Below are 56,441 nucleotides of genomic sequence, written 5' to 3'. Positions count from 1 at the left end.
GTTCGGGTGACGTACTGCCCTACCCCGCAGTGCTACAGCGGCACGATGTCCGGCGCCCCCAACCGCGCCGCGTCCGCCGTCAGGTCGTCCGGCTGCCGCTGCGATTCGCGCTCGGCCTCCACCCGCTTCTCGTAGTGCTGGACCTCGCGCTCGATGTGGTCCTTGTCCCAGCCCAGCACCGGCGCCATCAGCTCGGCCGCCTCGCGCGCGCACCGCGTCCCCCGGTCGAACGTCTCGATCGAGATGCGCGTCCGCCGCGTCAGCACGTCGTCCAGATGCCGTGCCCCCTCGTGCGAGGCGGCATACATGATCTCGGCGCGCAGATAGTCGTCGGCGGACTGCAGGGGCTCCCCCAGTGCGGGATCGGCAGCGATGAGTGCGAGTACCTCCTCGGCCAGCGACCCGTACCGGTTCAACAGGTGCTCCACCCGCACCACATGGATCCCCGTGCGTGCCGCGATCCGCGCACGCGCGTTCCACATCGCCCGGTATCCCTCCGCGCCCAGCAGCGGAATGTCTTCGGTGACGCACTCGGCGACCCGCATGTCGAGCCCGTGCACAGCCGCGTCCACTGCGTCCTTGGCCATCACCCGGTACGTCGTGTACTTGCCGCCGGCCACGACGACGAGTCCGGGCACGGGGTGGGCCACTGTGTGCTCGCGCGAGAGCTTGCTGGTGGCGTCCGACTCTCCGGCGAGCAGGGGCCGCAGTCCCGCGTACACGCCCTCCACGTCGTCCCGGGTCAGCGGCACCGCCAGCACCGAGTTCACGTGTTCCAGCAGGTAGTCGATGTCCGCGCTGGACGCGGCAGGATGGGCCTTGTCGAGGTCCCAGTCGGTGTCGGTGGTGCCGACGATCCAGTGCCGGCCCCAGGGGATGACGAACAGCACGGACTTCTCGGTGCGCAGGATCAGGCCCGTCGAGGAGTGGATGCGGTCCTTGGGCACGACCAGGTGGATGCCCTTGGAGGCGCGTACGTGGAACTGCCCCCGCTCACCCACCATCGACTGGGTGTCGTCGGTCCACACACCGGTCGCGTTGACGATCTGCTTGGCACGGATCTCGTACTCGCCGCCCCCTTCGACGTCCTGCACCCGGGCCCCGACGACGCGTTCCCCCTCGCGCAGAAACCCGGCCACGCGCGCGCGGTTGGCGACCTGCGCGCCGTAGGCCGCCGCCGTGCGCACCAGGGTGGCGACATAGCGGGCGTCGTCCATCTGCGCGTCGTAGTACTGCAGCGCGCCGACCAGCGCGTCCTTCTTCAGGGCGGGGGCGACGCGCAGAGCGTTGCCGCGGCTGAGGTGGCGGTGCATGGGCAGGCCCCGGCCATGGGTGCGGGCCATCGACATGACGTCGTAGAGCAGGACGCCGCAGCCTGCGTACAGGCGCTCCCAGCCCTTGTACTGCAGCGGGTACAGGAACGGCACCGGCTTGACCAGGTGCGGCGCCAACCGCTCCAGCAGCAGGCCGCGCTCCTTCAGTGCCTCGCGCACGAGCGCGAAGTCGAGCATCTCCAGATAGCGCAGGCCGCCGTGGATAAGTTTGCTGGACCTGCTGGAGGTGCCCGACGCCCAGTCACGTGCCTCGACCAGGCCGGTGGACAGTCCGCGGGTCGCCGCGTCGAGGGCAGTGCCGGCACCCACGACGCCGGCGCCCACGACCAGTAGGTCCAGCTCGTGCTCGGCCATTGATGCGAGTGACTCGGCGCGCTCCGCCGGCCCCAGTGTCGCTGTCCTCACCGCTGCCTCCCGCTCATCGGTCGCGTAGGCCGCACCCGTCGGGCGAAGCCCGCTTCGTACCCCCCATGCCCAAATTCTGACCGGGTTGCCCGGCTTCAGCCACCACGCACCCTCAGCCTGTGGACAACACTCACGGAAACGCGATCACTCAATGCCGCAAATCGGTCATATTTACTCCTAGTCTGACATTGCGCTCCCTCGATCTGTCCACAGGGCTTGCGCACCTGCCCCGCTTCGGTTACTGGGAAGGACGGCCCACGCCATGCCCTCAGATCTCGCCGTCATCGGACTCGGCCTGCACGGCCTGCCCCTGGCGAAGGCCGCCGTCGCGGCCGGCATCCCCACGCTCGGTTACCGGACCGGGCCCGAGGCCGGCTCCCTCAGCCCCGCCGAACTGCGCCGGATGCTCTCGGGGGGCTTCCGGCACGCCACCAGCGCCGCCGAGCTCGGCCGCGTGCGCACCGCCGTCATCTGCGCGCCGACTCCGCGCGGCGCGGACGGCGGGCTGGACCTGAGCCAGGTGGAGGGGGCCGCCCGCACCCTGGCCGCGCAGCTGCGCCCGCACACCACCGTCATCCTGGAGTCGCCCGTACCGCCGGGCACCACCGAGAGCGTCCTGCGTCCACTCCTGGAAGAGGTCTCCGGACTGCGCGCCGGCCGCGACTTCCACCTGGCCTACTCACCCAGCCGCGTCGATCCCGGCAACCGTGACTTCACGCCCGCCAACACCCCCAAGGTGATCGGCGGCCTCACGCCCGCGTGCACCGAGTCGGCCGCGGCCTTCTACGGCCGTCTCACCGACAAGGTGGTACGCGCGCGTGGACTGCGCGAGGCCGAGACCGTGCAGGTGCTGGAGACCAACTTCCGACATGTCAACATCGCCCTGGTCAACGAAATGGCCGTCCTCTGCCACGACTTGGGCGTCGACCTGTGGGACGTCATCCGCTGTGCGGAGACCAAACCGTTCGGCTTCCACGCCTTCCGCCCCGGCCCCGGCGTCGGCGGCCACGCCGTACCCCAGGACCTCACCGGCCCCGCCGGCCGCCCCCTGCGCATGGTCGAACTGGCCCAGCAGGTCAACAGCCAGATGCCCCGCTACGTCGTCCAGCGCGCCGCCACCCTCCTCAACGAACACGGCAAGTCCGCGCGCGGCGCCCGCGTCCTCCTGCTCGGCGTCACCTACAAGCCCGACCTGGCCGACCAGCAGTCCACGCCCGCCCAGGAGGTCGCCATCCGCCTGATGGAGCTGGGCGCCTGCGTCAGCTACCACGACCCGCACATCCCGTCCTGGAACGTCCTGGACCGCCCGGTCCCGCGCGCGGACGCCCTGTACGAGGCGGTCGCGGACGCCGACCTGACGATCTTGCTCCAGCAGCATCGGACGTACGACTTGCAGGGCCTGTCGGTGAAGGCACAGCTGCTGCTGGACACGCGGGGCGCGGCACCCACGGGGGCGGCACACCGACTGTAAGAAGGGCCGGTCACCCCACTCGGAGTGACCGGCCCTTCCCTGACCTGGGCGTAACCGCGCGGCGGCTAGCGCTGGTGCTGCGAGTCCGCGACCGTGACCTCGACCCGCTGGAACTCCTTCAGCTCGCTGTAACCGGTCGTGGCCATCGCCCGCCGCAGCGCACCGAAGAAGTTCATCGAACCGTCCGGAGTGTGGGACGGCCCGGTCAGGACCTCCTCGATCGTGCCGACCGTGCCGAGGTCCACCTTCTTGCCACGCGGCAGTTCCTCGTTCACCGCCTCCATGCCCCAGTGGTGGCCCCTGCCCGGCGCGTCGGTCGCGCGGGCGAGCGGGGAGCCCATCATCACGGCGTCCGCGCCGCAGGCGACTGCCTTGGGCAGGTCGCCTGACCAGCCGACGCCGCCGTCCGCGATCACGTGCACATACCGGCCTCCGGACTCGTCCATGTAGTCACGGCGGGCCGCCGCCACGTCCGCGACCGCCGTCGCCATCGGCACCCGGATGCCCAGGACACTGCGCGTGGTGTGCGCGGCACCGCCGCCGAAGCCGACCAGGACGCCCGCCGCGCCGGTGCGCATGAGGTGCAGGGCCGCGGTGTACGTGGCACAGCCGCCGACGATCACCGGGACGTCGAGCTCGTAGATGAACTGCTTCAGGTTGAGCGGCTCGTGCGAACCGGAGACGTGCTCCGCCGAGACCGTCGTGCCGCGGATGACGAAGATGTCCACGCCCGCGTCGACGACCGCCTTGGAGAACTGGGCGGTGCGCTGCGGGGAGAGCGCGGCGGCCGTGACCACGCCCGCGTCGCGCACCTCCTTGATGCGCTGCCCGATCAGCTCCTCCTTGATGGGAGCGGCGTAGATCTCCTGGAGGCGGCGCGTGGCGGCCTCGGTGGGCAGCCCGGCGATCTCGTCGAGCAGCGGCTGCGGGTCCTCGTACCGCGTCCACAGGCCTTCGAGGTTCAGTACGCCGAGGCCGCCGAGCTCACCGATGCGGATCGCGGTGGCCGGGGAGACGACCGAGTCCATCGGGGCGGCCAGGAAGGGCAGCTCGAAGCGGTAGGCGTCGATCTGCCAGGCGATCGAGACCTCCTTCGGGTCCCGCGTACGGCGGCTGGGGACGACGGCGATGTCGTCGAAGGCGTACGCCCTGCGCCCGCGCTTGCCGCGCCCGATCTCGATCTCAGTCACGTCTGTGGCCTTTCCCTGTTGCGTTCAGCGTCTTCCAGTATCGCCGACGGGTACGACAAGGGCGGCCCCGGTGCACCCGGGACCGCCCTCGAAGAAGTCTGCCGACTACTTGCTGCGGCTGTAGTTCGGCGCCTCGACCGTCATCTGGATGTCGTGCGGGTGGCTCTCCTTGAGGCCGGCGGAGGTGATCCGCACGAACCGGCCCTTGGACTCCATCTCCTCGATGGTGGCGGCGCCCACATAGCCCATGGTCTGGCGCAGACCGCCGACGAGCTGGTGCAGCACGTTGGCCAGTGGACCGCGGTAGGGCACCTGGCCCTCGATGCCCTCGGGCACGAGCTTGTCGTCGGAGGCCACCTCGGCCTGGAAGTAGCGGTCCTTGGAGTACGACCTGCCCTGGCCACGGGACTGCATGGCACCCAGGGAGCCCATGCCGCGGTACGACTTGAACTGCTTGCCGTTGATGAACAGCAGCTCGCCCGGGGACTCCTCGCAGCCCGCCAGCAGCGAGCCCAGCATCACGGTGTCGGCGCCGGCGGCGAGCGCCTTGCCGATGTCACCGGAGTACTGCAGGCCACCGTCGCCGATCAGCGGGATACCCGCGGCGCGCGCGGCCAGGGAGGCCTCGTAGATGGCGGTGACCTGCGGGACGCCGATGCCGGCGACCACGCGGGTGGTGCAGATGGAGCCCGGTCCGACGCCGACCTTGATGCCGTCGACACCGGCGTCGATCAGCGCCTGCGCGCCGTCGCGGGTGGCGACGTTGCCGCCGATCACGTCGATGTCCACGCTCGACTTGATCTTCGACATCCAGCTGAGGGCGTTGCTGCTGTGACCGTGCGAGGTGTCGACGACCAGGAAGTCCACACCGGCCCCGGCGAGTGCCTGGGCGCGCTCCAGTGCCTCGGGGCTGGCGCCGACGGCGGCACCGACGAGGAGTCGGCCCTCGGCGTCCTTGGCGGCGTTGGGGTACTTCTCGGCCTTGACGAAGTCCTTGACCGTGATGAGGCCCTTGAGAACGCCCGCCTCGTCGATCAGGGGAAGCTTCTCGATCTTGTGGCGGCGCAGCAGCTCCATCGCGTCGCTGCCGGAGATGCCGACATGGCCCGTGACCAGCGGCATCGGCGTCATGACCTCGCGCACCTGACGACCGCGCTCCGTCTCGAAGGCCATGTCGCGGTTGGTGACGATGCCGAGCAGCTTGCCGGCCGGGTCGGTGACCGGGACACCGCTGATGCGGAACTTGGCGCACAGGGCGTCGGCCTCGGCGAGGGTCGCCTCGGGGTGCACCGTGATGGGGTCGGTGACCATGCCGGACTCGGACCGCTTCACCAGGTCGACCTGGTTGACCTGGTCCTCGACGGACAGGTTGCGGTGCAGCACGCCGACCCCGCCCAGGCGGGCCATGGCGATCGCCATGCGGGACTCGGTCACCTTGTCCATGGCCGCCGAGAGCAGCGGGATGTTCACACGGACATTGCGGGAGATACGGGACGAGGTGTCGACCGCGTTGGGGAGCACCTCGGATGCACCCGGCAGCAGCAGCACGTCGTCGTAGGTCAGCCCGAGGGTTGCGAATTTACCGGGCACTCCGTCGACGTTGGCAGTCATGACACCTTCCCCAAATGGCCTTGATCGGTGCGGATGTCCATGCTAACGGGAAGCATGGGGCGCAAATTCCACGGTTGCGGCCGACCCCGGGCTTCGTATGTTCGTACGGAACCGGAGTGAGGCCTGTTCATTTGGGGGCGCACTCAAGGGAGCACTGACGGAGCACTACTGCTCGGCCAGCGCGCGCAACCTGCTCAGCGCCCTGTGCTGGGCCACCCGGACGGCGCCGGGTGACATTCCCAACATCTGACCCGTCTCTTCCGCGGTCAACCCCACCGCGATCCTCAGCAGCAACAGCTCCCGCTGGTTCTCGGGCAGGTTGGCCAGCAGTTTCTTGGCCCACTCGGCGTCGCTGCTGAGCAGCGCCCGCTCCTCCGGGCCGAGGGAGTCGTCCGGGCGTTCCGGCATCTCGTCGGACGGGACCGCCGTGGAACCCGGGTGCCGCATCGCCGCCCGCTGCAGGTCGGCGACCTTGTGCGCGGCGATGGCGAAGACGAACGCCTCGAAGGGGCGGCCGGTGTCCTTGTAGCGCGGCAGCGCCAGGAGGACGGCGACGCAGACCTCCTGGGCGAGGTCCTCGACAAAGTGACGGGCGTCGCCAGGGAGACGGGACAGCCTGGTGCGGCAGTAGCGCAGGGCCAGGGGGTGGACGTGCGCGAGCAGATCGTGCGTGGCCTGCTCGTCCCCGTCCACGGCGCGATGGACGAGTGCTCCGATCGCCCCGTGGGCATAAGCCGCCTCGTCCTCACGCATCGGTCCATGGTGCCTTGCGGCCGTTTGGTCCGTGGCATCGTGTCCGACGTTGTGCACCGAAGCGTTATGAGCAGGTGCGGCAGAACTCATCCCCTGCGCCCTCCCCTTCCGCTCGACCGACTCGTCCCCGAGAGACTCCACATTCTCAAGGATGCGGCATCCGCGGCGAAACGAGCACCGGGCGCCGACAGGACCCCTTGACCGGCCTCGCAACCGCGCCCCAAAAGGGGCGCGGGCCGCGACATCATGCGGCTCCGCCGCGTGGGCGCGGCCAGCCTCAAACGACCCGCACACAGCAACGGCCCGCAGGACCGAGTTCTCAGCGAACCAGACCCCACCGGAATCCGAGCGCCACGGCGTGCGCCCGGTCCGACGCACCGAGCTTCTTGAACAGCCGCCGGGCGTGCGTCTTCACGGTGTCCTCGGACAGGAACAGCTCCCGACCGATCTCCGCGTTGGAACGACCATGGCTCATACCCTCGAGCACCTGGATCTCACGCGCCGTGAGCGTCGGCGCCGCACCCATCTCGGCGGACCGCAGCCGCCGCGGGGCAAGCCGCCACGTGGGGTCGGCCAGCGCCTGCGTCACCGTGGCGCGCAACTCGGCGCGCGAGGCGTCCTTGTGCAGATAGCCGCGGGCACCGGCGGCGACGGCGAGCGCCACGCCGTCCAGGTCCTCGGCGACCGTGAGCATGATGATGCGCGCACCGGGGTCGGCGGACAGCAGCCGCCGCACGGTCTCGACGCCGCCCAGACCGGGCATGCGTACGTCCATCAGGATCAGGTCCGAGCGGTCGGCGCCCCAGCGGCGGAGGACTTCCTCGCCGTTGGCCGCCGTCGTCACGCGCTCGACGCCGGGCACGGTCGCGACCGCGCGGCGAAGCGCCTCTCGGGCAAGCGGGGAGTCGTCGCAGACGAGGACGGATGTCATGGCCGCCCTCCGCAGCTGATGCACGTCACCTTGAGCCTCCAGGCTGGTACGAAATCGTCACCTGTGCGGTCGACCGCCTCGGACGCGTGCCCGAGCGCTTGTTCCTTCAACCGCCTCCGCCCTCTCAACGACGGTCACTCGAAAGAGTTACGGGGGCATGTGCCGTCTTCGGCACTCTACGTGAGGGGGCGGACACGGGGCAGACATGCACGACGGACCCTCAATGATTCATCACAACCCATGCCCCATTCAGCCCTTTTTCTTCCCGTTTCACGGCGTTTGGGGCTAGATTCGCAATGAGTCATATTTTCATCTTCTTAGATCGTAGATGTACGGTCGTAGACACCGTATCCGCCCAGAACGGCTACAAGGGGTCACGCAATGGCAGATTTCTCCCGCCTTCCCGGACCGAACGCGGACCTGTGGGACTGGCAGCTGCTGGCTGCATGTCGCGGGGTGGACAGTTCGCTTTTCTTTCACCCGGAGGGCGAGCGCGGTGCGGCTCGGAGCGCTCGAGAGAACTCGGCCAAGGAGGTCTGCATGAGGTGCCCGGTGCGTGCGCAGTGCGCGGCACACGCGCTGGCGGTGCGGGAACCGTACGGCGTCTGGGGCGGCTTGACCGAGGACGAGCGCGAGGAGCTCATGGGGCGGGCGCGCAACCGGCTGGTGTCGGCCTCGACGACCGGCGGGGAGGCCGGCTCGCATCATTGAAGGAACGTTTCTCCACCTAAGGGCACGCGCATGCGTGCCCTTCTTCTCGTCGCTAGCGGGCGGCGGCCCGCGTCAGCTGTTCCAGCGTCGCCGCGACGGCCGGCACCTGCGCCAGGTCGGGCAGGGTGAGCGCGACGATCTCCCGCCGGACCGCCGGTTCCAGCGTCACCATGCGCGCCCCCCGCGGCCGTACGGACTCCACGGCGAGCTGGGGCAGGACGGCCACGCCCAGGCCGGCGCCGACCAGACCCACGACCGCGGGATAGTCGTCGGTGGCGAAGTCGATGCGGGGCGTGAAGCCGGCGCTCTCGCACACCTCGATCAACTGCCCCCGGCAGCGCGGGCATCCGGCGATCCAGGGCTCGGCCGCGAGCTCCCCGATGGCGACCGGTCCGGCGGACGCGGTGCGCGCGAGCCGGTGCCGTTCGGGTACGAGGCCTACGAGACGGTCCGTCAGCAGCGGGCGTACGACGAGGTCGTCCCACTCCCCTTCCTGGGCCGCGCCCTCGTAGCGGAAGGCGAGGGCCACGTCGCAGTCGCCCTCGCGCAACAGCTCGACGGACTTCGGCGGCTCGGCCTCCTCCAGGGAGACGCGGGTGCCGGGGTGCGCGGCGCGCAGGGCGGCGAGGGCGGTCGGGACGAGGGTGGAGCTGCCGCTGGGGAAGGAGACGAGCCGCACCCGGCCGGCCCGCAGCCCGGCGATGGCGGCGACCTCCTCCTCCGCGGCGGTGAGTCCCGCCAGGATCCCGGCGGCGTGCCGCACCAGTGCCTCGCCGGCCTGGGTCAGCCGCATCTCGCGTCCGGTGCGGATCAGCAGGGGCGTGCCGACGGAGGCCTCCAGGGCCTTCATCTGCTGGCTGACAGCGGGCTGGGTGCAGCCCAGTTCACGCCCGGCCGCGGAGAAGGAACCGGTGGTGGCGACGGCGCGCAGGACGCGGAGGTGACGGGCTTCGAGCACGATTCGAGCATAAGCGAACCTTGGAGTAGATGCCGAATAGTGCGTCGACACTTTGGGCCTACGTCGCCTACCGTGCCGTCATGAAGCTTCTGTCTGTGAATCTGGGCCGTGCGAAGGCGGTGCCGTACACGGATCACGCCGACGGTGTGACCGGCATCGACAAACAGCCGGCGGCGGGGCCGGTCCGGGTCGCGGCGCCCGGGCCGAAGGGCGTCGGGGGGAGCGGGCTGGCCGGGGACGCCGTGTGCGAGAAGCGGCACCACGGCGGCGACGACCAGGCCGTGTACGCGGTCGCGCGCGAGGACCTCGACGACTGGGAGCGCGAGCTGGGGCGGTCGCTGGCGAACGGCGTGTTCGGGGAGAACCTCACGACGTCCGGCCTGGACGTGTCCGGCGCGCTGATCGGCGAGCGCTGGCGGATCGGGCCCGAGGTGGTGCTGGAGGTGACGTGCGGCCGGATTCCCTGTCGTACCTTTCAGGGGCATCTGGGTGAGACGCAGTGGGTGAAGCGGTTCACGGCGAAGGCCGCGCCGGGCGCGTATCTGCGGGTGATCGAGCCGGGTGAGATAAGGGCGGGCGACGCGATGGAGATCATCCACCGCCCGGATCACGACGTGACGGTGGCACTGCAGTTCCGGGCGGTCACGACGGAGCGGAAGCTGCTGCCGCGGCTGCTGGCGGCCGGTGCGGCGCTGCATCCGGAGTCGTTGGCGACGGCCCGGAAGTACGTGTCCCAGCACGGGGTCTGACCGCGGCTCACCTGCCGGGTGTTCGCCGGGGCTTCACCGACAGGGAGGCCCTGTGCAGGGAGCGGACGCGCAGACTCCGGGTCATTAACCTTGCGCCATGACAACGGCTCTCATCACGGGATCGACCGCGGGCATCGGCGCGGCCTTCGCACGGCGGCTGGCCGCCGACGGACACAACCTGGTGCTCGTGGCCCGGGACACCAAGCGGCTGCGGGAGCAGGCGACCGAACTGCACGACCGGCACGGCATCGAGGCGGAGGTCCTGACGGCCGACCTGGCCGAGGACACCGGCATCGAGACGGTCGCCGCCCGCCTCGGCGACCGCAGGAACCCGGTCGACCTGCTGATCAACAACGCCGGCTTCGGCAACAAGGGCCGCTATCTCGACGTCTCCATGGCCGACGAGCTGAAGATGCTCAAGGTGCACTGCGAGGCCGTACTGCGCCTGACGTCGGCGGCGTCGGAGGCGATGCGTGAGCGGGGGCGGGGCGGTGTCGTGAACGTCGCCTCCGTGGCGGCCTTCGTACCGCGCGGCACATACGGCGCCTCCAAGGCGTGGGTCGTGCAGTTCACGCAGGGAGCGGCACGGGATCTGGCCGGGAGCGGCGTGCGGCTGATGGCGCTGTGCCCCGGGTTCGTGCGGACCGAGTTCCATGAGCGGGCCGGGATGGGGACGGACAACATCCCGGGCTGGATGTGGCTCGACGCGGACAAGCTGGTGGCGGCGGCACTCCACGATCTGGCGAAGGGCAAGGCGGTGTCGATTCCGGACCCTCGCTACAAGGTTCTGCTGGGCGCGGCGAAGCTGGTGCCGCGGGGGGTGCTCGGGGGGATCAGCTCGCGGACGGGGCGGAAGTACGGGCCGCAGTAGGCGCGTTGGAAGAGCTGGGCGCCTGGGCCGCCGCGGTGGGAAAATGGTGGTGTCCAGCCGTACCCAGCATGACCGGGAGGCCGACGCCATGACCTTCGTACAGCTCATCGACTGTAGGACCAGCCGTTTCGACGAGATGAACCGGCTGATGGACAGGTGGGTCGAGCAGACCAAGGGGAAGCGGACGGCGACGCACGACATCATCGGGAAGGACCGGTCCGACGCGTCGCACTTCATCGAGATTGTGGAGTTCCCGTCGTACGACGAGGCGATGCGGAACTCGAATCTGCCCGAGACCGACCGGATCTTCCAGGAGATGGTGGCGCTCTGTGACCAGGCGCCCACCTTCACCGATCTGGACGTGGTGCGCGACGAGCAGCTGAACGTCGTGGCCGCGCGGACCTTCTTCGAGGCCATGGGCAGGATGGCGCCGGAGCAGATCGGCGAGCACCTCACGGACGACTACGTGGATCACGATCCGTCGCATGCGCAGCCCGTGCAGGGCGTCGACGGCATGCGCGAGGTGTACGCGGGCTGGTACGCCGCCTTCGACTTCACCTTCCGGATCGACGACCAGCTGGCCCAGGACGACCAGGTGTGCACCCGGTGGACGTGGGCCGCGCGGCACAAGGGCGAGTTCCTGGGGATTCCGGCGACCGGCCAGGACGTGACGATGCAGGGCATGGCCTGGCAGCGGTTCCGGGGCGGCAGGATCTGCGAGACCCGCTGGCTCTACGACCGGGCGGGTCTGCTGGAGCAACTGGGGGTACTCGGCGAGTGAAGCCCGCGAAGGGGAAGGCCCCGGTCCCGCACGAGAGTGCGGGACCGGGGCCTTCTGCGTGCGCATGAGCCGCTGGGCTCAGCGCGCGTGAGCTGCTGGGCTCAGTGGGAGTGCCCGTGGCCGTGACCACCGGCCGCCGGCTCCTCCTCTTCCTTCTTCTCGACGACCAGGGTCTCGGTCGTGAGAAGCAGGGAGGCGATGGAGGCGGCGTTCTCCAGGGCGGAGCGGGTGACCTTGACCGGGTCGATGACGCCGGCCTTGACCAGGTCGCCGTACTCGCCGGTCGCGGCGTTGAAGCCCTGGCCCTTGTCGAGCTCGGCGACCTTGGAGGTGATGACGTAGCCCTCGAGGCCGGCGTTCTCGGCGATCCAGCGCAGCGGCTCGACGGCGGCCTTGCGGACGACCGCGACACCGGTGGCCTCGTCGCCGGTCTTGTCGAGGTTGCCGTCGAGGACCTTCACGGCGTGGACCAGAGCGGAGCCACCACCGGAGACGATGCCCTCCTCGACCGCGGCGCGGGTCGCGGAGATGGCGTCCTCCAGACGGTGCTTCTTCTCCTTCAGCTCCACCTCGGTGGCGGCGCCGACCTTGATCACGCACACGCCGCCGGCCAGCTTCGCGAGGCGCTCCTGGAGCTTCTCGCGGTCCCAGTCGGAGTCGGTGTTCTCGATCTCGGCCTTGATCTGGGCGACGCGGCCCGTGACGTCCTCGGACTTGCCGGCGCCGTCGACGACCGTGGTGTCGTCCTTCGTGACGGTGATCCGGCGAGCGGAACCGAGCACCTCCAGGCCGACCTGGTCGAGCTTGAGGCCGACCTCCTCGGAGATGACCGTGGCACCGGTGAGGACCGCCAGGTCCTGCAGCATCGCCTTGCGGCGGTCACCGAAGCCGGGGGCCTTGACCGCGACCGCGTTGAAGGTGCCGCGGATCTTGTTGACGACCAGGGTCGACAGGGCCTCGCCGTCGACGTCCTCGGCGATGATCAGCAGCGGCTTGGAGGCACCGGCCTGGATGACCTTCTCCAGCAGCGGCAGCAGGTCCGCGATGGAGGAGATCTTGCCCTGGTTGATGAGGATGTACGGGTCCTCGAGGACGGCCTCCATGCGCTCCTGGTCCGTCACGAAGTACGGCGACAGGTAACCCTTGTCGAAGGCCATGCCCTCGGTGAAGTCCAGCTCCAGACCGAAGGTGTTGGACTCCTCGACGGTGATGACACCGTCCTTGCCGACCTTGTCCATCGCCTCGGCGATGAGCTCGCCGACCTGCGTGTCCTGGGCGGACAGACCGGCGACGGCGGCGATGTCGGACTTCTCGTCGATCGGGCGGGCGGTCGCGAGGAGCTCCTCGGAGACCGCGGCCACGGCCGCGTCGATGCCCTTCTTCAGCAGCGCCGGGGAAGCACCCGCGGCGACGTTCTTCAGGCCCTCGCGCACGAGCGCCTGGGCGAGCACGGTGGCGGTGGTCGTACCGTCACCCGCGATGTCGTTGGTCTTGGTCGCCACCTCCTTCACCAGCTGGGCACCGAGGTTCTCGTACGGGTCCTCGACCTCGACCTCACGGGCGATGGTCACGCCGTCGTTGGTGATGGTGGGCGCGCCGAACTTCTTGTCGATGACGACGTTGCGGCCCTTGGGGCCGATGGTCACCTTGACGGTGTCGGCCAGCTTGTTGACGCCGCGCTCGAGGGCGCGACGGGCGTCCTCGTCGAACTTCAGGATCTTCGCCATGGGAGCGGTTCAGCCCTCTCGGAAAACGTGGGTGAAACGAACTGCGCCCCGGACGCCCGGCTTCATAAGGTCGCGGGGGCCCGGGGCGCAGCTCACAAGCAAAAGTGCTTGAAGTGAATTACTTCTCGATGATCGCGAGCACGTCGCGAGCCGAGAGGACGAGGTACTCCTCGCCGTTGTACTTCACCTCGGTGCCGCCGTACTTGCTGTACAGCACGATGTCGCCGGTCTTGACGTCGAGCGGCAGGCGCTCGCCGTTCTCGAAGCGGCCCGGGCCCACGGCCAGGACGACGCCCTCCTGGGGCTTCTCCTTGGCGGTGTCCGGGATGACCAGGCCAGAGGCGGTGGTCTGCTCGGCGTCGAGCGGCTGGACCACAATGCGGTCCTCGAGCGGCTTGATGGCAACCTTGGAGCTGGTGGTCGTCACGATCCGACCTCCCCCTTCGGAGATCTCACGGGGTTAACTGTCTGAGGTGGCGACCAGGTGGATCCGTCGTCGCGGGTGCCGGACCTGCCCGTCGCGTAGTTGGCACTCTCCAGTGGGGAGTGCCAGACCCGAGACTATGACCGCGATTAGCACTCGGTCAAGCGGACTGCTAATTCGCTGCCCCGGCTGAGCCGCGTTCGGGTGACGGGCGCCGGCGGTGAGCGGTGTTGCCATGGCCGCCTGGGGCTGAGTGCCTGGCCCGGCGCCGAAAGGATCCCTCGGACGCCGGGCCCTCAGATGTAGTCCTCCAACCGGCCCACCGTCAGCCCTCGCCCCTGGATCTCCCGGAGCAGCCTCGTCGTCCGCTCTCTCAGCGTCAGCCCCGCCGGCTCGCCCGAGGGGACCGACACGATGTCCCCGGCGCGCAGGCGGCGGGGGCCGTGCGCGTACGTCAGTTCGCCGTCGCCCTCCATCGCCGCCCGCCACAGCACGACCGCCGTCACCCCGCAGTGGGCCGCGGCACGGAGTGTGGTGGTGTCGTACGTGCCGTAGGGCGGGCGGAAGAGGCGGGGGCGGATGCCGAAGCGGGCGCGGAGCTTGTTCTGCTGGCCGCAGATCTCGGCACGCTGGCCGGCATACGGCAGGCCGCTCAGGGCGGCGTGGTCGAGGGTGTGGTTCTGGATCGACGCGCCCACCGAGCGCAGGCGCGCGAAGTGGCCGTAGCCCGGGCCGACCACACTGTCCGTGAGGAACATGCTGACGGGCAGCCGTAGTTCACGGACCATGTCGACGAAGCGCGGGTCCTTCTCGGCGCCGTCGTCGTAGGTGAGGAAGACGACCTTGTCGCGGGTGGGCGCGCGGTGCACGACGGGCAGGGGGTGGCCGCCGGGCGGTCCGAGCCGCAGCCGACGGTCGGGCGGGGGCGGTGGCGAGGCGAGTGGGGCGGTCAGGCCCCAGCGCCGGTACGGCTGTGCCGTCTGCGTCGGGCCGTCCGTCGGCCGTGAGCTGTGGGCCGCCCTGTCGCCCGGCTTACCGCCGCCGGGGCCGGCCGGACCGGCCGACGGCGCACAGCCGGCGAGCATGACGGAAGCCAGGACCGCGACCGCCACGGCCCGCGGCCCGGGCGCCCGCCTCACAGGTAGTCCTCCAGCCTGGCCACCGCGTAGCCCTCGGCCGTCACCTTGTTCAGGAACCGGCGGATCATGTCGGGCATTGTGCCCTTCCAGTCCTCGCGGCCCCGGAAGTGAGTGAGGACGATGTCACCCGATCGGATCTTCTGGTCCCACTCGCGGTACTCCCAGTGGTCGACGAAGACCTCCTCGTTCCACAGCGGGACGTACTTGATGCCGCACGACTTCGCGGCGCGCAGGCTGTCCCTGTCGTAGTTCCCGAAGGGCGGGCGGAAGAGCAGCGCGGGCTTGCCGAAGCGCTCCTCGATGACCTCCTGCATGCCGCAGATCTCGTACTGCTGACGGCGGTAGGAGAGGGCGGGGAGGTAGGGGTGGTGGAGGGTGTGGTTGTTCAGGGTGACGCCACTGCGCTGCATCCGCTTGAAGTAGCCGTAGTCGTCCTTGATCACGTAGTCGCTGAGGAAGGCGGTGTACGGCACCTGCAGGTCGTCCATCATCCGCAGGAAGACGGGGTCCTTCTCGGCGCCGTCGTCGATGGTGAGGAAGACGACCCGCTGCTTGGTGGGGACGGTCGTGAAGACCGGCGGGAGACCGAGCTCCTCGTGTCCGTCGACTTCGAAGCCCTCGCGGGTGGCGATCCTCGGTTTCGTGGCGGGTGGGGGCGGGGGCGTGAGCGGGATTCTCGACAGGCCCCAGCGTTTCGCGGCGGCGGCTCGGGCGGCGAGCGCGGACTGCGCCGACTTGAACTTCTTGGCGTGCGAGTCGGGGGCGTTCCCGGCGGGCGGGCCCGCGGTGGTGGCCGGGGGCGGCGCCTTGAGGGGCTGCCGGCTCGGGGTGGGATGTGCGGGCCCGGATGCGCCTGCGCCCGCGGGTGCACAGCCCGCGGCGATGGCGGCGACGGCGAGCACGGCGACTGCGCCGCGGACCCGTGAACCTCCCGCTGCCCGGCCACGCCACCCCACAGCTGCCCCATTGGGGCTACTTTTGTCATTTTGTACTACTAGTCGCATGGTGCGGGATCTTCGCAGGCGCCCGGCCCGAAGCCGGGCCGACACCGCCGCCGGGAGACGGACCATCCACCGACTGGCCCACAGTGAGCGGCCGGTGCGCCCGCCGGCGGACAATGACCCGGTGAACGACCTCGCCGCCTTCTTCTCCCTCCTCACCCCCGAGGGCCGCGCCCTCCTCGACGCCGTACGCGACACCGACCCCGCCGACGAACTCGCCGTCGCCACCCGGCTGCGCCGCGAGCACCCCGCCGAGCTGGTGTCGGCGGCGCTCGGACAGGCCCGGCTGCGGCAGCGGGCGGTGGCGAAGTTCGGGGCGGCGGACGCGGGGCGGATGTTCTTCACGCCGAACGGCGTCGAGCAGTCGACGCGGGCGAGTGTCGCGGCGTACCGGGCCGACCGGATGAAGGAGCTGGGGGTGGGCTCGGTCGCCGACCTGTGCTGCGGGATCGGGGGCGACGCGATCGCGTTGGCGCGGGCCGGGATACGGGTGCTCGCGGTGGACCGCGATCCGGTGACGGCGGCCGTGGCGCGCGAGAATGCGGAGGCCCTCGGCCTCACCGGCCTGGTCGAGGTCCGCGAGGCGGATGTCACCGAGGTGGACGTCGCCGGCTACGACGCCGTGTTCGTCGACCCCGCCCGCCGGGGCGGCCGCGGGAGGATCTTTGACCCCGAGGCGTACTCGCCACCGCTGTCCTGGGCCGCCGAGACCGCCCGCAAGGCGCCCCGAGCCGCGCTGAAGATCGCGCCCGGAATCCCGCACGAGGCGATCCCGGCGGAGGCCGAGGCGGAGTGGATCTCGGACGGCGGCGACGTGAAGGAAGCCGTGCTGTGGTTCGGGACCGAGCCCGGGGCCGTGCGGGCCACCCTGCTGCCCGGGCCGCGCTCGCTGCTCTCCCGACGCCTCCCCGACCCCGGAGTCCGGCCGGTGGGGCGGTACTTGTACGAGCCGGACGGCGCCGCCATCCGCGCCCACCTGGTCGCCGAGGTCGCCCAGCAGCTGGACGGCGGACTGATCGACGCGACCATCGCGTACGTCACGGCGGACGAGCTGCGGCCGACGCCGTACGCCACGGCGTACGAGATCACCGACCAACTCCCCTTCAACGTCAAGAAGTTGAAGGCTCTGCTGCGGGAGCGCGAGGTCGGCATCCTGACCGTGAAGAAGCGCGGGTCGGCCGTCGAGCCGGAGGAACTGCGCAAGAAGGTCAAGCCTCAGGGGCCGAACGCGGCGACCGTGTTCCTGACCCGGGTGGCGGGGGCGCCGACGATGCTGGTCGGGCGGCCCGCGTAGTCAGGCCCCGTCGGCAGCCGCCCGCTTCAGCAGCATCGCCCGCTCCCGCTCGTTGCGCGTCAGCCGCGCCGCCCGCCCGAACTCCGCCCGCGCCTCGTCCGTACGGCCGAGTCTCAGCAGCAGATCGCCGCGCACGCTCGGCAGCAAGTGGTAGTCCCGCAGCGCCGGTTCGGCGGCGATCGCGTCGACGATCTCCAGAGCGGGCTCCGGCCCCTGCGCCATCGACACGGCGACCGCGCGGTTCAACTCGACCACGGGGGACGGGGAGCGGCGGACAGCAGGGCGTACAGGGTGGCGATGGTCTGCCAGTCGGTCTCCTCGTAGGTGTACGCGTGCGCGTGGCAGGCGGCGATCGCGGCCTGGAGGGCGTAAGGACCCGGCGCTCCCGTGGCGGTGGCGCCCGCGCGGTCCAGCGCGGCGATGCCGCGGGCGATGAGCATGCGGTTCCAGCGGCTGCGGTTCTGCTCCTTGAGGAGGATCGGCTCGCCGGACGGGCCGGTGCGGGCCGCCGCGCGGGACGCCTGGAACTCCAGGAGCGAGGTCAGGCCGTGCACCTCGGGCTCCTTCGGCATCAGCCCCGACAGCACGCGGGCCAGCCGCAGCGCGTCCTCGCACAGCGCCGGACGCAGCCAGTCGTCGCCGGCCGTGGCGGCGTAGCCCTCGTTGAAGATCAGGTAGATGACGTCCAGGACCGAGCCGAGGCGCGCCGCGCGGTCGGGGCCGTACGGCACCTCGAAGGCGACGTTCCGGGTCGCCAGGGTGCGCTTGGCCCGCACGATCCGCTGGGCGACCGTGGCCTCCGGGACCAGGAACGCCCGGGCGATCTCCGGCGTCGTCAGGCCGCCGAGGAGACGCAGGGTGAGGGCGATGCGAGCCTCCGGCGACAGCACCGGGTGGCAGGTGGTGAAAACCAGCCGCAGCAGGTCGTCGTCGATGTCGTCGGGGTCATGGAGGGCGGACGGCTCCTCGGGCGGTGCCGTCGTCTCCAGGTCGCGGCCGATCTCCGCGAGCTTGCGGGCGTAGTTCTCGCGGCGGCGGATCAGGTCCACCGCGCGGTGCCTGGCAGCGGCCATGAGCCAGGCGCCGGGGTTGTCGGGGACGCCGTCGCGGGGCCACTGCTCCAGCGCGGCGACCAGGGCGTCCTGCGCGAGTTCCTCGGCGATCCCGACGTCGCGGACCATCCGGGCGACGGCGGCGATCACGCGAGGAGACTCGATGCGGAAGACGGTCTCGATGGTGCCGTGCGGGTCTGCGGTGGGCTGCGGGGTCACAGCCCACCATGCAACACCCGTACGGCCGGGTATCCAAGGAAGGCCGATCAGCCCTCGGCGATCTCCCGCACCTCGCAGGTGACCTGCCAGCCCTCGCCGTGGACCTTCACGAACCGCGAGGCCCACTCCAGCGCCTCGGCCTTGTCCTTGCACTGTGTGATCGCGTAGCCGCCGATGACCTCCTTGGACTCGGTGAAGGGCCCGTCGGTGACGGATACGTTCGCGCCGTCCCAGTGCACGCGGGTGCCCTGCGCCGCCGGGGTGAGACCGGCGGTGTCGAGCATGACGCCGGCCTTGGTGATCTCCTCCAGCAGCTCCCCCATGCGCTGCATCATCTCGGGGCTCGGGCCCTCGGCGGGGGCGGTGGACTCGTCGATCCGGACGAGCGACAGGTAGCGCGGCATGGTGGCTCCTCGGGGGGTTCGGTTCGGTGCTTCGGCGACCGGGCTGTTCCCGGCCTCTCACCCCTGCGTCGAACGGGAGACCCCGGGATCGACACGCTCCCCGGATTTCTTCGAAGATTTTTCTCGTCACCGCAACGACTCCCACAGCTCCCCCGCCGCCGGCTCCTGAGCCACCACCCGGTTGGGGTCCGACGGCGCCGGCACCACCGGCATCGTCTCGGTCCGCACGGTGTCCGACGCCAGGCCCTGCAGGCTCTGTCCCAGACCCGTCAGCTCGCCCAGCGAGTCCAGGCCCGTGTCGGTCGTCAGGCTGCCCGTCACCGCGTCGGCGACCCGGTAGAGGCGGGCCGGGTCGGTGAGGACGTCGGTGGCGGAGATCTGGTCCAGCAGGGCCGTCACCAGCTTCTGTTGCAGCCCTATGCGGCCGAGGTCGCTGCCGTCGCCTATGCCGTGCCGGGTGCGGGCGAGGGCCAACGCCCGGGTGCCGTCCAGGTGATGCGTGCCCGCCTCGAGGGTCAGGTGGCTGTCCTCGTCGTCGATGTCCTCGTCCGTCGTGACGGTGACGCCGCCCAGCGCGTCGACCAGCTTCGCGAAGCCCGAGAAGTCGATCTCGATGTAGTGGTCCATGCGGACGTTCGTGAGCGACTCGACGGTCTTGACCGCGCAGACGGGGCCGCCGAGCGCGTACGCGCTGTTGAACATCGCGCCGTACGCCACCTCCGTCGAACCGCCCGACGACAGCGGGCAGGACGGGCGGGTGACCAGGGTGTCGCGCGGGATACTGACGACGGTCGCCCCGGTGCGGCCGGCGTCGATGTGCACCACCATCGCCGTGTCCGAGCGGGCGCCGGTGCTGCTGCCGCCGCCCAGCTTCCGGTTCTCCTCGCCGGTGCGCGAGTCGGAGCCCAGAACGAGGATGTTCAGGGAGCCGGTGGGCAGCGCGGAGGCGGAGGCCGACGGGACCGGAGTGGTCCGGCCGCTCAGGGGGCGGTCGTCGCCGAGGGCGCTGTCGATGTCGACGCTCTTGATGTTGTGGTTCAGGTGCCAGTAGGCCCAACCCACGGCAGCCGCGCCCAGCGCCAGGGCGCCCGCGAAGACGAGTCCCGCCGCCTTCAGCGCCGTCGCCCGCCGGCCCGCCCTTCCGCCGAAGTCCCCGTCCGCTGCACGCCCGTTCGCCCCAAGTCCCGTCACAGCCAGGAACGTACGTCCGAATTATTACGGGCAGGAGCGGCAGAGCGCCTTTTCTTCGGAAATTCTCAGACTTCCAGGAGCCTCGTCCAGACCCTTCCGAAAGTTTCGGTCGACCAACCGACTGACTTCGACGCGACGAGGGCTAAGCCGCCGGCGGCTCCCCCGTGCTGCTGCGCACCACCAGGCTCGTCGCCAGCTCCACCCGGGTCGCCGCCGGCGCCCCCTCCTCGCGCGCGAGGTCGAGGACCAGCTTCGCCGCCGCCTCCGCCATCTCCGTGAGCGGCTGCCGTACGGTCGTCAGCGGCGGCCCCACCCAGCGTGCGATCGGCAGATCGTCGAAGCCGACCACGCTGAGGTCCTCCGGAATCCGCAGCCCCAGCTCCCGCGCGGCCTCGTACAGCCCGAGCGCCTGGAGGTCGTTGCCGGCGAACACGGCGGTCGGCCGGTCCGGGCGGCGCAGCAGCTCCAGGCCCTGCCGGTAGCCGGTCTCGTGGTGGAAGTCGCCGGGCCGGATCAGGTCCGGCTCGACCGGGAGCCCGGCCGTCTCCAGTGCGGCGCGGTAGCCGTCGATGCGGGCACGGCTGCACATCATGCGGGACGGCCCGGTGATCGCGCCGATCCTGCGGTGCCCGAGCTCGACCAGATGCCGGGTGGCGGCAAGCCCGCCCTGCCAGTTGGTCGCCCCGATGGACGGCACGTCCGCGCCCGGGTCGCCCGCCGGGTCCATCACCACGAACGGGATCGAACGGCTGGTCAGCAGGGCGCGCTGGGACTCGTCGAGCCCGGACAGCACGAGGATCACGCCGTGCGGGCGCCGGGCGGCGACCTGGTCGGCCCACGTCCTGCCCGGGGTCAGCCGCCCGGCGCTCTCGCTCAGGACGACACTCAGTCCCGCATCGCGGGCGACGTTCTCCACCCCCCGGATGACCTCCATCGCCCACGCGCTCTCCAACTCGTGGAAGACCAGGTCGATCAGGGGCGATCGGCTCGCCTCCGCCCGCCGTCGGCGGTAGCCGTGGGCGCGCAGGAGTTCCTCGACGCGGGTGCGGGTGGCCGGGGCGACGTCGGCGCGTCCGTTGAGGACCTTCGAAACTGTCGGTGCGGAGACGCCGGCCTCGCGGGCGATCTCGGCGAGCGTCGCGGTCTGCGTGGACCGGCCGGTCGACGGTGGTGTCGTCCGGGTTTCACGCGTTGTGGTCCGGGTTTCGGCGGGCTCCGAGGGTGTCATGGCGGCGATCGTATCCCTGCGCGACGTCTTGACGAACCCTTCTCACCGCGCCTAGGTTCCCGTAACATTCGAGGTGAACAACGAAACATTCGTGCGAGGCTCATGAGAGGGGCCTCCCAGCCGCCGCCCGGCCAGGAGTTTCATGACCACCGCCCGGACAGGAGTTTCATGACCACCGCCCCCTGGCGCGACCCCGCCCTGCCCGCCGCCGCCCGCGTCGACGACCTTCTCTCCCGGATGACCCTGGAGGAGAAGACCGCCCAGCTGTACGGCGTGTGGGTGGGCGCCGCCACGGACGGCGAGGCTCGGACCGAGGGAGTCGCCCCGCACCAGCACGACATGACCGCCGACTACGACTGGGCCGAGCTGATCACCCACGGCCTCGGCCAGCTCACCCGCTCCTTCGGCACCGCCCCCGTGGACCCGGCGCCGGCCGCGCAGGCACTGGCCCGCGCCCAGCGCCGTATCGCCGGGGCGGGCCGCTTCGGCATTCCGGCGGTGGCCCACGAGGAGTGCCTCGCGGGCTTCACGGCCTGGCAGGCCACGGCCTACCCGGTACCGCTCGCCTGGGGAGCCACCTTCGACCCCCCGCTCATCGAGAAGATGGCCGCCCGCATCGGCCAGGACCTGCGCTCGGCCGGCGTCCACCAGGGGCTGGCACCCGTCCTGGACGTCGTACGCGATCCGCGCTGGGGCCGCGTCGAGGAGACCATCGGCGAGGACCCGTACCTGACCGGCACGATCGGCACGGCCTACGTCCGGGGCCTGGAGTCGGCCGGCGTGATCGCGACGCTCAAGCACTTCGCCGGGTACGCGTCCTCGGCGGGTGCCCGCAACCTCGCACCCGTACGGGCGGGTATCCGCGAGTTCGCGGACGTGACACTCCCGCCCTTCGAGATGGCGCTGCGCGAGGGCGGCGCGCGGTCGGTGATGGCGGCCTACAACGAGACGGACGGGGTGCCGGCGTCGGCGGACCCGGCCTTGCTGACCGAACTCCTCCGCGAGGAATGGGGTTTCACGGGCACGGTGGTCGCCGACTACTTCGGCATCGGTTTCCTGGAGACGTTGCACCGGGTGGCGGGCAGTGCGGCGGAGGCGGCGCACGCGGCGCTGGCGGCGGGCATCGACGTGGAACTGCCCACCGTGAAGTGCTACGGGAAACCCCTTCTGGAGGCCGTCCGGTCGGGCGGGATCCCGGAGGAACTGGTGGACCGGGCGACCCGCCGCGTCCTGCTCCAGAAGTGCGAGTTGGGCCTGCTGGACGAGGACTGGACGCCGGAGCCGACGTCGGCGCGCCTGGACCTGGACTCACCCAGGAACCGCGCCCTGGCCCGGCGCGTGGCCGAGGAGTCGGTGGTACTCCTGGACAACCCGGACGGCACCCTTCCCCTCTCCCCCGACGCCCGTATCGCGGTCGTGGGCCCTCGCGCGGCCGACGCGCTGGCGATGCTGGGCTGCTATTCCTTCCCGTCCCACGTCCTCACGCACCACCCCGAGGTGCCGATGGGCATCGAGATCCCGACCGTCCTGGAGGCCCTGCGCGCCGAACTCCCCGACGCCAAAGTGACGTTCGCGCAAGGGTGCGGGGTCTCCGACCCGGACACGGCGGGCTTCGAGGAGGCGGTGGCGCGGGCGGCGGAGGCGGACGTCTGCCTGGCGGTGCTGGGCGACCGGGCCGGCCTGTTCGGCCGGGGCACGTCCGGCGAGGGCTGCGACGCGACGGACCTGCGGCTGCCGGGGGCGCAGGGCGAGCTGCTGGACGCGCTGGTGGCGACGGGCGTCCCGGTGGTACTGGTCCTGCTGACGGGCCGCCCTTATGCGCTGGGGCGTTGGCAGGGGCGGTTGGCGGCGGTCGTCCAGGCGTTCTTCCCCGGGGAGGAGGGCGGGCCGGCGGTGGCGGGGGTGCTGTCGGGGCGGGTAAATCCATCGGGGCGGTTGCCGGTGAGCGTGCCGCGGGCGCCGGGCGGGCAGCCGTGGACCTACCTCCAGCCGCCGTTGGGGCTGGCGGGAGAGGTGAGCAATCTGGATCCGACGCCGCTGTATGCGTTCGGGCACGGGGGGTCGTACACGTCGTTCACATGGGGCGACTTCACGGGCGGGGACGACGCGGCGGAGATCGGCACGAACGGTTCCCATGAGGTGTCGGTGACGGTCCGCAACACCGGCGACCGGGCGGGCGCGGAGGTGGTCCAGCTGTATCTGCACGATCCGGTGGCGTCGGTGACTCGGCCGGATGTGCGGCTGATCGGCTACCAGCGCGTCGAACTGGGGGTGGGTGAGGCGAGCCGGGTGACCTTCCGCTTCCACGCGGACCTGTCGTCCTTCACGGACCGTTCGGGGCGCCGGATCGTCGAACCGGGGGTTCTCGAACTGCGGTTGGCCGCGTCGAGCGCGGACGTACGGCGTACGGCGCGAGTGCACCTGACCGGGCCTGTACGGGAGCTCGGGGCGGGGCGGCGGCTGCGGTGCGAGGCGGAGGTGTCGGGACCGGGGTGACGCGGGCGGGGCGCCGGGCCCCCGCCGGACTCACAGCGGGCCGGGCCAGGTGTCCACCGAATCGAACCGCCACCGATGCACCGCCCGGGTCACCAACTCCCCATCCGGCTCAGGCAGTTCGGGAAGCTCCGCGTCGTACGCCGCGTCCCACCACGTGATGACGAGCACTCGATCCTGCGGCGCCCGGAAGACCTCCCGGCGCAGCGGCCGTACGGCCGACTCGTGCGCACGGGCCCACGCGAGCAGTTCCTCGCCCCGCCCCGGAACCGCTCGCGCCTCCCACATCAGGGCGACCGTCACGAGTACAGGTTCTCCTTGCTGACCTCGTGCACATGGGCGTGAGAGTGGCCGGTGCCCGGCACATGAGGGTCCGTCACCGGCAGAGAGGAGTCCGCCGACAGGTCCCAGCTGGACGCCGGCCGGTTGCGGGCCACCATCTCCGCACCCAGGGCCGCCACCATCGCCCCGTTGTCCGTGCACAGCTTCGGCCGGGGCACCCGTAGCCGGAGGCCGGCCCGCTCGCAGCGCTCCTGGGCGAGGGCCCGCAGACGGGAGTTGGCCGCGACGCCGCCGCCGATCATCAGGTGGTCGACGCCCTCGTCCTTGCAGGCGCGGACGGCCTTGCGGGTCAGCACGTCGACGACCGCCTCCTGGAAGGAGGCCGCGACGTCGCGCACCGGCACCTCCTCGCCCGCCGCCCGCTTGGCCTCGATCCAGCGGGCCACCGCCGTCTTGAGGCCGGAGAAGGAGAAGTCGTACGCCGCGTCGCGCGGCCCGGTCAGACCGCGCGGGAACGCGATCGCCTCCGGGTCGCCCTCGCGCGCGTACCGGTCGATGACCGGGCCGCCCGGGAAGCCCAGGTTCAGCACACGGGCGATCTTGTCGAAGGCCTCACCCGCCGCGTCGTCGATCGTGGCGCCCATCGGGCGGACGTCGGAGGTGATGTCCGACGACAGCAGGAGCGACGAATGGCCGCCGCTCACCAGCAGCGCCATCGTCGGCTCCGGCAGCGCCCCGTGCTCCAGCTGGTCCACGCAGATGTGGGAGGCGAGGTGGTTGACGCCGTAGAGCGGCTTGCCCAGCGCGTAGGCGTACGCCTTCGCCGCCGATACGCCGACCAGCAGCGCGCCCGCCAGGCCCGGACCGGCCGTCACCGCAATGCCGTCCAGGTCACGGGCGCTCACGCCCGCCTCCTTCAACGCGCGGTCGATGGTCGGGACCATCGCCTCCAGGTGCGCCCGGGAGGCGACCTCCGGCACGACGCCACCGAAGCGGGCGTGCTCGTCGACGCTGGAGGCGATGGCGTCGGCGAGCAGGGTGGTACCGCGGACGATGCCGACGCCGGTCTCGTCGCAGGAGGTCTCGATGCCGAGGACTAGGGGTTCGTCCCGCGAGTCAGCCATTGATCTCGGTTCCTTGTACGGAGTTTGCAGGGTCGGTCAGTTTCATCACCAGGGCGTCCACGTTTCCCGGCTGGTAGTAGCCGCGCCTGAAGCCGATGGCCTCGAAGCCGTAGCGCTCGTAGAGCTTCTGCGCGCGGACGTTGTCCACGCGGCACTCCAGCATCACTTCGGCGCATTCGAAGTCGCTCGCGGCCCGCAGCAGTTCCGTGAGGAGACGGCCGCCGAGCCCCGTCCCCCAGTGGTCGCGGGCGACGGCGATGGTCTGGACGTCGGCCAGTTCTCCGGCGGAGGCGAGGCCGGCGTATCCGACGAGCCGCTCGCCGTTCTCGGCGACGACGTAACGCCGTGTCGCCCCGGGCCCGCGCGAGTGGGCCAGCTCGGACCAGAACATGCCCCGGGACCAGGCGTCCTCGGGGAACAGCTCCTTCTCAAGGCCCAGTACGGCGTCGATGTCCCACCAGCGCATCTCGCGCATCGCGGAGCCGGCGGAAGCGGCGGGAGTTGGCGTCACGGGTTCGGTCACTTGGGGGTGACCACCTTGTAGTTCTTGGGGACCTGGGCATCGGGCCGGCGCAGGTACAGCGGCCGGGGAGCGGGAAGTTCCTCGCCCGCCGCCAGCCTCTCGGCGGCCAGCGCCGCGAGGGCCGCCGCCGACACATGCTCGGGCTCGTGGGCGCTGGGGAACGTGTCGGGGTACAGCAGCGCGCCCGCGCCGACGGCGGGCAGCCCGGCGACCTGGTCGGCGATGTCGGCGGGCCGGTCCACGGCCGGGTCGGTCAGCCGCGTGCGGGAGTCGGCGTACCGCGCCCAGTAGACCTCCTTGCGCCGGGCGTCCGTCGCGACGACGAAGGGGCCCTTCTCGATGTCGGCGGCGTACGCGAGGCCGTCCAGCGTGCACACACCGTGCACGGGGACGCCGAGGACGAGCCCGAAGGTGTCGGCGGTCATCAGGCCGACGCGCAGCCCGGTGTACGGGCCGGGTCCGATGCCTACGACGACACCGGTGACGGCGTCGAGCTTCACACCGGCCTCGGCGAGGACCCGGTCGACGGCCGGCAGCAGCAGCTCACCGTGTCGGCGCGCGTCCACCTGGCTCGACGAGGCGATGACGTCCGTACCGTCGTGCAGCGCGACGGTGACGGCGGGGGTGGCGGTATCCAGAGCGAGCAAGAGCACGCAAACAGCCTACGGCGCCCGCGCCCCGGGAAGCGCCGTCCCGGTCGGCCGCTTGACGACTGCTACGGTCGGGATCGATCACCGGGTACGAAGCGAACGCTGAGGTGGCGAGTGGCAGGCAGCAGCTCCTCAATCGTGGCGGGGCTGACCGCGGCTGCCCTCACGACCGTCGGCTTCCTCGCCTTCCAGGCCTACTCGAACGTCCCGGCCGACCTGGGCAGACCGGTCGCCGACAGCATGCCCAGGGTGAGTACCTCCAAGGCGCCGCGCGACGGGAAGGACCCCCGGGCGCTGCCCGCCGGATCCGGTGCGGGGCAACGGGTCGTGTACTCCGTGGACGACGACCGGGTGTGGCTGGTCGACGCGGCGGAGAAGGTCAAGCGCACGTTCCGCGTGACCCCCGGATCGGTCGACCCGGCTCCGGGCGCCTACACCGTCACCTCCCGCTCCAACGCGGTCACCGGCACCGACGGCCTCCCCGTGCAGCACGTCGTCCGCTTCGCCAGCGTGGACGACGTCACGATCGGCTTCAGCACCGTCGTCGACAGCCCGACACCGCAGCCCGCCCCGACGCTGAAGACGGGCGGCATCCGCGAGTCCCGGGCCGACGGCAACGCGATGTGGGACTTCGCGACGATCGGCCGTACGGTCGTCGTGATCCGCTAGGCCGTGTCCGTCGCCGTGATCGGCTAAGCGGCGTCGAGGTGCCCGTGCCCGGCCCGCTCGCGGGTCGTCTCCGGGTCGGGGAGACGCGGCGGGGTGGAGATCACGTTCGCAGCGGCACCGGCCGCCAGCAGATCGCGCATGGACACCCCGGCGACCGGCACGGACGGCCAGGGCCGCGCCTCGCTCTGCGCCTTGTGCTCGGATGCCGACATGGACGCCTCCTGGGGCCGGGGGCGGACGTGGTTAGGTAGACCTAACCACGGACTGGATACCATGTGACCACGCACAAGACCGCAAACGCAATATCTTGCCGACGTCTTGTCGGAATGTTCATCAGGCCCGAGCGGCCCCGGTCCCGCTGAGGCCCACGGCACGCTCAGGCCCACGGCACGCTCAGGCCGACAGCACGCTCAGATCCACCTGAGCCCAGCGCTCGCCCAGCCCCGTCACCGTGACGTGCCGTACCTCGTCCGTCGTGTCGCCGACGGCCCGGTGAATCACGAGCTGCAGCCGTTCCTCGGTCAGCTCCTCGACCTTGCCCTCGCCCCACTCCACGACGATCACCGACTCGGGCAGCGAGACGTCGAGGTCGAGGTCCTCCATGTCGTCCAGGCCGCCGGACAGCCGGTAGGCGTCGACGTGGACGAGGGGCGGGCCCTCGCCGAGCGAGGGATGGACGCGGGCGATCACGAAAGTCGGCGACGTGACCGCGCCCCTGACCCCCAGCCCCTCGCCGAGCCCCCGGGTCAACGTCGTCTTGCCTGCGCCGAGCTCCCCGCTGAGCATCACGAGATCACCGGCGCGCAGCAGTTTGGCGAGCCGCCGTCCCAGCTCCCGCATCTGCTCGGGAGAAGTGACGGTCAGGTCGAGGTCACCCGCGTTGTGCGGTGCTGCTGGTGCTTCCATAGCCACTTACGGTAGCCCCTGCGGGCACGGCACCCGCGCGGGTGAGCAGGTCGGCCATACGGTCGGTGACCACTTCCGGGTGCTCCAGCATCACCAGGTGCCCGGCGTCCGGCACGAGGACCAGTTCGGCTTCCGGCAGCAGGTCGGCGATCGCCTCGCTGTGCTCGCTGGGCGTGACGAGGTCGCCCACGCCGGCCAGGACCAGCACCGGCATCTCCGTGAACAGCCCGATCGCCTCGGTCTTGTCGTGGTCGGCGAAAGCCGGGTAGAACTCCGCGACCACGTCGATCGGCGTCCCCTCGATCATCCGCTCGGCGAACCGGGCGACGGCCGGGTCGACGTCCCGGGACGAGAACGAGTACCGCTTGATGATCCCCGCGAACAGGTCGGCCGTGGCCCGGCGCCCCTTCTCCACCAGCTCGGCCCGCTGCCCCAGCGCCTTGAGCACGCCCGGCAGGATCCGGCGGACCGCATTCACTCCGGCGACGGGCAGCCCGAAGTTGACCTCGCCGAGCCGCCCGGAGGACGTGCCCACGAAGGCGGTGGCGACGACCCGGTCCCGGATCAGCTCCGGGAACTGGTCGGCCAGCGCCATGACCGTCATCCCGCCCATGGAGTGTCCGACCAGCACGAGCGGCCCCTCGGGCGCGGCCGCGTCGATGACGGCCTTGAGGTCGCGCCCCAGCTGCTCGATGTCGACGTGCTTGCCCTCCTCCGTCTGGGCGACGCCGCGCCCGGACCGGCCGTGGCTGCGCTGGTCCCAGTGCACGGTGCGCACGACGCCCCTGAGCGCGGCGCGCTGGAAGTGCCAGGAGTCCTGGCTGAGGCAGTAGCCATGGCTGAAGACGACGGTGACGGGGGCGGGTGCCTTGCGCCCGAAGAGCCGTCGCCGGCGCGGGGTGAGGGCGGGTGCGGCCTCGGGGTCGACGTCGTCGACCTCGTAGTACAGCTCGGTGCCGTCGTCGGCGTACGCCTTGCCGGGCATGCCGCGCAGCGAGCCGTACGGTCCCGCCGAGTCGAGGGCGAGCCGGGCCTTCTGGCGCATGCCGCGGCCCACGGTCATCCGCTCTATGGCGACGCCGGCGGCAGCGCCGGCCGCGATCACACCTATCGCGGCGCCGGCGAACCCCGTCGCCCTGCGCCAGTTCGCGGCCGCCCCCGTGGCGGAGGCGACGGCCGCGACGACCTCCGCGCTGCTCTCGCTCACGTACCGCTCCTCTTCGCTGGGTCGTGCCCCGTGTGTCGTTGTGACGTGGGTGCCGAGTGGTGCGGGTGTACCGCTACGGGTTACCCGCCTCGTTCCTCATTCACATAACCGCATTCGGATGGACGCATCACATTGCCCGCGTCACATAGCCGCATCACGAAGACGCATCACATGGACGCATTCCTATAGACGCGTGGAACGCGCGCTCCGATCCGCGTGACGATTTCGTAGGCGATGGTCCCCGCGGCCTGCGCCCAGTCCTCGGCGGTGGGTTCACCGCGGTCACCCGGCCCGAACAGCACTGCTTGCGCGCCCGCCGTCGGCTCGTCCCCGCCCAGGTCGACGACGAACTGGTCCATCGCGATCCGCCCCGCCACCGTCCGCCACTTGCCGCCGACCAGGACGGGCCCGGCGCCGGAGGCGTGCCGCGGGATGCCGTCGGCGTAGCCGAGGGGGACGAGGCCGAGGGTGGTCTCGCCCGGGGTGACGTAGTGATGGCCGTAGCTGACGCCGTGACCGCCCGGGACGTGTTTCACCAGGGCCAGGGACGCCGAGAGGGTCATCACGGGCCGCAGCCCGAAGTCGGCGGGGCTGCCCAGCTCGGGGCTGGGCGAGATGCCGTAGGTGGCGATCCCGGTGCGCACCAGGTCGAAGTGGCTCTCGGGGAGGGTGAGCGTGGCGGGCGAGTTGGCGATGTGCCGCACCTCGGGCCGCGCGCCCTGTGCTTCCGCGTACGCCACCATCTCGCGGAAGAGGGAGAGCTGGGCGGCGATGGACGGATGCCCGGGCTCGTCGGCGCAGGCGAAGTGCGACCAGAGCCCGGTGATCCGGATCAGCCCGTCGGCCTCGGCCCGCAGGGCCTGTCGCACCAGCTCGGTCCAGTCGTCACCGGGCTGGCAGCCGCCCCGTCCGAGCCCGGTGTCGGCCTTGAGCTGCACGCGCGCGGGTGCGCCGGCCTGCCGGGCGGCGGCGGTGACCTCGCGCAGGGCCCACATCCCGCTGACGGAGACGTCCAGGTCGGCCTCGATGGCCTCGCGCCAGGGGCCGCCCGGTGTCCACAGCCAGCACATCATCCGTACGCCGGTCACCCCGGCGGCCCGCAGCACGAGGGCCTCCTCGGGCGTGGCCGTGCCCAGCCAGCCGGCGCCCGCCGCCACGGCCTCGCGGGCGCACCGTACGGCCCCGTGGCCGTATGCGTCCGACTTCACGACGGCCATCAGGGCCGCGCCCGGCGCGTGGGCGCGCAGAGCTTGCACGTTGGCCCGCAGGGCGGCCAGATCGATCTCGGCGCGGGCGCGCAGGGGGGCGGTCCGCAGGGCTGCTGTTTCTGTCATGGCGCCCCCAGTGTCTCAGAGGGGTACGACAACGCCGCCGAGCCGGGACCCGCGCCCCTGGCCACTTGTCCCGCGTCCGCGGGCTACGCCTCCTGCCGGTGCCCCCACACGTACACCTGGTCGTTGTTCTTCAGCACGCCCCACAGTTTCCTGGCCTCTTCCAGGCGCAGATTGACGCAGCCCATGGAGCCGACGGCGGTGAAGATGTTGCCGTAGACGCCGTGGAAGGCCTGGCCGCCGCTGAAGAACTGGGAGTAGGGCATGGGGCTGTTGTAGAGGCTCGACACGTGGTTCTTGTGCCGCCAGTAGATGCGGTGCGACCCGACCCGCGTCTCGTACCCCTTGCGCCCGCTCCTGACGGGCACGGGCCCGAACACGACCTTCTTGCCCTTCTGCACCCAGGCCAGCTGCCGGTCGAGGTCGACACAGGCGATCCGGTACGTCCGTACCGGGCACTTCTTGGCGGCGTTGGGGTTCTTGCGGGCGGCGACCAGCTGCATGGTGGCCCACGTCACGGGTCCGGCGAACCCGATGGCGGGCTTGATCTTGTTCTTGATCTGGAAGGCGCGGATGGCCCGGCAGTCGGCGGGCGACTGCTCCCCGTCCACCTCCAGCTTCAGCCACCGCTCGACCTGCCGCTGACGCGGTCCCGTCTCCTGGCTGCACTTCACGCCCTCGAGGGCGTCCATCGGAGGGATGTACTCCACGAGGTCGTTCGTCTCGTCGGGCGCGTCCTTCGGCTCGACGGCGTTCTCCTCGGGGGTGGGCGTGTACACCTCCGGGGGCAGTGCCTGGTCGGGCGTGTCGGTCGGCCAGAGCTGGAGCAGGTGGGGTACTCCCGGCACGAGTTCGGCCTCCGGCCCGGAAGCCGGGGGTTCGGGGTCGGCCGAGGCGCTGCCGACGGGCAGCAGGGTGGCGCCGGCGAGCAACACAGCGATGCTCCGGCTTGCGATACGTCCGCTGATCATGCGCTCAGAGAAGCGTGAGGGCCTGCCCGGCGGGAGGCGCCGCGCGGCTGGGTCACCCTAACGAGGCGCGGGAGGCCCGGCTTGGGAACGGGCGACCGACCGTAGGGTGCTCGGCATGAGCATCATCGGGGTCGGCATCGACGTGGCCGAGATCGACAGGTTCGCCGCGGCACTGGAACGCACACCCGGACTGGCCGAACGGCTGTTCGTGGAGGGCGAGTTGCTGCTGCCGAGCGGTGAACGCCGGGGCGTCGCCTCGCTCGCGGCGCGTTTCGCGGCGAAGGAGGCCCTCGCGAAGGCGCTGGGCGCACCGGCGGGCCTGCTCTGGACGGACGCCGAGGTCTACGTCGAGGACAGCGGCCGGCCGCGGCTGCGGGTGACGGGGACGGTCGCGGCACGGGCGGCCGAACTGGGCGTGCGGTCCTGGCATGTGTCGCTGAGCCATGACGCCGGTGTGGCGTCGGCGGTGGTGGTGGCGGAGGGCTGAGCACCGCCCGCCTCCCGCCGCGCCTCCCGCCCGGCCGGCCGGGGCCGGCCGAAGGCACGCCAATGCGTCCATGGATGCGACGGGCCGCGCCGCGTACGGAAGACTCGGTCGTATGCGGACTGCGTACAGCGTGGAGACGGTAAGGGCGGCCGAACGGGAGCTGATGGCACGGCTTCCGGACGGTGCGCTGATGCAGCGGGCGGCGGCCGGGCTGGCCGTGGCCTGCGCAGATCTGCTGGGCCGGGTGTACGGCAGCCGGGTCGTGCTGCTGGTCGGCAGCGGCGACAACGGCGGCGACGCCCTGTATGCCGGGGCCCGACTGGCCAGGCGCGGAGCGGGAGTTACGGCGGTGCTGCTGACTCCCGAGCGGGCGCACGCCGGGGGCCTGGCGGCGCTGCGGCGGGCCGGCGGCCGGGCGGCCGGTGTCGATGCCGCCGAGGAGTTGATCGAGCGCGCGGACCTGGTCGTGGACGGAATCGTCGGGATCGGCGGCAAGGGCGGGCTGCGTCCTCAGGCGGCCCCGCTGGCCGCCGCCGCCCAGCGGTCCCGGGCCGCGGTGGTCGCCGTGGACCTGCCGAGCGGCGTGGACGCGGACACGGGCGAGGTGAGCGGCACGGCACTGCGGGCCGACCTCACCGTCACGTTCGGCACGCACAAGCCGGGCCTGCTGATCGATCCGGCGCGGGACTACGCCGGTGTGGTGCGCCTGGTCGACATCGGCCTGGCGCTGCCGAACGACGCGGTGGAGCTGGAGGCGCTGCAACACGCGGACGTGGACCTGCTGTTGCCGTCGCCTGCTGCGGAGACGGACAAGTACCGGCGAGGAGTGGTGGGCATCGCGGCCGGCTCGGCCCGCTATCCGGGTGCGGCCGTACTGGCGGTGGCGGGGGCGCTGCGGGGCGGGGCGGGGGCCGTACGGTACGTCGGTCCGGCCGGGGACGCGGTGATCGCCCGGTTCCCCGAGACGCTGGTGTCGGACCGGGGCCCGAAGAAGGCCGGGCGTGTGCAGTCCTGGGTCGTCGGCCCCGGCGCCGGGGACGACGCGGCGACGGTGGCGGAGGTCCTGGCGACGGACGTGCCGGTGCTCCTCGACGCCGACGGGCTGCGGCTGGCGGACGCGGATGCGGTACGGGGCCGTACGGCACCGACCCTGATGACCCCGCACGCCGGGGAGGCGGCGGCGCTGCTGGGTGTCTCCCGGGAGCAGGTCGAGGGGGCTCGGCTGGCTTCGGTACGGGAGTTGGCGGGGCGGTATGCGGCGACGGTGCTGTTGAAGGGGTCGACGACGCTGGTGGCGGACGCCGGGGGGGCCGGCCCGGTCCGGGTGAACCCGACGGGAACGTCATGGCTGGCCACGGCCGGCAGCGGGGATGTGCTGTCCGGTTTGGCGGGATCACTGCTGGCGACGGGGCTCCCCGCGTTGGATGCTGCGAGCGCGGCGGCGTATCTCCACGGCCTGTCGGCGAGGTTCGCGGCGGACGGGGCGCCGGTCGGGGCGCATGACGTGGCTGAGGGGATTCCGGATGCCTGGCGGGACGTACGAAGTTGAGGGGACCGCGTCAGGACGGCGGCGAACGGCGATCGTCGTCGGGGCGGGCATCGGAGGGCTGGCTGCGACACTGAGCCTGCGCCGGGCAGGTTGGGACGTCACGCTCGTCGAGCAGGCGGCCCGCTTCACCGAGGTCGGTGCCGGAATCCAGCTCGCGCCCAACGCCACGCGGGTGCTGCGCCGGCTGGACGTCCTCGACGCGGTCGCCGCGCCGGCCTCCCGCCCCTCTCACCTGAGCTTCCGCAGATGGTCCGACGGGGCGGAGATCTGCCGTTACGCGACGGGCCGCGAGGTCGAGGAGGAGTTCGGGGCACCGTACTTGCTGCTGCACCGCGCCGATCTGCACGATGCCCTGGTCGCCGCGGTGCCGGCGGGGCCGGTGCGCCTGAACACGACAGTCGTGGACATCACCCAGGACGGCGACTCCGCCCGCATCACGACGGCGACGGGCGAGCGCCTGCACGCGGACCTGGTGGTGGCCGCTGACGGCATCCGCTCCGCCGCCCGCCAGTGGCTCTTCGGCAAGGACGAGGCCGTGTTCTCGGGAACCACCGCCTACCGGGCCCTTCTTCCGTCCGCCGCGGTGGCCGACCTGGGCCTCCCCCCACTCGCCGTCTGGCTCGGCCCGGACCGCCACTTCGTCCACTACTGGGTGCGCCGCGGTGAACTCCTCAACGTCGTGGCCGTCTTCAGCACGCAGGAGCCGACGCGGGAGTCATGGACCGCTCAGGCAGAACCCGGCGAGCAACTACGCGAGTTCGCGGGCTGGGACGCCCGGGTCCTGACGATCCTCGAACGCGCGGGCCGGGTGCTCCGCTACGGCATCCACACCCGCACGCCGCTCACCCGCTGGAACGTCGGCCGGGTGGCCCTCCTCGGCGACAGCGCCCACGCGATGGTCCCGTTCCAGGCGCAAGGGGCGGCCCAGGCGATCCTGGACGCGTCCGCCCTGACCGACGCCCTCGCGGACGCGACGCCCACCGAAGTCCCCGCCGCACTCGCCCGCTACACCGCCCGCCGCCTGCCGACCGCCACCGCCACACAGGCCGCCTCGACCCAGGCAGGCAGAGACTTCCACTTACCGGACGGCCCCGAGGCCGGGTCGAGAAACGCCCGCATGGCGGCACACGCAGCCGAGAACAGGTTCATGCCGCAGGCGGCTGCGTGGCGGGCGGACGGCCGGGGCGACGAGCCGGACAGCTGAACGGCCCGCCGGCCCAAGGCCGCCCCCTCCCCCTCACTCCACCGTGACCGACTTCGCCAGGTTCCGAGGCTGGTCCACCTCGTTGCCCCGGGCCGTCGCCAGCTCGCAGGCGAAAACCTGCAAGGGGACCGTCGCCACCAGCGGCTGAAGCAGGGTCGGCGTGGCCGGGATCCGGATCAGGTGGTCCGCGTACGGCACCACCGCCTCGTCCCCTTCCTCCGCGATGACGATCGTCCGCGCACCCCGGGCCCGGATCTCCTGGATGTTGGACACGATCTTGTCGTGCAGGATCGACCGGCCCCGGGGCGAAGGCACGACCACGACCACCGGCAGGTCGTCCTCGATCAGAGCGATCGGCCCATGCTTCAACTCCCCCGCCGCAAAGCCTTCGGCGTGCATATAGGCGAGTTCCTTCAGCTTCAGCGCGCCCTCAAGGGCGACCGGATATCCCACGTGCCGTCCCAGGAACAGCACCGTCTTCTTCGCGGCCAGCGACCGCGCCAGCTCCCGCACCGGCTCCATGGTCTCCAGCACCCGCTCGACCTCACCGGAGATCTGGGAGAGGTCCCGGATGACGGCCCCGATCTCGTCGCCCCACTTGGTGCCCCGCACCTGCCCGAGATACAGCGCGACGAGGTAACACGCCACCAACTGCGTCAGAAACGCCTTAGTCGAGGCGACCGCGACCTCCGGCCCGGCATGCGTGTACAGCACCGCATCCGACTCACGCGGAATCGTCGACCCGTTGGTGTTGCAGATCGCCAGCACCCTGGCCCCCTGCTCACGGGCGTGCCGCAGCGCCATGAGGGTGTCCATGGTCTCGCCGGACTGCGAGATGGCGATGACGAGGGTCTGCTGATCGAGGATCGGATCCCGGTACCGGAACTCACTGGCCAGTTCGACCTCGCACGGCACCCGCGTCCAGTGCTCGATGGCGTACTTGGCGATCATTCCGGCGTGAAAGGCCGTGCCGCAGGCGACGATGACGACCTTGTCGACTTCGCGCAGCTCGGAGGCGCTGATCCGCACCTCGTCCAGCGTCAGCGAACCGGACGCGTCGATACGCCCCAGCAACGTATCGGCGACCGCCTTGGGCTGCTCGGCGATCTCCTTGAGCATGAAGTAGTCATAGCCGCCCTTCTCCGCGGCCGAGGCGTCCCAGTCGACGTGATACGGCCGCACCTCCGCCGGCCGCCCGTCGAACCCGGTGACGGTCACCCCGTCCCGCCGCAGCTCCACCACCTGGTCCTGACCCAGCTCGATCGCCGACCGCGTGTGGGCGATGAACGCGGCGACATCCGAGGCGAGAAAAGCCTCACCCTCCCCAACGCCCACCACCAGCGGCGAGTTCCGCCGCGCCCCGACCACCACATCGGGCTCATCGGCATGCGCGGCGACCAGCGTGAACGCCCCCTCCAACCGCCGGCACACCAGCCGCATGGCCTCGGCCAGGTCGGCGCAGACCGAGAACTCCTCGGCGAGCAGATGCGCGACCACCTCGGTGTCGGTCTCCGAGGTCAGCTCGTGCTCCCGCTCCTCCAACTCGGCTCGCAGAGCGGCGAAGTTCTCGATGATCCCGTTGTGCACGACCGCGACGCGCCCCGCGTTGTCGAGATGCGGATGCGCATTCGCGTCCGTGGGCCCACCATGCGTGGCCCACCGCGTGTGCCCGAGCCCCGTGGTCCCGGTCGGCAACGGCCGCTCGGCGAGCTCCTTCTCCAGATTCGCCAGCTTCCCGGCCTTCTTGGCCCCGGCCAGCCCTCCGTCCGCCAGCACGGCGACCCCGGCCGAGTCGTAACCCCGGTACTCCAGCCGCTTCAGTCCGGCCATCACGATCTCGAGCGCCGACTGCGACCCCACGTATCCCACGATTCCGCACATGCGCGGCAGCCTACGGTCCGATCGTCACGGAAATCGCCCCCGAACTCCGCGCCGCCTGCCCGAATTCGGAAATTCCCACGGGGGTACGAAGCCAGGATCACAGGCGGCCTCCGCGACGGATCACCGACCTCCGTCAGGTCTTCGCCCGATAGGACCGCATGGCCAGCGGATAGAACACCAACGCGATCCCGGCCGCCCACACCAGCGACCACAGCACCGGCTCCGCCACCGGCCCGCCCAGCAGCAGCCCCCGGAACGCGTCCGACAGATGCGTCACCGGATTCACGTCGCTCCACGCCTGCAGCCACCCCGGCATGGTGTCCACCATGACGAACGCGCTGCTGGTGAACGTGATCGGAAAAATGATCGTGAACGCGAAGGCCTGCACCTTCTCCGCATCCCCCGCCAGCATCCCGATCAGCACCGCGCCCCACGACACCGCCGCCGCGAACACGACCACCAGCAGCGTCCCGAGCAGGAAGCCGCCCAGTCCCCCGGTGATCCGGAAGCCGAGCAGCAGGCCGAGGCCGATCATCAGCAGCAGCGCCCAGACATGCTTGGCGAGGTCGGCGGTGATACGGCCGATGAGCGGCGCCGAGCGGGCGATCGGCAGGCTGCGCAGCCGGTCGAAGACGCCCTTGGTGAGGTCGGTGTTGAGCGCCATGGCCGTGTACATGGTCATGAACAGGGTGTTCTGGACGATGATCCCCGGCAGCGCGTACTTCAGATACGCCTCGGGCGACCCGGCCATCTGCCCGCCCAGCACGTACGTGAACAGGAACACGAACATGATCGGCGTGATGCTGTAGTCGACCAGTTCGAGGGGGTTGTGCTTCACCGCCACCAGGCTCCGCCAGGCCATGGTGAAGGTCTGCCGCATCCCGTCGAGCGGTCGCACCCGGCCCGACTTGGTGATCGGGGCCGTGATGGTCGTGGTGGCGGCGGTCATGACCGGCTCACCGCCTTCTCCCGCTCACTCTCGTCCTCGTCCCGTACGGCCGCCCCGCCGTTCTTCTCCGGCTCGCCCGGCTCGGCACGGTGTCCGGTCAGGGCCAGGAACACCTCGTCCAGCGACGAGCGCCGCAGCGCAAGCTCGCCCACCGCGATCCCCTCCCGGTCCAGCGTGCGCACGACCGCGGGCATCAGCTCGGGATCCTTCACCGGGGCGGTGATCGTCTCGCCCTCGATCTGGGTCTGCGGCCCGGCCGCCTCGGTGACCAGCAGGTGCGCCCGTACAAGATCCTCCGCCGCCACCGGCCGCAGCTGCAGCACCTGGCCCCCGACCTGCGACTTCAGCCGGTCGGGCGTGCCCTCGGCGATCACCCGGCCCTTGTCGATCACCACGATGTCGTCGGCGAGCACATCGGCCTCGTTCAGATACTGCGTGGTCAGCAGGGCCGTCGCCCCGTCCGCGACCAGGCCCCGCAACAGGTCCCACAGCTCACCGCGGCTGTGTGGATCCAGGCCGGTCGTCGGCTCGTCGAGAAAGAGGATGCTGGGCCGGCCGACGAGACTGGCCGCGAGGTCCAGTCGCCTGCGCATACCGCCGGAGTAGGTCTTCGTGGCCCGCCCGGCCGCGTCCGCCAGCTGAAAGCGCTCCAGCAGCTCGGCCGCGCGCGCCTTCGCCTCCCGGCGCGGCAGACCGAGCAGTCTGCCGATCATCAGCAGGTTCTCCGTGCCGGTCAGGTTCTCGTCCACCGCCGCGTACTGACCGGTCAGCCCGACCATGGCGCGTACGACCCCGGCCTCCCGGACCACGTCGTGCCCGGCCACCTGCGCCCGGCCCCCGTCGGGCCGGAGCAGCGTCGCGAAGATCCGCACCGCGGTGGTCTTCCCCGCGCCGTTGGGGCCCAGCAGCCCGAGCACCGTGCCTCGCCGGGCCCCCAGGTCGACCCCGGCCAGCGCCTCGGTGTCCTTGAACCGCTTGACCAGGCCTTCCGCCTCGATCGCATACGTCATGGGTCACCCCCTCGGGGTCGGTGGACCCCGGGCTGGGCCCACCTCTCCCACAACTGTGACGCACGCCACTGACATTCCCCACTTCGCCCGGGTACCGGACGATGACAGCCGTTTCCTCCCGAAAACGCGGCGGCGTGACGGATCCCACCTCACCGTCCGTTCGTACTCCCGTAACAATGGACTGTGATCTCTCCGGTCTCCTCGGTGCCCCGGAGCGCCCACCGGCCCAAGCCGGAGGCGACTCCCTACGTCGACCTCACCCGCTCGGAGTGGAGCGCGCTGCGCGACAAGACCCCGCTGCCGCTCACGGCGGAGGAGGTCGAGAAGCTGCGCGGTCTGGGCGATGTCATCGACCTCGACGAGGTCCGCGACATCTACCTCCCGCTCTCCCGCCTCCTCAACCTCTACGTCGGCGCCACGGACGGCCTCAGAGGGGCGCTGAACACCTTCCTGGGCGAACAGGGCTCCCAGTCCGGCACCCCGTTCGTCATAGGGGTCGCCGGTTCGGTCGCCGTGGGCAAGTCCACGGTCGCCCGCCTGCTGCAGGCCCTGCTCTCCCGCTGGCCCGAGCACCCGCGCGTGGAGCTGGTCACCACGGACGGCTTCCTGCTGCCCACCAAGGAGCTCCAGGCCCGCGGCCTGATGTCGCGGAAAGGATTCCCCGAGTCCTTCGACCGCCGCGCTCTCACCCGCTTCGTCGCCGACATCAAGGCGGGCAAGGACGAGGTCACGGCACCCGTCTACTCCCACCTGATCTACGACATCGTCCCGGACCAGAAGCTCACGGTCCGCCGCCCCGACATCCTGATCGTCGAGGGACTGAACGTCCTCCAGCCCGCCCTCCCGGGCAAGGACGGACGCACCCGGGTCGGCCTCGCCGACTACTTCGACTTCAGCGTGTATGTCGACGCCCGCACCGAGGACATCGAGCGCTGGTACCTCAACCGCTTCAAGCGGCTGCGCGAGACCGCCTTCCAGAACCCCTCCTCGTACTTCCGCAAGTACACCCAGGTGTCCGAGGAGGAGGCCCTCGACTACGCCGGCACGATGTGGCGCACCATCAACAAGCCCAATCTGGTGGAGAACATCGCCCCTACGCGCGGCCGGGCCACCCTGGTCGTCCGCAAGGGCCCGGACCACAAGGTGCAACGGCTGAGCCTGCGCAAGCTGTGAGGTTGCGCAGGCTGTGAGGCTGCGCAGGCTGTGAGGCTGCGCAGGCTGTGAGGCTGTCACACGGGCCTGTTAAAAAGGCGTCATGCTGCATCTGCGCCTGATCACGCCGGCCGACCGGACCGACGACGTGGTACGCCTGATCGAGGGGACGGTGGGGACGACCCACCTCGCCGTCCTGCCGGGCGCCGCCCGCAACCCCTCCGGGGACCTGGTCATGTGTGACGTGGCGCGCGAGGCGGGTGACGGACTCCTCACCGATCTCCAGCAGTTGGGCATCGAGGAGTCCGGGTCCATCGCCGTCGAGAACATCGACCTGTCGCTGTCCAAGCGCGCCGACAAGGCCGAGAAGGAGGCACCGGGCGAGGGCGCGGACGCGGTGCTGTGGGAGCACCTCACGGAGGCGACACACGAGGAGTCGACTCTCTCGGTCACGTACCTCGCCTTCATCACCCTCGCAACGATGATCGCGGCCTGCGGCGTCGTTCTCGACAACGCGATCCTGATCGTGGGCGCGATGGCGGTCGGCCCGGAGTTCGGCCCGCTCGCGGGCATCTGCACGGCCGTGGTGCAGCGGGCGCCACGCCTGGCGCTGCGCTCACTGATCGCTCTGCTGGTGGGCTTCGCAGTGGCGATGGCGGTGACGGTGGGCTTCAGCTACCTCATGGACGCCGTCGGCCTGTTCACCGAGGCCAAACTGGAGGCGGACCGGCCCAACACGGGCTTCATCTACGCCCCCGACTGGTTCTCCTTCGTCGTGGCGGTACTGGCCGGCGCCGCCGGCACCCTCTCTCTGACGTCCGCCAAGTCCGGTGCTCTGGTCGGCGTCGCCATCTCGGTGACGACGGTCCCGGCCGCCGCCAACGCGTCGGTGGCGCTGATCTACGGCGACGCCAAGCAGACCTGGCTCTCGACCGGGCAGCTGCTCCTGAACCTCCTGGGCATCATCCTGGCAGGCACCCTCACCCTGCTGACCCAGAAGTGGCTCTGGTCCGTACAACGCCGGCGGAGCACCACCCCGTAAGGGGCACGGGGAACTGCGCGAGCAGCCACAGACAACGGTCAGCCCGCGACGAACAGAAACCCCCCGCCCCGACCCGGCACGACCGACTACCCCAGCGCGGACTTCACCACATCGGCCAGCCGCCCCGCCACGGACCGAGCCTGCTCGATGTCCGCGGCCTCGACCATCACCCGCACCAACGGCTCGGTACCGGACGGCCGCAGCAACACCCGCCCCGTGGAACCGAGTTCCCGCTCCGCCTCGGTGACGGCGGCAGCCAGCTCGGCCGAGCTCCCGACCCGGGTCCGGTCCACGTCCGGGACATTGATCAGAACCTGCGGCAGCCGCTCCATCACAGCAGCGAGATCCCGCAGCGTACGCCCGGTCTCGGCGACCCGAGCCGCCAGCAGCAGCCCGGTCAGCGTGCCGTCACCGGTCGTGGCGTGGTCGAGGATGATGACGTGCCCGGACTGCTCGCCGCCGAGGGCGTAGCCGTGCTCCTTCATCTCCTCCAGCACATACCGGTCGCCGACGGCGGTCTGCACGAGCTTCAGACCCTCGCGCTCCAGCGCCAGCTTGAAGCCGAGGTTCGACATCACGGTCGCAACGACGGTGTCGGCGCGCAGAGCGGAGCGTTCCCGCATCGCCAGCGCGAGCACGGCGAGGATCTGGTCGCCGTCCACCTCGTCGCCGGTGTGGTCCACGGCGAGGCACCGGTCGGCGTCCCCGTCGTGCGCGATCCCCAGCGCGGCCCCGTGGTCGAGGACGGCGGCCTTCAGCTTGTCCAGATGCGTGGACCCGCAGCCGTCGTTGATGTTGAGCCCGTCCGGCTCGGCACCGATGGTGACGACGTCGGCCCCGGCCTGCCGGAACGCCTCCGGAGAGACGCCCGCCGCGGCGCCGTGCGCCTCGTCGAGGACGATCTTCAGCCCGTCCAGCCGGTTCGGCAGCACGCCGAGGAGGTGGGCGACATACTCGTCGAACCCCTGGTCGTACGACCGCACCCGTCCGACTGACGCACCCGTCGGCCGCTGCCACGGCTCACCGTGCCGGTGCTCGTCGTAGACGGACTCGATACGGTCCTCCAGATCGTCGGCGAGCTTGTGGCCACCGCGGGCGAAGAACTTGATGCCGTTGTCCGGCATGGCGTTGTGGCTGGCGGAGAGCATGACACCGAGGTCGGCACCGAGCGAGCCGGTGAGGTGCGCGACCGCGGGCGTGGGCAGCACGCCGACCCGCATCACGTCGACACCCGCACTCGCGAGGCCCGCGACGACGGCGGCCTCCAGGAACTCCCCGGACGCGCGCGGATCCCGCCCGACCACCGCTGTCGGCCGGTGGCCCTCGAAGGTGCCCGCCTCGGCGAGTACGTGCGCTGCCGCCACGGACAGACCGAGGGCCATCTCGGCCGTCAGATCCGCGTTGGCGACACCACGCACGCCGTCCGTGCCGAAGAGTCGTCCCACTTGTCCTCCTGAGGAAACATCAGTTCCGAAAGCGGAGCCGGCGCTCGATACGCCACCGGGCCACCGGGGGCTCCCGCTACCAGGCATTCCATGCCTGGGGCATCGGATCACACAAGCCTTTGAACGTCTTGTGCCGTTATACGCCCGCGCCCGGTGATAAGACGAACGCCCCGGCGGCACTGTGGCGTGCCGCCGGGGCGTTCGGAGTACCGGAGTACGAGCAGAGGCAGCTTGCGCTTAGCGCTTGCTGTACTGCGGGGCCTTGCGGGCCTTCTTCAGACCGGCCTTCTTGCGCTCGACCGCACGGTCGTCGCGCTTGAGGAAGCCGGCCTTCTTCAGCGGGCCGCGGTTGTTGTCGACGTCGGCCTCGTTCAGGGCGCGGGCGACACCGAGACGCAGCGCACCGGCCTGGCCGGAGACACCGCCACCGGCGATGCGGGCGATGACGTCGTAGCGACCCTCGAGCTCGAGCACCTTGAAGGGCTCGTTGACTTCCTGCTGGTGCACCTTGTTGGGGAAGTAGTCCTCAAGGGTGCGACCGTTGATCTTCCACTTGCCGGTGCCCGGAACGATCCGGACGCGGGCGATGGCGTTCTTGCGACGGCCCAGGCCGGCGGCCGGCTGGGGCTCACCGAAGCGCGAGGCGAGGGACTCGGAGGTGTACTCACCCTCCACCGGAACCTCGGACTCGGTGGTGTAGCTGTCGATGTCGATGTTCTCGACGTTCTCGTCGAGCGGCTGCTCGGCAGTGGTCTCGGCCACGATTCTCCTCAGATTCTCTTCAGTCTTAGGGGGTGGCCGGACTTACTGCGCGACCTGGGTGATCTCGTACGGCTGCGGCTGCTGCGCGCCGTGCGGGTGCTGGTCACCCTTGTAGACCTTCAGCTTCGAGAGCATCTGACGGCCCAGAGTGTTCTTGGGGAGCATGCCCTTGACGGCCTTCTCGATGGCCTTCTCGGGGTTCTTGTCGAGGAGCTCGTCGTAACGGACGGAGCGCAGACCACCCGGGTAGCCGGAGTGGCGGTACGCCATCTTCTGGGTCCGCTTGTTGCCGGAGAGGTGCACCTTGTCGGCGTTGATGATGATGACGAAGTCACCGGTGTCGACGTGGGGCGCGTAGATCGGCTTGTGCTTGCCGCGGAGAAGGGACGCGGCGGTGGTGGCGAGACGGCCCAGGACGATGTCCTGAGCGTCAATGACGTGCCACTGGCGAGTCACATCGCCGGGCTTGGGGCTGTACGTACGCACTTCGCAGCCTTCTTCTTCAGTGGATGGGTGCTGACACATGGCATCACTGAAGCGATCGTGCAGCTGGGGACGACAATGCCGGGGACGCTGCCCGTATGCCGTCCACTGGTAACTGCTCCAGGGAACCTAGGTAGAGGCCACTCCCGTGAGAATGAGCGAGCCAATACACAACGAACACGCAGGATACCTGCGGCGCCACGGCCGGGTCAAAACGGGTGGCCGGCCACTGCACCCTGCTGTCCATTGACCAGCGTAAGCGAGCACCAGGCTCTGCTGTGCCGCCCGTGCCCGGCCCTCACCCCCAAACACCGGGCCCACCACCGCCACCGCCACCGCCACCGACAGCCGACGCTCCACCCCGGCGTGACCATCAACCCGCCGAGACGGGCCCACAGCCTCACCCGAGCGACCTCCCGGCGACGAAATCCCCGACCCCCAACCGCCGGACACCCAAGCCGGACGCCCACGCCCAGCGCCCCGAGCCCCTGGGGCTCACGCCACGCCACGCCCCCCGCCCCTGGCACGCCGAGGCTCACCCCTCCCCCACCGGGTCCGCCCCTCGACGGGCGAAGCCGCGTGCCCGGTGGGGTCCAGGGGCGGAGCCCCTGGCGGGGTCGAAGGGGCGGAGCCCCTGGAGGACGGGACGGGCAGGGGCGGCGGGGGCGAGACACCCCGCCCGGACCGAACGCCGCGGACCGCCACAGTCACCGCCAGACCACACAGCGTCACGGCATCCCGAAAGGCCCGCCGCTGAACCGCCTCCAGATAGGGCCACGTCACCCCGGGAAGCTGCGGCACGAGCGAGACCCAGAACCACACCCCCCGGGCAACCGCCCCCTCACCCAGCACCCCAGCCACCAGCAGCGGCACGACAACCAGCAGATAGTGGTCGTACGACGGCCGCGAGACGAGGAACGCCGAGAGCATCAGGCCCGCCGCAGTCTCGACAAGGCGCCGCGCCCCCTCGTCCCCACGACGCCAGCGCCCATACGCACACCCCACCCCCACCCCAGCCGCCACCAGCCCGATCCCCCCGGCCACCGCCCCCGGCACCCCCACCCTCGAAAGCACGGCAACCAGCGACGCCTCATACAGCCGCACAAAGCCGTCGTCCCCGCCCAGAAGGAACGGCAGAGTCCGGGTGAAGAACCCCGCAGGATCCGGCAGCAGCAACGCCGCCCCCAAGGACGCGGCCACCGGCACCCCGACCATCACCCCCAGCCCCCGCCACCGCCCCGCGAACACGAACAGCAACCCCACCGGCGCCAGCAGCGGCTTCAGGGCGATCGCCGCCCCGGTCACCGCCCCCGCCGCCACCCACCGCCCCCGCGTCGCCAGCAACAGGCCCAGCGGCAGGGCGAGCACCGCCGTAGCGGTCCAGTTCCCCAGCAGAACAAGGTGCGCGAACGGGGCGAACCCGACCGCGAGCCCGATCAGCCCGAGGGCGGCGAACCGGCTGCGCAGCGGAACCCCGTGCACCCGCAGCGCACAGACCCAGCCCCCCACCAGACACCCGGTCACGACCACCGGCACGAGCACCCCCAGCACACCCCGCGGAATCAGGGCCTGAGGAGCCGCCGCAAGCACCGCACTCGGCAAATAGAGAAAGTGGGGGTCGTCATACGGCGAACCCCCACCCAGCCAGACCCGCGCCGCCCGCACGACGATCGCGTTGTCCATCCCTCCGTCCGAGGTCACCCGGGCCGTACGCATCACGAGGGCCCCCAGCAAGACCCCGAGCACCGCCCACAGATGCCAGGTCGCACGTCGTACCAACCACCCGGAGATGTCGCTTTTGTGCTCGCTCATCGGCTGAACGCTAGGTGCCTGTGGGCCGCTTGGGGCGGACCGGCACACCTTCGGTCCGTCTAAGATGCGCCCCATGAGCTACGGGCAGCAGGGGGGACCCCAGTCCCAGTGGGATCCCTGGACACCGCAATCCCAGCAGCCGTGGAACAGCGGCGCCGACGACCAGACCCCGGACTGGGCCGCGCTCGCCGAGGCATCCGAGACCCGTAACAAACGGCGCCGGCTGCTGTTCATCGGCGGCGGCGCGCTGGCCACCGTCGCGATCGGCGCCGCCGTCGCCGTGGCCGTGGTGTCGTCGAACGACGGCAACTCGGCCTCGAACAAGCCGTCTTCCGAGCTTCCGGCGACCGCGGACCTGCCGAACCAGTCCACCGCCCCGTCGTTCGAGCCGACGAGCGCCCCGCCGCCGCTGGACCCGAAGGACTTCATCGCCAGCAAGGCCAAGGACACCGCTCCGCTCGGCGCGCAGATCCTCTTCCCCGGCACGCAGCTGACCATGGGTGAGACGGTCTACAAGAAGGGCGCGACGGACGACACGAAGAACTGCTCCGCGGTCACCGAGGGCGGACTCCCGAAGATCCTCTCCGCCAACGGCTGCACCCGCTTCATGCGAGTCTCCTACGTCAAGGACGGCCTCGCGGTGACGGTGGGCGTGGCGGTCTTCGACACCGAGGCCAAGGCCACCAAGGTCAAGAGCCAGGTGAACACGAAGAAGGACATCGTCCGGCCGCTCTCCGGCAAGGGCATCAAGGACTTCTGCGCCTCCGCCGTCTGCTACTCCAAGTCCAACTCCTACGGCCGTTACGCCTACTTCACCATCACGGGCTTCACCAACGGCAAGGACATGACGGACAAGGACACGGCGGGCTTCCAGACCGGCGACAACCTGGAGGAGTTCACGTTCCGCCAGATCCGCCGGCGCGGTGAGGCCCAGGCTTCGGCGGCGGCGGGCGAGTAGCGGCGAGCCGGAAGCGGCGCGCGGCGGCCGACGTACTGTCGACCGCCGCGGCCGGCCCTGGGCTCACAAGCGCTTGGCGCTGCGCAGCGTCTTCGCGTAGTAGCCGTTTCCGTCGAGGCGGGACACACCGCCGACGTCGCCGATGGTGGGCCCGTTGACCTCCTCGCGGCTCGACACGAAGATCAGGTGACCCTCGGTGTCGTGCCCGAGGACCAGGCCGACGTGGTCGAGCCGCTGGCCGGTGCGGGTGTCGAGCTTGAAGAAGACGAGATCGCCCGGCTGGAGCTGGTCGATGGCGGACGGGCGGTCCTGCGCGGTGATGCCGGCCAGCGGCAGGATGTCGACGCCCTGCTTGGAGCGGGCCATGCCGTTGGCGGTGCGGGGCAGGCCGTCGCCCGAGGTGTCCGAGGACATCAGGGGGTAGCGGGCCCGGTAGCCCAGCACCATGCGGATGAAGCCCGAGCAGTCGATCGAGCGGGCCCGCATGCTCTCCGGCTGACCGACGACGCCGTCCCGGAACGGGTACGGCACCCCGAGGTAGTCGTAGAAGTCGGACTGCTCCAGGCGCAGGTCGCCGCCCTCCGCCCCGGACGTGTTCAGCGGCCCGAAGTTGGCGTCACCGGCGATGACCGTGCCCTGCCCGTCCTTCTTCTGCGGCGCGCCCGCGACGTACTGGAAGGCGAAGGCGAAGATGTCGTCCTCCTTGCTGGTCCGGTACTCGGCGTACCACTCCTTGAACCACTTCTCCTTCTCCGCCCCCTTGGACCACTTCTCGGGCATCAGCCGCACCCAGTCCGTGGTGCTGACCTTCGACGCGGTCGAGGTGGGCTCCTGGAAGGTGCGGGCGGGCCCGCTCAGCGTCGCGATGCGCGCGCCGTCCGTGAACACGGCCTTGATCTGGCCGTCGGCGCCGCGCAGCACGGACCGCGCCGGGTTCTCCAGCCGGGACCAGGCCTCCTTGCCGGTGTCCGTCGAGGCCTCGGTGCTGCGGCCGCCTTCCAGGACCCCGACGTTGCGCACCTCGGTGACGCCCGGCTCCTCCTGCTTGCGCAGCTCCACCGTGAGGTAGCCGGAGGTGCCGACGAGCGCCAGCAGCACCAGGCCCGTGACGACGGGCCTCGACTTCTTCTTCCCTGCCATCGTTGTGTGCTCCTCGGTTCTCAGACGGTCGGCATGACGCCGAGCAGCAGGCCGGCGGCGACCACGATGTAGGCCATGAGGGAGACGGTGCCCGTGGCCAGCAGCGTGGCCCCCTTGGGCTGGCGCACCATCTGGTAGGCGATCAGGCCCGGCACGATGAAGCCGAGCGTCTGGTTGCCGTACAGCAGCGGGAACTCGATCGACAGCACGATCATCACCGTGGCCTGCAACAGCACGCCCAGCAGCACCACGGCGGCGAACAGCCGCTTGCCGTACAGGATCACGAGCCGTTGCATGATCTTGGTGCCGCCGTAGGTCAGGGCGGTCACGCCCACCACCATGGCCGCGCGCTGGAGATCCTCGATGAGGGTGAGCGCGAGCCAGCCGGGTGTGATCATGCCGCCGGGCGACAGGTTGGTCGTGAGATAGCAGAGCAGCGAGAAGAACAGGCCAATGGCGATGCCCAGGGCAGCCATCTCGGGAGTCAGGGCGGCGGTGGTCAACGGGGTCTCCGGGCAGAGGGGTGCGGGTTCGGGGGCGAAGCGGCTGTCAGGCGCGCGATGGCGGTGCACCTCCGTCGTCGTCCGCCGGCCGCCGGGCCGACCGACCGAAGGGGTCGTCGCCGTACGGCACCTCTTGGCCGTCCCCGTGCGACGGCTGCCGCGCGGACCGGAACCACTGCGAGACCTCGGCCTGCCCGGCCGCGTACGGCACCTGCTCCTGCACGTGGTGCCCGTGCCCGGGGTACTGCGGCCGGCCCTGGCCGTACTGCTCACCGTGGCCGTAGGCCTGTCCCGGTCCGTAGGGGGCCTCGGCGTACCGCTCCCGCGGCGGGGCGGGGATGGTGATCACCGGGATCTCCTGGGTCTGGGAAGCCTGGTAGCGCTCCTCGTGGGCCGTGGGGTACGAGGCGTACGGGTCCAGGCGCTGCTGCTGGTGCGGCGCGGCGGCAACAGCCGCGTCCCCCGCCTCATCCGTGCCGCTCTCGTCCGCCGGGAGCTCGGCCAGGTATTCGAGCAGTTCCTCGCCCTGTCCGTGGATGTTGCCGATGGCGACGAGGGAGGAGCCGTCGGACATCCGGCCGAGCAGGGTCGGCATGAACTCGTCCGCCGCGCGACGCTCTCCGCCCAGGTCGACGGCCCGGTCGCGCCAGTCGGCGGGGATGGCGTCGATGGCGCTCTTGGACGGGTGGCCGATGACGAAGACGTTGTCCGGCTGGAGGTCGGGGATGATCTCGCCCATCTGCCCGTTGCGCTCCACCCGGTCCGGGCGGCAGTTGATCACGACGTTCAAGGGGCGGCGGATCGCGCCGAGGTCGAGCAGCTGATTGATGTTCATCAGCGTCGACTCGGGGTCGTTGGCCGCGAACACGTTGGCGAAGGCGAGCCGCTTGCCGTCGGGAGCGACGTACTTCTCCACCGACAGCACACCCGGGTCCGGCGGGGCGTCGTACATGCCCTGCAACGCGACCTTGCGCTCGATGCCGAGCAGGTCCGCCACGACCAGCGCGATCGCGACGTTCTCCTTGAAGGTGAACCAGCTGAAGCCGCGCAGCTCCTCGTCGGTGACCGTCTCCGGATCGGCGTAGATCAGCCGGCAGTTACGGGCGTCCGCCTCCTCCTGGAGGATGTGGAAGCGCTCCTTCTCGGCGGTGACGCAGATGCCGTCCTCCGGCATCGAGCGGCACAGCGAGCGGGCCACGTCGTCGAGCGTGGGCCCCATCTCGGCGAGGTGGTCCTCACGGACGTTGCACAGCACGCCGATCGTCGAGCGGATCAGCTTGCTCTGGTTGACCTCCTGGAGGGCCGGCATGACCGCCATGCACTCGATGACGAGGGCGTCGGGACGGTAGGTGGCGGCCCGGCGGACGATGCCGATCTGTTCCACCACGTTGGCGATGCCGAACTTCCGGTAGACCGGCTCCTCGGTGGCGTCCGGGTGGATGAAGCGCGCCGCGGTGCCCGTTGTCTTGGCCACGGTGACCAGGTCACCGCCGCGCAGGGCTCCCGCGCACAACCGGGTGATGGAGGACTTGCCGCGGATGCCGTTGACGAGCACCCGGGAGGGGATGGTGTGCAGGGCGGCGTAGTGCCTGCGCTGCTCGATGATGCCCGCGATCAGCAGGAACACCGAGCCGATCAGCAGGACGAAGTAGAGGTAGAGCACGGGCCGGTCACCTTCCTCCGGCGCCGAGCCTGGGCTCGGCACTCCGGCGTGCCTGGTTCTGCCTGCGGGCCTGCAACTGCTGGCGGACCAGTTCGAGGCTGCGGACGACGGCCCCCACCTCGTCGTGATAGCGGGGGTACAGCACGGTCTTGAGGTCGCCGTCGGCCAGCTTCTCGGCGCTGCCCGCGAGGGCGCGCAGCGGCCGGACCACGACCAGGTGGATCCAGCCCAGGCAGACCACGATCAACGCGAGCCCGAGCATCCCGGCGAGCACACTGCGGTCCTCGCGCTCGTACGGGGCGATCTCGAAGTGCTTGGCGTTCTGCCAGCTGACGACGGTCCAGCCGACGTCGGCCGCCACACCGCCGCCGGAGAAGGGCGCCGCGGCGGCGACGGTGACCGAACGGCCCTCGCGGATCAGCAGCCCGTTCTCCACGGGCCCCGCGCCGACCTTGACGCCGCCCGCTCGCACGAGGTCGGTGAGCGACTCGCGCGGCAGGCCCTCGAAGGCGAGGAAGCCGTCACTGGCGGCGATGGTTCGCGCCTCGGCGTCGACCACGCGGACCTCCCCGAGGCCGGGCCGGTTCAGCAGCGAGTTCAGGAACTCCACCCGGATTTCGCCGACCAGGGTCATGCCCTTCTCATCCGGCAGCGCGGCCCCGGCCTGGATCACCGGCTTCTTGCCGCCCTCGCCCGACACGCGGACCAGCGACTGGTCCTGGTCGTCGGACGTGTCGCCGGACGCGTCGGTCTTGTCGTCGGACGTGTCGCGCTCCCAGTCCGCGTTCGGCTCGGCCCCGGCGCGGGCGACGACCTCGCCGCCCTCGTCGATGACGTACAGGGAGCCGTACCGCGTGTGCTTGCGCAAGGCGTCGTCGAGCACGCCCGTGCTGCGGTCGGGGTCGTCCGCGTCGATCAGACGGGAGATGGAGACGAGGTCGGCCTGGGCCTCGTTGAGGGCCCGGCGCACCCGGTCGGCGACGAGGTCGGTGCGGTCGCGCTGGTCGTTGACCATGGTGCTCGGCACACTCACCGAGGCGTCCGTGCGGTTGAGGAGCAGACCGACCGGCACGCACCACAGCAACAGCAGGACGGCTGTCAGCGCCAGCGGCACCCGCAGACCGAGCCGTCCCCCACGGCCCTTGCTCGCACCGGAACCCTGGGGGGCATCGCCGCCCCCGTCGGACAACTGCCCGCGCAGCCGCTCCAGCGCGGCGCCGACACGGGCGGTCTCGCCCCAGCGGGGCACGGCGACGGGGCGGGTCAGATCACCGCGGGCCAGCCTGCGCGACTCCAGGAAGAGCCCCAGCAGGGGCCGCTGCACCGCCATCCACAGCACGGTCGCCGCCAGCAGCCCGAACACCACCAGGACTCCGGCCGCCACCAGCCCGTACAGCTCCCGCTCCTGCCCGACGGCCTGTTCCTGCACCACGGGCAGCATGGCCACGACGGTCAGCCCGAGACCGGCGCCCACGCTCTTGCGCTGCTCCGGGTCGGCGGAGGCGAGGGAGGCGTAGCCGGCGGTGGCGATACGGCCGTTGTAGGCGTCGCCCAGCAGGGTTCCGCTGACGCCCGGGTAGCCGCGGGAGCCGGGCTCCCTGGCGCTGACGGGGTCCTGTTCGGTCTCCTTCGCCGCCCGCTCCGACAGCCGCGTGATCTGCTTGTGGAGGAAGGTCAGCTCGTCGCGCTCCGCGTCCGAGTTGAGCGCCTCGGCCTGTTCGAAGCCCTCCGTGGCGAGGACCTCGCCGCCGCGGGCAACGACCGCCATGGAGCGGAACGGGCCCAGGTTGATGGCGGGCACGGAGAGGCTGTTGGAGGCGATCAACAGCTGCTGCGGACGGTCCTTCCGGTCGAGGAGGGCCATGGTCATGAGCCGTACGTCACCGGTCTTCAGCCGCACCATGCGGGGCGTCAGGGCGTGCTCGCCGGTGAGGACGTCCTTGTCCAGCCAGGCAAGGGGAATCGTTTCGCCCCGAGCCGCGAGCACCTTCCCGCTCTCCAGATCCAGCACCGTGGTGCCGGTCCACTTCTGGTACGTCCTGCTCAGATCCGACAGCACCCGCTCCGGATCCGCGGGCTTGCCGGCGTTCAGCGCGGCCGCCATGCGGTTCAGGTCGGTGACCCGCTCGTCGATCGACGCGCGTAGGGCGATCGCGCCGTCCTGCGCGAAGTGCTCCTGGGAGCCCAGCACCGCCTTCGGCACGGCCGGCTCACCCGCGGGGCCCAGCACCTTGGCGGTCAGCCCGGCCAGGGCGAGGATCAGCAGGCACAGCAGCGCGATCGGCGGCCGTATGCCGCCCAGGAGCGGCATGTCCGCCCGTCTGCGCAGGCGTCGCCGTCCGCCCCGTGCGGGACGTGGCGCACCTTTGGTTGAAGTCACCGGTGGTTTCCTTCGCCTCTTCACTACTCAGGCGCTCGCAGGAGCCACCGCTGACGCGGGCATGAGACGCCGTCACTTTAAAAGACAGTCGACACGCGCCGGGGTTGGGCTCCGGCAGGCAACAGTCGACGTGTCGCTCGTCACTTCCCCAGCGAGAGCTGCTCAAGACCGTCGCCGCGCGGGGCGCCACGGTTGTGGAGGAAGCCGCGGGTACGGTCGGCGGCCAGCCGGTAGCGGGCCAGCCGGTCCTCCGACAGGTCGCCCGGGCTGTCGAGCACCTGCTGCACGTCCATCACCCGGTGTTCCTCGACCGCGCCCGCGGGCGCCTTGTCGCCGGCTTCCACCTCCGGCGGGATGTCGACCAGTGTGGTCCGGTAGCGGGCGTCGACGTCCCAGCCGTCGGCCGTCTCCCTGAACTCGAACCAGCCGATCGCACCCTCCTCGGTGAGACCGGTCGGCGAGGAGTGGCGGGCCACCTGGTTGCCGAGGCTGTAGGCGACCCACTTGCCGTTGAGCTTCTGGATGGGCTGCACGACGTGCGCGTGGTGACCGATCACCAGGTCGATCCCGGTCTCCTTGGTGATCCGCTCCGCCAGCTCCAGCTGCGGGAGGCTCGGCTCGTTGTAGTGCTCCAGGCCCCAGTGGACCGAGAGGATCACCACCTCGGCGCCCTTCTTGCGGGCCCGTGCCTCGGCCTTCTTGATCTCGTCGGTGCTCATCCGGTTGAAGGCCCAGCGCTCCTTCTCGGGCGTGGGGTTGAGAAAGGACTCCCAGGAGAAGGAGAGATGGGCAACCTTGACGCCGTTGACGTCCCGGATGTTGATCTGCTCTGCTTCCTGCGGCGTCCGCGCGGACCCGGTGTGCCCGAGACTCACCTTGTCCATCGCGTCCAGGGTGCGCTTGACGGCCTTGAGGCCGTGGTCGTACGTGTGGTTGGAGGCCGTCGAGCAGGTGTCGTAGCCCACGTCCTTGAGGGTTGTGAGGATCTGCGGTGGAACCAGGAACTCCGGGTAACCCTCGAAGGGGCCCTTGGGTGTCCCGACCGGCGTCTCCATGTGACAGATGGCCAGATCTGCCTTGCTGATCACCGGCTTCACCCCGGCCATGAGCGGTCCGAAGTCCAGCCCTGCCTGCCCCTCACCGGTCTTCTCGGCGTCCTTGGCCGCCTGTTCGACCAGTTCGGGGTGGATGAGCACATCCCCCGCGGCGGCGACGGTGAACGACCGTCCGCCCGGCTTCACCTGCGCCCCGGGGGACCCTGAGGTACAGGCGGCCATCAGGCCGCCCAAAGCCACCAGAACCGTCAGCGAGCGACCTATACGGAGAGACTTACGGAATGTCACCGCGACATATTCACACGCGCCACACAACTCAACCTGTCTCTACCGTCACAAGACAGTCACGGTTCGCTCGCATTTTTGCCCAAACGGCTTTGATCCTGGCGTTGGCCGGTTGTGAGGCGACATCACCCCATGCGACGGAACAGTCCGTTCCGCAGGCCCGGGAGCTCGTGGACCTCCGCAGCCGGATCCTGACGTACACGGCCGGCCTCGAACCCGACGACACCTACACCCCGCCCACCGGCGACGAACGCGCCCAACTGGCGCGCGGAGTCGGGCGCCTGCTGGACGGCGACGCGGCGGAGGCGGAGCGCGCGCTCGCACCCCTCGGCCTCGGCGTGATCCGCCTCACCGACACCGACTCCGGCCGGCGCTACGACGAGATCGCCGCCGTCCGGCAGAGCGGCGAGGCCGCACGCTGGGGCCGCCTCTACCTGACCGCCGACTCCGACCTGCGCTGGAACGTCCAGGTACCGCACCCGGTGTCCGACCGTGACACCGAGTCACTCGGCGTCCGGCTACTGGAGAACACTCCCTCGGGCGCACTGGTCGTTGCCGGGGCCCATCGCCGCGCCGGCCGCACGGACGCCGCGGACGTGGCCCACCGCGAGGACAGCGCGTTCCACGCCATCGTCGTGGAACTCCAGAAGCGCGGGGTGCCCGGCCTCCAACTGCACGGCTTCGCCCGGACGTCCGAGCGCCCCTACGAGGCCATCGTCTCCGGCGGCGTGGCCCAGAGCGCGTCCGGCGAGGCCTCGGCGCTGGCCGACCGTCTGGAGTCGGACGGTCTGCGGGTCTGCCGCGGCTGGTCGGCACGCTGCCCGCTGGAGGGCACCGAGAACGTCCAGGGCAGGTCGGCCGAACGCCGCCACGCCCCCTTCCTGCACGTGGAACTGGCGCCCGCCGCCCGCGAGGACGGCCGCGACGCCGACGAGACCGAGGACGCCCTGCGCGATCTCCTCAGCACCTGGTCGGCCGACTGAGGCTCAGCAGCACCCGGCCCGACCGGGCAACGACCGCTTGTTCCGCGCCTCCTTGCTGCGCGCCGCGAGCAACTCGTCCGCCGGATACCCCACCTCTTCGAGGGTCAGCCCGTGCGGCCGTACGACATGCACGGCGGAGTCCCTGACACCGGCGGCGAGCACCTTGCCGGGCCAGTCGGCGGGCCGGTGCCCGTCCCCCACGAACAGCAGCGCCCCGATCAGCGACCGCACCATGTTGTGGCAGAAGGCATCAGCACGCACGGTGGCGGTGACGATCCCGTCGTCCCCCCGCACGAGGCTCAGCTCCTGCAGCGTACGAATGGTGGTCGCCCCCTCCCGCTTCTTGCAGTAGGCGGCGAAGTCGTGCTCCCCGAGAAGCCGCCCGGCGGCCTCGTTCATGGCGTCGACGTCGAGAGGCCAGTCGTGCCAGAGGACGTGGCTGCGCAGCAGCGGGTCGACACCCCCGGGATTGTCGGTGACGCGATAGGCGTACCGCCGCCAGACCGCCGAGAACCGAGCATTGAACCCACTGGGCGCCTCCCGCAGCGCCCACACCCGCACGTCCTTGGACAGCCGCCCGGCAAGCCGCTTGAGCAGCTTCTCGTGATGCTCCCGCCAGACCGCCTCCGGCAGATCGACGTGCGCCACCTGCCCGCGAGCGTGCACACCGGCGTCGGTACGCCCGGCGACGGTCAGCTCGTACGTCGTCCCGCCCGACCGCGTGACGGTCCGCAGTGCGTCCTCGATCTCCCCCTGCACGGTCCGCCGCCCACCGGCCTGCTTGGCCCAGCCGGAGAACTCGGTCCCGTCGTACGACAGATCGAGGCGCACACGCACATACCCGGGCTCTACTTCGTCACTCACACGGAGATCCTCTCAGGAACACAAGAGCGGGCCCGCTCCTCGAAAGGAACGGGCCCGCAATCGCCCAAAGGGGCGCGGGGAACTGCGCGACAAGCCACGACGGCGCCGCAGCCGCAAACCGAACAGCCCCCGGCAGACGCTTACGCGTCCTTCGACTCCTCGGCAGCCTCATCGGCCTGAGCCTCGGCAGCCTCGTCGGCCTTGGTCGTGTCGACCTTGACCTCGGCGTCCTTGGCAGCGCGCTTCGTCGCGGCCTCGGCCTCGCCAGTGGCCTCCTGAGCAACCGTCAGGGCCTCGACCAGCTCGATGACAGCCATGGGCGCGTTGTCGCCACGACGGTTACCGATCTTGGTGATACGGGTGTAGCCACCCGGACGGTTCTCGTAGCGCGGGCCGATCTCGGTGAAGAGCGTGTGCACGATGCTCTTGTCCGTGATGACCTGCAGCACCTGGCGGCGGTTGTGAAGGTCGCCCTTCTTCGCCTTGGTGACCAGACGCTCGGCGTACGGCCGCAGACGGCGGGCCTTCGCCTCGGTGGTGGTGATACGGCCGTGCTCGAAGAGCGCCTTCGCAAGGTTCGCGAGGAGCAGCTTCTCGTGCGCGGCACTGCCGCCCAGACGGGCACCCTTGGTGGGCTTCGGCATTTTCCATCTCCTGTGTCTCTGCCCCGGCCGTATCAGGTACCGGGGTCAGTATCCGAGCAGGCGGTCGCCTGTCGGAGATCCGGAGCCTTTCAACTCCGGAAAGGTCCGCGCCCCCTGAGGGGCGCGGGGAACTGCGCGATCAGCCACAACGATCCCGCAGCCAAGAACCGGCAGTCGGTCCCGAGCTCTTAGTACTGCTCGGTCTCGACGAATCCGGCGTCTGAATCGTCGTCCGCGCCGAAGGCATCCGCGGCGGCGGTCGGGTCGAACCCGGGAGGCGAGTCCTTGAGCGCAAGGCCCATACCCGCAAGCTTCGCCTTGACCTCGTCGATGGACTTCGCACCGAAGTTACGGATGTCCAGGAGGTCGGCCTCGGAACGCGCCACGAGCTCACCCACCGAGTGGATGCCCTCGCGCTTGAGGCAGTTGTAGGAGCGGACCGTGAGCTCCAGCTCCTCGATCGGCAGCGCCAGGTCGGCGGCAAGGGCGGCGTCTGTCGGGGACGGGCCCATGTCGATGCCCTCGGCGTCGATGTTCAGCTCGCGGGCGAGACCGAACAGCTCGACCAGGGTCTTACCGGCCGACGCCAT

Annotated in this window: 52 protein-coding genes and 1 pseudogene; 15 read left to right on the top strand and 38 right to left on the bottom strand. The window is 70.8% G+C overall.

The features are described 5' to 3' along the window. Positions 1-32 precede the first annotated feature (32 nt). Positions 33-1,739 (bottom strand): glycerol-3-phosphate dehydrogenase/oxidase, encoded by a 1,707-nt coding sequence (locus ACZ7L5_RS38640; protein ID WP_471523018.1) that lies wholly within the window; start codon positions 1,737-1,739, stop codon positions 33-35. Positions 1,740-2,001: 262 nt separating this feature from the next. Between ACZ7L5_RS38640 and ACZ7L5_RS38635 the strand changes: the two genes are divergently transcribed. Beyond that, positions 2,002-3,210: a nucleotide sugar dehydrogenase gene (locus tag ACZ7L5_RS38635; protein ID WP_363035603.1), complete on the top strand. Its 1,209-nt coding sequence runs from the start codon at positions 2,002-2,004 to the stop codon at positions 3,208-3,210. A 65-nt stretch (positions 3,211-3,275) separates the two neighbouring features. On the opposite strand, the gene ACZ7L5_RS38630 is transcribed toward ACZ7L5_RS38635, so the two are convergent. The 4 genes from ACZ7L5_RS38630 to ACZ7L5_RS38615 all read right to left on the bottom strand — a co-directional run bounded on the left by ACZ7L5_RS38630 (position 3,276) and on the right by ACZ7L5_RS38615 (position 7,695). Further along, positions 3,276-4,400, bottom strand: a complete 1,125-nt coding sequence (locus tag ACZ7L5_RS38630) for a GuaB3 family IMP dehydrogenase-related protein (RefSeq protein ID WP_471523016.1) — start codon at positions 4,398-4,400, stop codon at positions 3,276-3,278. A 105-nt stretch (positions 4,401-4,505) separates the two neighbouring features. Further along, entirely contained in the window at positions 4,506-6,011 is a 1,506-nt protein-coding gene (gene guaB / locus ACZ7L5_RS38625; RefSeq protein WP_471523014.1) for an IMP dehydrogenase, read from the bottom strand. 165 nt (positions 6,012-6,176) lie between these two features. After that, on the bottom strand, positions 6,177-6,764 hold the full coding sequence (locus ACZ7L5_RS38620; protein ID WP_328879860.1) for a sigma-70 family RNA polymerase sigma factor: 588 nt from the start codon (positions 6,762-6,764) through the stop codon (positions 6,177-6,179). A 319-nt stretch (positions 6,765-7,083) separates the two neighbouring features. Beyond that, positions 7,084-7,695, bottom strand: a complete 612-nt coding sequence (locus ACZ7L5_RS38615) for a response regulator transcription factor (protein WP_003948568.1) — start codon at positions 7,693-7,695, stop codon at positions 7,084-7,086. Positions 7,696-8,076: 381 nt separating this feature from the next. Here ACZ7L5_RS38615 and ACZ7L5_RS38610 point away from each other — a divergent pair, with 381 nt between their 5' ends. Further along, positions 8,077-8,406 (top strand): WhiB family transcriptional regulator, encoded by a 330-nt coding sequence (locus ACZ7L5_RS38610; RefSeq protein ID WP_328879861.1) that lies wholly within the window; start codon positions 8,077-8,079, stop codon positions 8,404-8,406. 52 nt (positions 8,407-8,458) lie between these two features. Here the strand turns inward: ACZ7L5_RS38610 and ACZ7L5_RS38605 are convergent, their stop codons facing one another. After that, complete coding sequence (locus ACZ7L5_RS38605) at positions 8,459-9,364, bottom strand: LysR family transcriptional regulator (protein WP_384187077.1); 906 nt, start codon at positions 9,362-9,364, stop codon at positions 8,459-8,461. Between the two features lie 80 nt (positions 9,365-9,444). Here ACZ7L5_RS38605 and ACZ7L5_RS38600 point away from each other — a divergent pair, with 80 nt between their 5' ends. From ACZ7L5_RS38600 to ACZ7L5_RS38590, 3 genes are all read left to right on the top strand, one after another. Then, a complete protein-coding gene (locus ACZ7L5_RS38600) occupies positions 9,445-10,113 on the top strand; it encodes an MOSC domain-containing protein (protein ID WP_471523011.1) in 669 nt (222 codons plus the stop codon). Positions 10,114-10,210: 97 nt separating this feature from the next. After that, positions 10,211-10,984, top strand: coding sequence for an SDR family NAD(P)-dependent oxidoreductase (locus tag ACZ7L5_RS38595; protein ID WP_362384907.1), 774 nt, complete (start codon positions 10,211-10,213; stop codon positions 10,982-10,984). An 88-nt stretch (positions 10,985-11,072) separates the two neighbouring features. Next, positions 11,073-11,765: an ester cyclase gene (locus ACZ7L5_RS38590; protein WP_471523009.1), complete on the top strand. Its 693-nt coding sequence runs from the start codon at positions 11,073-11,075 to the stop codon at positions 11,763-11,765. Positions 11,766-11,866: 101 nt separating this feature from the next. Here the strand turns inward: ACZ7L5_RS38590 and groL are convergent, their stop codons facing one another. From groL to ACZ7L5_RS38570, 4 genes are all read right to left on the bottom strand, one after another. Continuing rightward, the gene (gene groL / locus ACZ7L5_RS38585) at positions 11,867-13,492 is read right to left on the bottom strand and encodes a chaperonin GroEL (protein WP_471523007.1); all 1,626 of its coding nucleotides are present in this window, start codon (positions 13,490-13,492) and stop codon (positions 11,867-11,869) included. A 118-nt stretch (positions 13,493-13,610) separates the two neighbouring features. Continuing rightward, positions 13,611-13,919 carry a co-chaperone GroES gene (gene groES / locus ACZ7L5_RS38580; RefSeq protein WP_003998759.1) on the bottom strand — a complete coding sequence of 103 codons (309 nt, stop codon included), beginning with the start codon at positions 13,917-13,919 and terminating at the stop codon, positions 13,611-13,613. 293 nt (positions 13,920-14,212) lie between these two features. Beyond that, positions 14,213-15,001, bottom strand: coding sequence for a polysaccharide deacetylase family protein (locus ACZ7L5_RS38575; RefSeq protein ID WP_471523286.1), 789 nt, complete (start codon positions 14,999-15,001; stop codon positions 14,213-14,215). Between the two features lie 50 nt (positions 15,002-15,051). Beyond that, positions 15,052-16,059 carry a polysaccharide deacetylase family protein gene (locus ACZ7L5_RS38570; RefSeq protein ID WP_471523005.1) on the bottom strand — a complete coding sequence of 336 codons (1,008 nt, stop codon included), beginning with the start codon at positions 16,057-16,059 and terminating at the stop codon, positions 15,052-15,054. A 121-nt stretch (positions 16,060-16,180) separates the two neighbouring features. On the opposite strand from ACZ7L5_RS38570, the gene ACZ7L5_RS38565 reads away from it, so the two are divergent. After that, positions 16,181-17,350, top strand: coding sequence for a THUMP-like domain-containing protein (locus tag ACZ7L5_RS38565; protein ID WP_471523003.1), 1,170 nt, complete (start codon positions 16,181-16,183; stop codon positions 17,348-17,350). Here the strand turns inward: ACZ7L5_RS38565 and ACZ7L5_RS38560 are convergent. The 4 genes and pseudogenes from ACZ7L5_RS38560 to ACZ7L5_RS38545 all read right to left on the bottom strand — a co-directional run bounded on the left by ACZ7L5_RS38560 (position 17,351) and on the right by ACZ7L5_RS38545 (position 21,444). After that, positions 17,351-18,621: pseudogene (locus tag ACZ7L5_RS38560) on the bottom strand (RNA polymerase sigma factor). 47 nt (positions 18,622-18,668) lie between these two features. Then, a complete protein-coding gene (locus tag ACZ7L5_RS38555; RefSeq protein ID WP_471523001.1) occupies positions 18,669-19,025 on the bottom strand; it encodes a YciI family protein in 357 nt (118 codons plus the stop codon). Between the two features lie 126 nt (positions 19,026-19,151). Further along, on the bottom strand, positions 19,152-20,222 hold the full coding sequence (locus tag ACZ7L5_RS38550; protein ID WP_471523284.1) for an LCP family protein: 1,071 nt from the start codon (positions 20,220-20,222) through the stop codon (positions 19,152-19,154). 136 nt (positions 20,223-20,358) lie between these two features. After that, entirely contained in the window at positions 20,359-21,444 is a 1,086-nt protein-coding gene (locus tag ACZ7L5_RS38545; protein ID WP_328879870.1) for a LacI family DNA-binding transcriptional regulator, read from the bottom strand. A gap of 168 nt (positions 21,445-21,612) precedes the next feature. On the opposite strand from ACZ7L5_RS38545, the gene ACZ7L5_RS38540 reads away from it, so the two are divergent. Next, the gene (locus ACZ7L5_RS38540; RefSeq protein WP_471522999.1) at positions 21,613-23,940 is read left to right on the top strand and encodes a beta-xylosidase/alpha-l-arabinosidase; all 2,328 of its coding nucleotides are present in this window, start codon (positions 21,613-21,615) and stop codon (positions 23,938-23,940) included. Positions 23,941-23,970: 30 nt separating this feature from the next. Here the strand turns inward: ACZ7L5_RS38540 and ACZ7L5_RS38535 are convergent, their stop codons facing one another. From ACZ7L5_RS38535 to tsaB, 4 genes are read right to left on the bottom strand one after another with little or no spacing between them, the layout of a single operon-like run. Then, positions 23,971-24,240 carry a hypothetical protein gene (locus ACZ7L5_RS38535; RefSeq protein WP_471522997.1) on the bottom strand — a complete coding sequence of 90 codons (270 nt, stop codon included), beginning with the start codon at positions 24,238-24,240 and terminating at the stop codon, positions 23,971-23,973. After that, on the bottom strand, positions 24,237-25,343 hold the full coding sequence (tsaD, locus tag ACZ7L5_RS38530; protein WP_471522995.1) for a tRNA (adenosine(37)-N6)-threonylcarbamoyltransferase complex transferase subunit TsaD: 1,107 nt from the start codon (positions 25,341-25,343) through the stop codon (positions 24,237-24,239). Before tsaD ends, ACZ7L5_RS38535 begins: the two co-directional genes overlap by 4 nt. Next, entirely contained in the window at positions 25,336-25,866 is a 531-nt protein-coding gene (gene rimI, locus ACZ7L5_RS38525; protein WP_471522993.1) for a ribosomal protein S18-alanine N-acetyltransferase, read from the bottom strand. Before rimI ends, tsaD begins: the two co-directional genes overlap by 8 nt. Next, complete coding sequence (gene tsaB / locus ACZ7L5_RS38520) at positions 25,863-26,519, bottom strand: tRNA (adenosine(37)-N6)-threonylcarbamoyltransferase complex dimerization subunit type 1 TsaB (protein WP_328424541.1); 657 nt, start codon at positions 26,517-26,519, stop codon at positions 25,863-25,865. The genes rimI and tsaB overlap by 4 nt, the downstream gene beginning before the upstream one ends. 111 nt (positions 26,520-26,630) lie before the next feature. On the opposite strand from tsaB, the gene ACZ7L5_RS38515 reads away from it, so the two are divergent. Then, positions 26,631-27,185, top strand: a complete 555-nt coding sequence (locus ACZ7L5_RS38515) for a hypothetical protein (RefSeq protein ID WP_471522991.1) — start codon at positions 26,631-26,633, stop codon at positions 27,183-27,185. A gap of 23 nt (positions 27,186-27,208) precedes the next feature. Here ACZ7L5_RS38515 and ACZ7L5_RS38510 read toward each other — a convergent pair whose 3' ends face one another. From ACZ7L5_RS38510 to ACZ7L5_RS38490, 5 genes are all read right to left on the bottom strand, one after another. Further along, positions 27,209-27,397, bottom strand: a complete 189-nt coding sequence (locus ACZ7L5_RS38510) for a hypothetical protein (protein WP_471522989.1) — start codon at positions 27,395-27,397, stop codon at positions 27,209-27,211. A 181-nt stretch (positions 27,398-27,578) separates the two neighbouring features. Continuing rightward, entirely contained in the window at positions 27,579-28,091 is a 513-nt protein-coding gene (tsaE, locus tag ACZ7L5_RS38505; protein ID WP_362384883.1) for a tRNA (adenosine(37)-N6)-threonylcarbamoyltransferase complex ATPase subunit type 1 TsaE, read from the bottom strand. Then, positions 28,057-29,298 (bottom strand): alpha/beta fold hydrolase, encoded by a 1,242-nt coding sequence (locus ACZ7L5_RS38500; RefSeq protein ID WP_471522988.1) that lies wholly within the window; start codon positions 29,296-29,298, stop codon positions 28,057-28,059. The genes tsaE and ACZ7L5_RS38500 overlap by 35 nt, the downstream gene beginning before the upstream one ends. Before the next feature lie 167 nt (positions 29,299-29,465). Continuing rightward, on the bottom strand, positions 29,466-30,632 hold the full coding sequence (gene alr, locus ACZ7L5_RS38495) for an alanine racemase (RefSeq protein WP_471522986.1): 1,167 nt from the start codon (positions 30,630-30,632) through the stop codon (positions 29,466-29,468). An 83-nt stretch (positions 30,633-30,715) separates the two neighbouring features. Then, the gene (locus tag ACZ7L5_RS38490) at positions 30,716-31,600 is read right to left on the bottom strand and encodes a L,D-transpeptidase family protein (RefSeq protein WP_471522984.1); all 885 of its coding nucleotides are present in this window, start codon (positions 31,598-31,600) and stop codon (positions 30,716-30,718) included. A gap of 115 nt (positions 31,601-31,715) precedes the next feature. Here ACZ7L5_RS38490 and ACZ7L5_RS38485 point away from each other — a divergent pair, with 115 nt between their 5' ends. From ACZ7L5_RS38485 to ACZ7L5_RS38475, 3 genes are all read left to right on the top strand, one after another. Then, positions 31,716-32,087, top strand: coding sequence for a holo-ACP synthase (locus ACZ7L5_RS38485; RefSeq protein WP_328879881.1), 372 nt, complete (start codon positions 31,716-31,718; stop codon positions 32,085-32,087). A gap of 112 nt (positions 32,088-32,199) precedes the next feature. Then, on the top strand, positions 32,200-33,636 hold the full coding sequence (locus tag ACZ7L5_RS38480) for an NAD(P)H-hydrate dehydratase (RefSeq protein WP_471522982.1): 1,437 nt from the start codon (positions 32,200-32,202) through the stop codon (positions 33,634-33,636). After that, complete coding sequence (locus ACZ7L5_RS38475; protein WP_471522980.1) at positions 33,611-34,840, top strand: FAD-dependent monooxygenase; 1,230 nt, start codon at positions 33,611-33,613, stop codon at positions 34,838-34,840. The genes ACZ7L5_RS38480 and ACZ7L5_RS38475 overlap by 26 nt, the downstream gene beginning before the upstream one ends. Positions 34,841-34,873: 33 nt before the next feature. Here the strand turns inward: ACZ7L5_RS38475 and glmS are convergent, their stop codons facing one another. The 3 genes from glmS to ACZ7L5_RS38460 all read right to left on the bottom strand — a co-directional run bounded on the left by glmS (position 34,874) and on the right by ACZ7L5_RS38460 (position 38,680). Next, positions 34,874-36,721 carry a glutamine--fructose-6-phosphate transaminase (isomerizing) gene (gene glmS / locus ACZ7L5_RS38470; protein ID WP_471522978.1) on the bottom strand — a complete coding sequence of 616 codons (1,848 nt, stop codon included), beginning with the start codon at positions 36,719-36,721 and terminating at the stop codon, positions 34,874-34,876. Between the two features lie 133 nt (positions 36,722-36,854). Beyond that, entirely contained in the window at positions 36,855-37,670 is an 816-nt protein-coding gene (locus tag ACZ7L5_RS38465; RefSeq protein ID WP_471522976.1) for an ABC transporter permease, read from the bottom strand. After that, the gene (locus ACZ7L5_RS38460) at positions 37,667-38,680 is read right to left on the bottom strand and encodes an ATP-binding cassette domain-containing protein (protein ID WP_471522974.1); all 1,014 of its coding nucleotides are present in this window, start codon (positions 38,678-38,680) and stop codon (positions 37,667-37,669) included. Before ACZ7L5_RS38460 ends, ACZ7L5_RS38465 begins: the two co-directional genes overlap by 4 nt. A gap of 183 nt (positions 38,681-38,863) precedes the next feature. Between ACZ7L5_RS38460 and coaA the strand changes: the two genes are divergently transcribed. Further along, positions 38,864-39,853 (top strand): type I pantothenate kinase, encoded by a 990-nt coding sequence (coaA, locus tag ACZ7L5_RS38455; RefSeq protein ID WP_471522972.1) that lies wholly within the window; start codon positions 38,864-38,866, stop codon positions 39,851-39,853. Positions 39,854-39,935: 82 nt separating this feature from the next. Beyond that, the gene (locus tag ACZ7L5_RS38450) at positions 39,936-40,874 is read left to right on the top strand and encodes a DUF389 domain-containing protein (protein ID WP_471522970.1); all 939 of its coding nucleotides are present in this window, start codon (positions 39,936-39,938) and stop codon (positions 40,872-40,874) included. Between the two features lie 86 nt (positions 40,875-40,960). Here the strand turns inward: ACZ7L5_RS38450 and glmM are convergent, their stop codons facing one another. The 4 genes from glmM to ACZ7L5_RS38430 form a co-directional block, all read right to left on the bottom strand. Then, the gene (gene glmM / locus ACZ7L5_RS38445) at positions 40,961-42,319 is read right to left on the bottom strand and encodes a phosphoglucosamine mutase (RefSeq protein ID WP_471522968.1); all 1,359 of its coding nucleotides are present in this window, start codon (positions 42,317-42,319) and stop codon (positions 40,961-40,963) included. 237 nt (positions 42,320-42,556) lie between these two features. Then, positions 42,557-43,081, bottom strand: coding sequence for a 30S ribosomal protein S9 (rpsI, locus tag ACZ7L5_RS38440; RefSeq protein ID WP_190072580.1), 525 nt, complete (start codon positions 43,079-43,081; stop codon positions 42,557-42,559). Between the two features lie 42 nt (positions 43,082-43,123). Then, positions 43,124-43,567: a 50S ribosomal protein L13 gene (gene rplM / locus ACZ7L5_RS38435; RefSeq protein WP_471053032.1), complete on the bottom strand. Its 444-nt coding sequence runs from the start codon at positions 43,565-43,567 to the stop codon at positions 43,124-43,126. Positions 43,568-44,059: 492 nt separating this feature from the next. After that, a complete protein-coding gene (locus ACZ7L5_RS38430) occupies positions 44,060-45,376 on the bottom strand; it encodes a glycosyltransferase family 87 protein (protein ID WP_471522966.1) in 1,317 nt (438 codons plus the stop codon). A 73-nt stretch (positions 45,377-45,449) separates the two neighbouring features. Between ACZ7L5_RS38430 and ACZ7L5_RS38425 the strand changes: the two genes are divergently transcribed. After that, positions 45,450-46,334 carry a hypothetical protein gene (locus ACZ7L5_RS38425; RefSeq protein ID WP_471522964.1) on the top strand — a complete coding sequence of 295 codons (885 nt, stop codon included), beginning with the start codon at positions 45,450-45,452 and terminating at the stop codon, positions 46,332-46,334. Positions 46,335-46,397: 63 nt separating this feature from the next. Here the strand turns inward: ACZ7L5_RS38425 and ACZ7L5_RS38420 are convergent, their stop codons facing one another. From ACZ7L5_RS38420 to ACZ7L5_RS38400, 5 genes are all read right to left on the bottom strand, one after another. After that, positions 46,398-47,474, bottom strand: coding sequence for a C40 family peptidase (locus tag ACZ7L5_RS38420; RefSeq protein WP_471522962.1), 1,077 nt, complete (start codon positions 47,472-47,474; stop codon positions 46,398-46,400). Positions 47,475-47,494: 20 nt separating this feature from the next. Next, a complete protein-coding gene (locus tag ACZ7L5_RS38415) occupies positions 47,495-47,977 on the bottom strand; it encodes a poly-gamma-glutamate biosynthesis protein PgsC/CapC (protein WP_019753111.1) in 483 nt (160 codons plus the stop codon). A 46-nt stretch (positions 47,978-48,023) separates the two neighbouring features. Further along, complete coding sequence (gene pgsB, locus ACZ7L5_RS38410; protein WP_471522960.1) at positions 48,024-49,640, bottom strand: poly-gamma-glutamate synthase PgsB; 1,617 nt, start codon at positions 49,638-49,640, stop codon at positions 48,024-48,026. Positions 49,641-49,647: 7 nt separating this feature from the next. Beyond that, positions 49,648-51,951 carry a HAMP domain-containing protein gene (locus tag ACZ7L5_RS38405; RefSeq protein ID WP_471523282.1) on the bottom strand — a complete coding sequence of 768 codons (2,304 nt, stop codon included), beginning with the start codon at positions 51,949-51,951 and terminating at the stop codon, positions 49,648-49,650. A 209-nt stretch (positions 51,952-52,160) separates the two neighbouring features. Next, positions 52,161-53,297: a CapA family protein gene (locus tag ACZ7L5_RS38400; RefSeq protein ID WP_471523280.1), complete on the bottom strand. Its 1,137-nt coding sequence runs from the start codon at positions 53,295-53,297 to the stop codon at positions 52,161-52,163. A 233-nt stretch (positions 53,298-53,530) separates the two neighbouring features. On the opposite strand from ACZ7L5_RS38400, the gene ACZ7L5_RS38395 reads away from it, so the two are divergent. Further along, a complete protein-coding gene (locus ACZ7L5_RS38395) occupies positions 53,531-54,343 on the top strand; it encodes a hypothetical protein (protein ID WP_471522958.1) in 813 nt (270 codons plus the stop codon). Between the two features lie 3 nt (positions 54,344-54,346). On the opposite strand, the gene truA is transcribed toward ACZ7L5_RS38395, so the two are convergent. The 3 genes from truA to ACZ7L5_RS38380 all read right to left on the bottom strand — a co-directional run. After that, entirely contained in the window at positions 54,347-55,207 is an 861-nt protein-coding gene (truA, locus tag ACZ7L5_RS38390; protein ID WP_363035667.1) for a tRNA pseudouridine(38-40) synthase TruA, read from the bottom strand. Positions 55,208-55,347: 140 nt separating this feature from the next. Continuing rightward, entirely contained in the window at positions 55,348-55,851 is a 504-nt protein-coding gene (gene rplQ, locus ACZ7L5_RS38385; RefSeq protein WP_383420677.1) for a 50S ribosomal protein L17, read from the bottom strand. Positions 55,852-56,039: 188 nt separating this feature from the next. Continuing rightward, a partial coding sequence (locus tag ACZ7L5_RS38380) for a DNA-directed RNA polymerase subunit alpha C-terminal domain-containing protein (protein ID WP_471522955.1) occupies positions 56,040-56,441 on the bottom strand: 402 nt, incomplete at its 5' end.

Source organism: Streptomyces sp. NPDC107528 (assembly GCF_055639295.1).
This window is presented reverse-complemented; position numbering and strand designations above follow the sequence as displayed.

Bases quoted from the DNA above. Each gene is read 5' to 3' on its own strand.
- ACZ7L5_RS38400 (WP_471523280.1), bottom strand. From the start codon at position 53,297: ATGGCCGCCTGTACCTCAGGGTCCCCCGGGGCGCAGGTGAAGCCGGGC.
- ACZ7L5_RS38600 (WP_471523011.1), top strand. From the start codon at position 9,445: ATGAAGCTTCTGTCTGTGAATCTGGGCCGTGCGAAGGCGGTGCCGTAC.
- ACZ7L5_RS38620 (WP_328879860.1), bottom strand. From the start codon at position 6,764: ATGCGTGAGGACGAGGCGGCTTATGCCCACGGGGCGATCGGAGCACTC.
- groL (WP_471523007.1), bottom strand. From the start codon at position 13,492: ATGGCGAAGATCCTGAAGTTCGACGAGGACGCCCGTCGCGCCCTCGAG.
- glmS (WP_471522978.1), bottom strand. From the start codon at position 36,721: ATGTGCGGAATCGTGGGATACGTGGGGTCGCAGTCGGCGCTCGAGATC.
- guaB (WP_471523014.1), bottom strand. From the start codon at position 6,011: ATGACTGCCAACGTCGACGGAGTGCCCGGTAAATTCGCAACCCTCGGG.
- ACZ7L5_RS38595 (WP_362384907.1), top strand. From the start codon at position 10,211: ATGACAACGGCTCTCATCACGGGATCGACCGCGGGCATCGGCGCGGCC.
- ACZ7L5_RS38420 (WP_471522962.1), bottom strand. From the start codon at position 47,474: ATGGCAGGGAAGAAGAAGTCGAGGCCCGTCGTCACGGGCCTGGTGCTG.
- ACZ7L5_RS38540 (WP_471522999.1), top strand. From the start codon at position 21,613: ATGACCACCGCCCCCTGGCGCGACCCCGCCCTGCCCGCCGCCGCCCGC.
- rplQ (WP_383420677.1), bottom strand. From the start codon at position 55,851: ATGCCGAAGCCCACCAAGGGTGCCCGTCTGGGCGGCAGTGCCGCGCAC.
- tsaD (WP_471522995.1), bottom strand. From the start codon at position 25,343: ATGGCTGACTCGCGGGACGAACCCCTAGTCCTCGGCATCGAGACCTCC.
- ACZ7L5_RS38405 (WP_471523282.1), bottom strand. From the start codon at position 51,951: ATGCCGCTCCTGGGCGGCATACGGCCGCCGATCGCGCTGCTGTGCCTG.
- ACZ7L5_RS38425 (WP_471522964.1), top strand. From the start codon at position 45,450: ATGAGCTACGGGCAGCAGGGGGGACCCCAGTCCCAGTGGGATCCCTGG.
- ACZ7L5_RS38485 (WP_328879881.1), top strand. From the start codon at position 31,716: ATGAGCATCATCGGGGTCGGCATCGACGTGGCCGAGATCGACAGGTTC.
- ACZ7L5_RS38490 (WP_471522984.1), bottom strand. From the start codon at position 31,600: ATGATCAGCGGACGTATCGCAAGCCGGAGCATCGCTGTGTTGCTCGCC.
- ACZ7L5_RS38610 (WP_328879861.1), top strand. From the start codon at position 8,077: ATGGCAGATTTCTCCCGCCTTCCCGGACCGAACGCGGACCTGTGGGAC.
- ACZ7L5_RS38475 (WP_471522980.1), top strand. From the start codon at position 33,611: ATGCCTGGCGGGACGTACGAAGTTGAGGGGACCGCGTCAGGACGGCGG.
- alr (WP_471522986.1), bottom strand. From the start codon at position 30,632: ATGACAGAAACAGCAGCCCTGCGGACCGCCCCCCTGCGCGCCCGCGCC.
- ACZ7L5_RS38635 (WP_363035603.1), top strand. From the start codon at position 2,002: ATGCCCTCAGATCTCGCCGTCATCGGACTCGGCCTGCACGGCCTGCCC.
- ACZ7L5_RS38545 (WP_328879870.1), bottom strand. From the start codon at position 21,444: ATGACACCCTCGGAGCCCGCCGAAACCCGGACCACAACGCGTGAAACC.
- ACZ7L5_RS38510 (WP_471522989.1), bottom strand. From the start codon at position 27,397: ATGTCGGCATCCGAGCACAAGGCGCAGAGCGAGGCGCGGCCCTGGCCG.
- ACZ7L5_RS38575 (WP_471523286.1), bottom strand. From the start codon at position 15,001: ATGCTCGCCGGCTGTGCGCCGTCGGCCGGTCCGGCCGGCCCCGGCGGC.
- ACZ7L5_RS38615 (WP_003948568.1), bottom strand. From the start codon at position 7,695: ATGACATCCGTCCTCGTCTGCGACGACTCCCCGCTTGCCCGAGAGGCG.
- ACZ7L5_RS38480 (WP_471522982.1), top strand. From the start codon at position 32,200: ATGCGGACTGCGTACAGCGTGGAGACGGTAAGGGCGGCCGAACGGGAG.
- ACZ7L5_RS38465 (WP_471522976.1), bottom strand. From the start codon at position 37,670: ATGACCGCCGCCACCACGACCATCACGGCCCCGATCACCAAGTCGGGC.
- ACZ7L5_RS38450 (WP_471522970.1), top strand. From the start codon at position 39,936: ATGCTGCATCTGCGCCTGATCACGCCGGCCGACCGGACCGACGACGTG.
- ACZ7L5_RS38460 (WP_471522974.1), bottom strand. From the start codon at position 38,680: ATGACGTATGCGATCGAGGCGGAAGGCCTGGTCAAGCGGTTCAAGGAC.
- tsaE (WP_362384883.1), bottom strand. From the start codon at position 28,091: ATGGAAGCACCAGCAGCACCGCACAACGCGGGTGACCTCGACCTGACC.
- ACZ7L5_RS38590 (WP_471523009.1), top strand. From the start codon at position 11,073: ATGACCTTCGTACAGCTCATCGACTGTAGGACCAGCCGTTTCGACGAG.
- ACZ7L5_RS38555 (WP_471523001.1), bottom strand. From the start codon at position 19,025: ATGCCGCGCTACCTGTCGCTCGTCCGGATCGACGAGTCCACCGCCCCC.
- ACZ7L5_RS38430 (WP_471522966.1), bottom strand. From the start codon at position 45,376: ATGAGCGAGCACAAAAGCGACATCTCCGGGTGGTTGGTACGACGTGCG.
- ACZ7L5_RS38570 (WP_471523005.1), bottom strand. From the start codon at position 16,059: ATGCGACTAGTAGTACAAAATGACAAAAGTAGCCCCAATGGGGCAGCT.